The sequence below is a fragment of the Nocardia sp. CDC153 genome (assembly GCF_035818515.1).
Lineage (GTDB): Bacteria > Actinomycetota > Actinomycetes > Mycobacteriales > Mycobacteriaceae > Nocardia.
Window position 1 is genome coordinate 1 of the sequence record NZ_JAYKYU010000006.1, and the last position, 57,671, is coordinate 57,671.

General features: G+C 68.7%; 47 protein-coding genes, 2 rRNA genes and 1 pseudogene (1 of these 50 running past the window's edge). 38 read left to right on the top strand and 12 right to left on the bottom strand.

Annotated features, from left to right (window positions below; all coding sequences use genetic code 11):
• The 4 genes and pseudogenes from VMT65_RS30285 to VMT65_RS30300 form a co-directional block, all read left to right on the top strand.
• Positions 1–84: ribosomal RNA gene (locus VMT65_RS30285) — 23S ribosomal RNA — on the top strand; the annotation flags it as partial.
• A gap of 197 nt (positions 85–281) precedes the next feature.
• A 5S ribosomal RNA gene (gene rrf / locus VMT65_RS30290) occupies positions 282–398 on the top strand.
• A gap of 956 nt (positions 399–1,354) precedes the next feature.
• Positions 1,355–2,293, top strand: a pseudogene (locus VMT65_RS30295) (hypothetical protein); the annotation flags it as partial.
• 236 nt (positions 2,294–2,529) lie between these two features.
• Positions 2,530–3,426, top strand: coding sequence for an HAD-IIA family hydrolase (locus tag VMT65_RS30300; protein WP_326311933.1), 897 nt, complete (start codon positions 2,530–2,532; stop codon positions 3,424–3,426).
• A 4-nt stretch (positions 3,427–3,430) separates the two neighbouring features.
• On the opposite strand, the gene VMT65_RS30305 is transcribed toward VMT65_RS30300, so the two are convergent.
• Complete coding sequence (locus tag VMT65_RS30305; protein WP_326311934.1) at positions 3,431–4,189, bottom strand: class I SAM-dependent methyltransferase; 759 nt, start codon at positions 4,187–4,189, stop codon at positions 3,431–3,433.
• Positions 4,190–4,362: 173 nt separating this feature from the next.
• On the opposite strand from VMT65_RS30305, the gene VMT65_RS30310 reads away from it, so the two are divergent.
• The 4 genes from VMT65_RS30310 to recN are packed head-to-tail and all read left to right on the top strand — an operon-like array spanning position 4,363 to position 8,317.
• Positions 4,363–4,674, top strand: coding sequence for a hypothetical protein (locus VMT65_RS30310; RefSeq protein WP_326311935.1), 312 nt, complete (start codon positions 4,363–4,365; stop codon positions 4,672–4,674).
• 1 nt (position 4,675) lies between these two features.
• On the top strand, positions 4,676–5,596 hold the full coding sequence (locus VMT65_RS30315) for a TlyA family RNA methyltransferase (RefSeq protein ID WP_326311936.1): 921 nt from the start codon (positions 4,676–4,678) through the stop codon (positions 5,594–5,596).
• Positions 5,593–6,558 carry an NAD kinase gene (locus tag VMT65_RS30320; RefSeq protein WP_326311937.1) on the top strand — a complete coding sequence of 322 codons (966 nt, stop codon included), beginning with the start codon at positions 5,593–5,595 and terminating at the stop codon, positions 6,556–6,558. Before VMT65_RS30315 ends, VMT65_RS30320 begins: the two co-directional genes overlap by 4 nt.
• Positions 6,536–8,317, top strand: a complete 1,782-nt coding sequence (recN, locus tag VMT65_RS30325; RefSeq protein ID WP_326311938.1) for a DNA repair protein RecN — start codon at positions 6,536–6,538, stop codon at positions 8,315–8,317. The genes VMT65_RS30320 and recN overlap by 23 nt, the downstream gene beginning before the upstream one ends.
• Positions 8,318–8,341: 24 nt before the next feature.
• Here recN and VMT65_RS30330 read toward each other — a convergent pair whose 3' ends face one another.
• Complete coding sequence (locus tag VMT65_RS30330; protein WP_326311939.1) at positions 8,342–8,761, bottom strand: SRPBCC family protein; 420 nt, start codon at positions 8,759–8,761, stop codon at positions 8,342–8,344.
• A 146-nt stretch (positions 8,762–8,907) separates the two neighbouring features.
• Between VMT65_RS30330 and steA the strand changes: the two genes are divergently transcribed.
• The 5 genes from steA to xerD all read left to right on the top strand — a co-directional run bounded on the left by steA (position 8,908) and on the right by xerD (position 14,720).
• A complete protein-coding gene (gene steA / locus VMT65_RS30335) occupies positions 8,908–10,119 on the top strand; it encodes a putative cytokinetic ring protein SteA (RefSeq protein ID WP_326311940.1) in 1,212 nt (403 codons plus the stop codon).
• A gap of 7 nt (positions 10,120–10,126) precedes the next feature.
• Positions 10,127–11,047: a copper transporter gene (locus VMT65_RS30340; protein ID WP_326311941.1), complete on the top strand. Its 921-nt coding sequence runs from the start codon at positions 10,127–10,129 to the stop codon at positions 11,045–11,047.
• Positions 11,048–11,177: 130 nt separating this feature from the next.
• Positions 11,178–12,902: a CTP synthase gene (locus VMT65_RS30345; protein WP_326311942.1), complete on the top strand. Its 1,725-nt coding sequence runs from the start codon at positions 11,178–11,180 to the stop codon at positions 12,900–12,902.
• A 155-nt stretch (positions 12,903–13,057) separates the two neighbouring features.
• The gene (locus tag VMT65_RS30350) at positions 13,058–13,720 is read left to right on the top strand and encodes an NUDIX hydrolase (protein WP_326311943.1); all 663 of its coding nucleotides are present in this window, start codon (positions 13,058–13,060) and stop codon (positions 13,718–13,720) included.
• Between the two features lie 79 nt (positions 13,721–13,799).
• Positions 13,800–14,720, top strand: coding sequence for a site-specific tyrosine recombinase XerD (gene xerD / locus VMT65_RS30355; RefSeq protein WP_326311944.1), 921 nt, complete (start codon positions 13,800–13,802; stop codon positions 14,718–14,720).
• 33 nt (positions 14,721–14,753) lie between these two features.
• Here the strand turns inward: xerD and VMT65_RS30360 are convergent, their stop codons facing one another.
• Together VMT65_RS30360 and VMT65_RS30365 are read right to left on the bottom strand one after the other, a co-directional pair.
• Positions 14,754–16,073 carry a lipase family protein gene (locus VMT65_RS30360; protein ID WP_326311945.1) on the bottom strand — a complete coding sequence of 440 codons (1,320 nt, stop codon included), beginning with the start codon at positions 16,071–16,073 and terminating at the stop codon, positions 14,754–14,756.
• Between the two features lie 336 nt (positions 16,074–16,409).
• A complete protein-coding gene (locus VMT65_RS30365) occupies positions 16,410–18,314 on the bottom strand; it encodes a CocE/NonD family hydrolase (RefSeq protein WP_326311946.1) in 1,905 nt (634 codons plus the stop codon).
• Positions 18,315–18,471: 157 nt separating this feature from the next.
• Between VMT65_RS30365 and VMT65_RS30370 the strand changes: the two genes are divergently transcribed.
• The 7 genes from VMT65_RS30370 (at position 18,472) to der (ending at position 26,895) form a co-directional block, all read left to right on the top strand.
• The gene (locus VMT65_RS30370) at positions 18,472–19,359 is read left to right on the top strand and encodes an alpha/beta fold hydrolase (protein WP_326311947.1); all 888 of its coding nucleotides are present in this window, start codon (positions 18,472–18,474) and stop codon (positions 19,357–19,359) included.
• Positions 19,360–19,706: 347 nt separating this feature from the next.
• Entirely contained in the window at positions 19,707–20,603 is an 897-nt protein-coding gene (locus VMT65_RS30375; protein ID WP_326312612.1) for a ParA family protein, read from the top strand.
• A 284-nt stretch (positions 20,604–20,887) separates the two neighbouring features.
• Positions 20,888–21,766, top strand: a complete 879-nt coding sequence (locus VMT65_RS30380; RefSeq protein WP_326312613.1) for a segregation and condensation protein A — start codon at positions 20,888–20,890, stop codon at positions 21,764–21,766.
• A gap of 713 nt (positions 21,767–22,479) precedes the next feature.
• The gene (gene scpB, locus VMT65_RS30385; protein WP_326312614.1) at positions 22,480–23,139 is read left to right on the top strand and encodes an SMC-Scp complex subunit ScpB; all 660 of its coding nucleotides are present in this window, start codon (positions 22,480–22,482) and stop codon (positions 23,137–23,139) included.
• A gap of 11 nt (positions 23,140–23,150) precedes the next feature.
• Complete coding sequence (locus VMT65_RS38495; protein ID WP_442790340.1) at positions 23,151–24,752, top strand: pseudouridine synthase; 1,602 nt, start codon at positions 23,151–23,153, stop codon at positions 24,750–24,752.
• 62 nt (positions 24,753–24,814) lie between these two features.
• Positions 24,815–25,483, top strand: coding sequence for a (d)CMP kinase (gene cmk / locus VMT65_RS30395; RefSeq protein WP_326312615.1), 669 nt, complete (start codon positions 24,815–24,817; stop codon positions 25,481–25,483).
• Positions 25,480–26,895 (top strand): ribosome biogenesis GTPase Der, encoded by a 1,416-nt coding sequence (der, locus tag VMT65_RS30400; protein WP_326311948.1) that lies wholly within the window; start codon positions 25,480–25,482, stop codon positions 26,893–26,895. The genes cmk and der overlap by 4 nt, the downstream gene beginning before the upstream one ends.
• Before the next feature lie 81 nt (positions 26,896–26,976).
• Here der and VMT65_RS30405 read toward each other — a convergent pair whose 3' ends face one another.
• Positions 26,977–28,182 (bottom strand): glycoside hydrolase family 76 protein, encoded by a 1,206-nt coding sequence (locus VMT65_RS30405; protein ID WP_326311949.1) that lies wholly within the window; start codon positions 28,180–28,182, stop codon positions 26,977–26,979.
• A gap of 225 nt (positions 28,183–28,407) precedes the next feature.
• On the opposite strand from VMT65_RS30405, the gene VMT65_RS30410 reads away from it, so the two are divergent.
• Positions 28,408–30,678, top strand: coding sequence for a bifunctional serine/threonine-protein kinase/ABC transporter substrate-binding protein (locus VMT65_RS30410; protein ID WP_326311950.1), 2,271 nt, complete (start codon positions 28,408–28,410; stop codon positions 30,676–30,678).
• Here VMT65_RS30410 and VMT65_RS30415 read toward each other — a convergent pair.
• The gene (locus VMT65_RS30415; RefSeq protein WP_326311951.1) at positions 30,675–31,973 is read right to left on the bottom strand and encodes a hypothetical protein; all 1,299 of its coding nucleotides are present in this window, start codon (positions 31,971–31,973) and stop codon (positions 30,675–30,677) included. The genes VMT65_RS30410 and VMT65_RS30415 overlap by 4 nt on opposite strands.
• A gap of 71 nt (positions 31,974–32,044) precedes the next feature.
• Positions 32,045–32,932: a LysR family transcriptional regulator gene (locus tag VMT65_RS30420; protein WP_326311952.1), complete on the bottom strand. Its 888-nt coding sequence runs from the start codon at positions 32,930–32,932 to the stop codon at positions 32,045–32,047.
• A 114-nt stretch (positions 32,933–33,046) separates the two neighbouring features.
• Between VMT65_RS30420 and VMT65_RS30425 the strand changes: the two genes are divergently transcribed.
• The gene (locus VMT65_RS30425) at positions 33,047–34,288 is read left to right on the top strand and encodes an MFS transporter (protein WP_326311953.1); all 1,242 of its coding nucleotides are present in this window, start codon (positions 33,047–33,049) and stop codon (positions 34,286–34,288) included.
• 305 nt (positions 34,289–34,593) lie between these two features.
• Here the strand turns inward: VMT65_RS30425 and VMT65_RS30430 are convergent, their stop codons facing one another.
• Positions 34,594–35,325, bottom strand: a complete 732-nt coding sequence (locus tag VMT65_RS30430; RefSeq protein ID WP_326311954.1) for a TetR/AcrR family transcriptional regulator — start codon at positions 35,323–35,325, stop codon at positions 34,594–34,596.
• 104 nt (positions 35,326–35,429) lie between these two features.
• Here VMT65_RS30430 and VMT65_RS30435 point away from each other — a divergent pair, with 104 nt between their 5' ends.
• Together VMT65_RS30435 and VMT65_RS30440 are read left to right on the top strand one after the other, a co-directional pair.
• Positions 35,430–36,380 (top strand): ATP-binding cassette domain-containing protein, encoded by a 951-nt coding sequence (locus VMT65_RS30435; protein WP_326311955.1) that lies wholly within the window; start codon positions 35,430–35,432, stop codon positions 36,378–36,380.
• Positions 36,380–37,147 carry an ABC transporter permease gene (locus VMT65_RS30440; RefSeq protein ID WP_326311956.1) on the top strand — a complete coding sequence of 256 codons (768 nt, stop codon included), beginning with the start codon at positions 36,380–36,382 and terminating at the stop codon, positions 37,145–37,147. The genes VMT65_RS30435 and VMT65_RS30440 overlap by 1 nt, the downstream gene beginning before the upstream one ends.
• A 111-nt stretch (positions 37,148–37,258) precedes the next feature.
• Here VMT65_RS30440 and VMT65_RS30445 read toward each other — a convergent pair whose 3' ends face one another.
• Positions 37,259–38,683, bottom strand: a complete 1,425-nt coding sequence (locus tag VMT65_RS30445; protein WP_326311957.1) for a DUF1254 domain-containing protein — start codon at positions 38,681–38,683, stop codon at positions 37,259–37,261.
• A 610-nt stretch (positions 38,684–39,293) separates the two neighbouring features.
• On the opposite strand from VMT65_RS30445, the gene VMT65_RS30450 reads away from it, so the two are divergent.
• From VMT65_RS30450 to VMT65_RS30480, 7 genes are all read left to right on the top strand, one after another.
• Positions 39,294–40,148: a lysophospholipid acyltransferase family protein gene (locus VMT65_RS30450; protein ID WP_326311958.1), complete on the top strand. Its 855-nt coding sequence runs from the start codon at positions 39,294–39,296 to the stop codon at positions 40,146–40,148.
• Positions 40,149–40,526: 378 nt separating this feature from the next.
• Complete coding sequence (locus VMT65_RS30455; RefSeq protein WP_326311959.1) at positions 40,527–41,609, top strand: polyprenyl synthetase family protein; 1,083 nt, start codon at positions 40,527–40,529, stop codon at positions 41,607–41,609.
• A gap of 213 nt (positions 41,610–41,822) precedes the next feature.
• Positions 41,823–42,959 carry a flavodoxin-dependent (E)-4-hydroxy-3-methylbut-2-enyl-diphosphate synthase gene (gene ispG / locus VMT65_RS30460; RefSeq protein WP_326311960.1) on the top strand — a complete coding sequence of 379 codons (1,137 nt, stop codon included), beginning with the start codon at positions 41,823–41,825 and terminating at the stop codon, positions 42,957–42,959.
• A complete protein-coding gene (locus VMT65_RS30465) occupies positions 42,956–44,038 on the top strand; it encodes a polyprenyl synthetase family protein (protein WP_326311961.1) in 1,083 nt (360 codons plus the stop codon). Before ispG ends, VMT65_RS30465 begins: the two co-directional genes overlap by 4 nt.
• A gap of 367 nt (positions 44,039–44,405) precedes the next feature.
• The gene (locus VMT65_RS30470) at positions 44,406–44,975 is read left to right on the top strand and encodes a hypothetical protein (RefSeq protein WP_326311962.1); all 570 of its coding nucleotides are present in this window, start codon (positions 44,406–44,408) and stop codon (positions 44,973–44,975) included.
• Entirely contained in the window at positions 44,972–46,081 is a 1,110-nt protein-coding gene (locus VMT65_RS30475) for a PrsW family glutamic-type intramembrane protease (RefSeq protein ID WP_326311963.1), read from the top strand. The genes VMT65_RS30470 and VMT65_RS30475 overlap by 4 nt, the downstream gene beginning before the upstream one ends.
• 60 nt (positions 46,082–46,141) lie before the next feature.
• Positions 46,142–47,026 carry a GNAT family N-acetyltransferase gene (locus VMT65_RS30480; RefSeq protein ID WP_326311964.1) on the top strand — a complete coding sequence of 295 codons (885 nt, stop codon included), beginning with the start codon at positions 46,142–46,144 and terminating at the stop codon, positions 47,024–47,026.
• 76 nt (positions 47,027–47,102) lie between these two features.
• On the opposite strand, the gene VMT65_RS30485 is transcribed toward VMT65_RS30480, so the two are convergent.
• Positions 47,103–48,125: an alpha/beta hydrolase gene (locus VMT65_RS30485; protein WP_326311965.1), complete on the bottom strand. Its 1,023-nt coding sequence runs from the start codon at positions 48,123–48,125 to the stop codon at positions 47,103–47,105.
• Between the two features lie 195 nt (positions 48,126–48,320).
• On the opposite strand from VMT65_RS30485, the gene VMT65_RS30490 reads away from it, so the two are divergent.
• From VMT65_RS30490 to VMT65_RS30510, 5 genes are all read left to right on the top strand, one after another.
• Positions 48,321–48,770 carry a helix-turn-helix transcriptional regulator gene (locus VMT65_RS30490; RefSeq protein WP_326311966.1) on the top strand — a complete coding sequence of 150 codons (450 nt, stop codon included), beginning with the start codon at positions 48,321–48,323 and terminating at the stop codon, positions 48,768–48,770.
• A gap of 5 nt (positions 48,771–48,775) precedes the next feature.
• A complete protein-coding gene (locus tag VMT65_RS30495; RefSeq protein WP_326311967.1) occupies positions 48,776–49,189 on the top strand; it encodes a VOC family protein in 414 nt (137 codons plus the stop codon).
• 51 nt (positions 49,190–49,240) lie between these two features.
• The gene (locus VMT65_RS30500; protein WP_326311968.1) at positions 49,241–51,625 is read left to right on the top strand and encodes an excinuclease ABC subunit UvrA; all 2,385 of its coding nucleotides are present in this window, start codon (positions 49,241–49,243) and stop codon (positions 51,623–51,625) included.
• Positions 51,626–51,755: 130 nt separating this feature from the next.
• Entirely contained in the window at positions 51,756–52,028 is a 273-nt protein-coding gene (locus VMT65_RS30505) for a hypothetical protein (protein ID WP_326311969.1), read from the top strand.
• An 88-nt stretch (positions 52,029–52,116) separates the two neighbouring features.
• Positions 52,117–53,328 (top strand): serine hydrolase domain-containing protein, encoded by a 1,212-nt coding sequence (locus VMT65_RS30510; RefSeq protein WP_326311970.1) that lies wholly within the window; start codon positions 52,117–52,119, stop codon positions 53,326–53,328.
• On the opposite strand, the gene trpS is transcribed toward VMT65_RS30510, so the two are convergent.
• Entirely contained in the window at positions 53,325–54,377 is a 1,053-nt protein-coding gene (gene trpS, locus VMT65_RS30515; protein WP_326311971.1) for a tryptophan--tRNA ligase, read from the bottom strand. The genes VMT65_RS30510 and trpS overlap by 4 nt on opposite strands.
• 38 nt (positions 54,378–54,415) lie before the next feature.
• Positions 54,416–55,720 (bottom strand): MFS transporter, encoded by a 1,305-nt coding sequence (locus tag VMT65_RS30520; RefSeq protein ID WP_326311972.1) that lies wholly within the window; start codon positions 55,718–55,720, stop codon positions 54,416–54,418.
• A 298-nt stretch (positions 55,721–56,018) separates the two neighbouring features.
• Between VMT65_RS30520 and VMT65_RS30525 the strand changes: the two genes are divergently transcribed.
• The gene (locus VMT65_RS30525; protein ID WP_326311973.1) at positions 56,019–57,560 is read left to right on the top strand and encodes an MFS transporter; all 1,542 of its coding nucleotides are present in this window, start codon (positions 56,019–56,021) and stop codon (positions 57,558–57,560) included.
• Between the two features lie 45 nt (positions 57,561–57,605).
• Positions 57,606–57,671, top strand: partial view of an alpha/beta hydrolase gene (locus tag VMT65_RS30530; RefSeq protein WP_326311974.1) — the 5' portion only. 969 nt of this gene lie beyond the right edge of the window; the window shows 66 of its 1,035 coding nt (coding positions 1–66); the start codon lies at positions 57,606–57,608; its stop codon lies beyond the right edge, outside the window.

Below are 57,671 nucleotides of genomic sequence, written 5' to 3' on the forward strand. Positions count from 1 at the left end.
CAGACCATTGGGTTGATAGGCCAGAACTGGAAGCCCGGTAACGGGTGTAGGTGACTGGTACTAATAGGCCGAGGACTTACCAACAAAGAAGCTACGCGTCCACTGTGCAGTATCTGAAACAACACACGACCGTGTGTTGGAGAAGGATTTTCTAGGGGGCTTCCCCCTAGAACCCCCTTCTTCGAGCGCGGTGCCCCGTCCCTTTGGGAATGGGTGCTCGAGGGCAAGGCCCTCGATTCTCCCTTTCCCCGCGGAACGCGGGTGTGACAGTTTCATAGAGTTACGGCGGCTATAGCGGTGGGGAAACGCCCGGTCCCATTCCGAACCCGGAAGCTAAGGCCACCTGCGCCGATGGTACTGCACTCGACAGGGTGTGGGAGAGTAGGACACCGCCGGAACATCCTTCGCGAAAGGGGACCCAACACTGGGTCCCCTTTCGGCGTTTGACGACCCGCTGCCGCGTAAGCGGCTGGGGCGGCGTGATTGAATTTGGGGTGGCGGTTTCCAACCGCTGGCCCTCCTCACGCGCTCCAGCGCCGTGGCCGGGTACCGCAGGCTACAAGAACAGAGAGGGATCACCGTGGCGGAGCAGAACGACGACCGCAAACCCTTCCGCCGCAACAGCGGTGGAACCGGACAGGGCGGCTACCAACGGCGCGATGAAGGCGAACGCCGCGACCAGGGCCGCACGTACGGCGGCGGCCCGCGTCGGGATCGCGACGGCGGCGGCCGTGAGGGCGGCTTCAACCGCGGCGGTGGTTTCAACCGCGATGGCGGCAACAACCGCGGGCGTGACAATGACCGTGGCGGCTGGAACCGCTCCGAAGGCGACCGCGACCGCGGCGGCAATCGGGGTGAGGGCGGCCGCGGCGGCTTCAACCGTGGTGACCGCGACGGCGGATTCAATCGTGGCGGCGACCGTCGCGAGGGCGGCTTCAACCGCGGTGGCGAGCGCCGAGAAGGCGGATTCGACCGTGGCGAGCGCCGCGAGGGCGGGTACAACCGCGGCGGAAGCGACCGTCGCGAAGGCGGTTTCAATCGTGGCGGTGGTGACCGTCGTGAAGGTGGCTTCAATCGTGGCGGTGGTGACCGTCGTGAAGGCGGTTTCAACCGTGGCGGTGGAGATCGTCGTGAAGGTGGCTTCAACCGTGGCGGCGGGGATCGCCGCGAGGGCGGTTTCAACCGTGGCGGTGGTGACCGTCGTGAAGGTGGTTTCAACCGTGGCGGTGGGGATCGCCGTGAGGGCGGCTTCAACCGCGGGGACCGTCGGGAAGGCGGATTCGATCGCGGTGAGCGCCGTGAGGGTGGCTTCAATCGCGGTGGTGACCGTCGTGAGGGTGGCTACAACCGTGACGGCGGCCGTGACGGTGGCTTCAATCGGGGCGGCGAAAACCGTGGTGGCGGACGGGGATTCGACCGCGACCGGGGTGACGAGCGGAAGAGCTTCGGCCGCAACGGCTCCGGCGACGACCGCCGTGACAATCGCGACAATCGCGACGACCGGAATTTCGAGCGCGCCGAGAAGCGTTCGGGCGAGCGGTCGTTCGAGGATCGCGGCGATCGTCGCCGCGGCGGCGAGGGCGCGCGGGTCGGCGGCGGCAAGCCGGGCGAGCGGCGCACGGGTCGCCCCGATGAGCCGGTGCTCCCCGATGACGTGCAGGCCTCGGATCTCGAGCCCGCCGTCCGCCGCGACCTGCTGAGCCTGGACAAGGGCAATGCCGAGTCCGTGGCCCGGCACCTGGTGATGGTCGCGCAGCTGCTCGACGAGGATCCCGAGCTGGCGCTGGCACACGCTCGCGCGGCCCGGCAGCGCGCCGGTCGCATCGCGGTCGTCCGCGAAACCGCCGGTGTCGCCGCCTATCACGCGGGCGAGTGGGCCGAGGCGCTGTCCGAACTGCGGACCGCGCGCCGCATGTCGGGCGGCTCGGGACTGCTGGCCGTCATGGCCGACTGCGAGCGCGGCCTGGGCCGTCCCGAGCGCGCCATCGAGCTGGGTCGCAGCGACGAGGCCCGCGCTCTCCAGGGCGACGAGGCCACCGAGCTGCGGATCGTGGTCGCCGGTGCGCGCATGGACCTGGGCCAGTTCGATCAGGCCGTGGTCACCTTGCAGACCGCCGAACTCGACCCGTCCCGTACGGGTTCCGCCGCGGCCCGCCTGTTCTACGCCTACGCCGAGGCCCTGCTGGCCGCCGGGCGCGAGGAAGAGGCGCTCACCTGGTTCATGAACTCCGCCTCCGCGGACCTCGACGGCGAGACCGACGCCGAGGAGCGTGCGGCCGAACTGTCGGGCGAGGGTGACGGCGCGGACTGGACCGCGGCCTTCGACGATGAGGACGCCGAGGACGCACCGGATACCGAGGATGCGGCGGACACGGAAGATTCCGATGAGGCGGCCCCGGCCGCGAAGTCCGACGGCGACACCGAGAACTGAGTAAGTCGAAGTGACAACGACCGTGTGGCCGCGCAGCAGCGCCGCCGCACGGTCGTTTCTGATTTGCGGAAGCGCACAGCGAGGAGAGGGACGGCGTCATGCGATTGCGGGACCGGTTCGAGGCATTGCTATTGGATCTGGACGGAACCCTGTTCCGCGGCCACGAGCCGATTCCGGGCGCATCGGAGGCACTGCACGCCGGTGCCCCCGACCAGCGGCTGATGTACGTCACCAATAACGCCAGCCGCTCCGCCAGCGGCGTGGCCATGCACCTGCGTGAGCTGGGCTTCGACGCCACCGAGGACGAGGTGGTCACCAGCGCGCAGGCCGCCGCCCGCCTGCTCGCCCACCGGGTCGCGCCCGGTTCCACCGTGCTGGTGGTGGGCACCGACGACCTGATGGCCGAGGTGGAAAACGTTGGCCTGCAAGCGGTCCGCCGCTACGACGGCGTCACTCCGGCCGCGGTGATCCAGGGTCATTCCCCGCAGACCGCCTGGGCCGACCTGGCCGAGGCCGCCTACGCCCTGCGCTCCGGCGCACTCTGGGTGGCCGCCAACACCGACGCCACCCTCCCCACCGAACGCGGCCTGGCCCCCGGCAACGGCTCCATGGTCGCGGCGCTGCGGCAGGCCTCCGGCCTCGAACCGGTCGTCGCGGGCAAGCCCTATTCCCCGCTCATGGAGGACGCCCTCGAACGGGCCGGCACCCGTGACGCCCTCGTGGTCGGCGACCGTCTCGACACCGACATCGACGGCGCGGCCGCCACCGGCCTCGAATCACTCATGGTTCTCACCGGCGTGAGCACCCTCGAAGACCTGCGAACCCAAGCCCCCGACCGACTCCCGACCTACATCGCCGACGACCTGTCGGCCCTGAACCACCCGGTCGCCAACACCGACCCGATCCCGGCCGGCGCGGACCTCGCGGACGCGCTCACCGAGCGCCTACGTTCCTTCCCCGGCCGCCCGATCCCATTGGGCAAGATCGAAGTGTGAACTCTCACACCGGCTTTCGCGCCTCCACCAGGGTGCGGGCCGAGTATGCGACGAACGGGCCGTCGTCGATGATCCGCCGGTGCAGGTCGTACAGCCGTTCGCGATAGCCGTCGACGGTGAACCCCGGCACCATCCAGATCACTTTGCGCAGGAAATACACCACCGCCCCGATGTCCTTGAACTCCATGCGAAGTCGCTCGGGCCGAGACTGCACGATCTCCAGCCCGGCGGCCCGCGCCGCGGCGGCCTCGATGGCCGGATCGCGTTCGGCGCGAGCCTCGGGCTGCGGGCCGAGGAAGTACTCCACCAGCTCGAAGGCGCTGGCCGGGCCGACATGCTGGGCGAAATACGTGCCGCCCGGCTGGAGGACGCGCGCGATCTCGGTCCACCAGATGGTCGCCGGATGGCGGCTGGTCACCAGATCGAAGGCCGCGTCGCCGAACGGGAGCGGCGGTTCGTCGGGATCGGAGATCACGACCACACCGCGTGGATGCAGGAGCCGGGTGGCCTTGTCCAGATTCGGCGGCCAGGACTCGGTGGCGGCCATGGTCGGGGGGAAGACCTCGGCCTCGGCGAGGACCTCGCCGCCGCCGGTTTGGATATCGAGCCCGGCGCGGGCGGTGGCGAGTCGTCGGGCCTGCAGTTTCTGATAACCCCATGACGGGCGCTGCTCGGTGGCGCGTCCGTCGAGCCAGGAGAAATCCCAACCGTCGACCGACACCGTGTCGGCCTCGTGGATCAGTCTCTCGAAGTCGCTGTCCATTCGCTACATCCTGTCAGCCGGGCGCAAAGGGTTTTCGTGCCACGCGGACGAACCCGTCGAGGCCACGCTGGCGGGCGCATTCGGGCATCACGGGCGGGGCCGGTCGGGGAGGGGATCGGGATGCGGCGGGGTACGTGTGTTCGAATGCGAGTTCGGGTAGCGTTGTCGCCACGATGACTATGCCCACGCCTCACCCGCAGATGCCCGCACCGGGACGCACCGCAGCAATGCCGGGCCCGCGTCCCGGTATGCCGCTGCCCGGGCAGCATCTGGCGGCCGCGAATCAGGAGTTCGCCGACCCGGAGCGGGTCAAGGCGGATGTCGATGCGCTGTTGGCCGAATTGTCGGCGGGCGCACCGAATCCGGGCTTCCCGGGCGCGCCGACCGTGCATTCCGAGGGCACCGATATCGTGCGGCGGGCCAAGATTCTCGAGCAGGCGCACGACGTCCTCGTGCAGGCCCTGGCCACGGTGGACAAGATCTGAGGTGGCCAGGCGCGCGCGGGTGGACGCGGAATTGGTTCGCCGCGGATTGGCGCGGTCGCGGGAACACGCGTCCGAGCTGATCTCCGCGGGCCGCGTCCTGATCAATGGGTCGGTTGCCACCAAACCGGCGACCGGAGTCGAGGCGGGCACGCCGTTGCTGGTGCGGGAGGAGCCCGACGAGGTGCAGTGGGCCTCGCGCGGGGCGCACAAGCTGCTCGGCGCGCTGGCGGCATTCGAGCCGCAGGGCGTCACGGTGGCGGGCAAGCGCTGCCTGGATGCCGGGGCGTCGACCGGTGGTTTCACCGATGTGCTGCTCTCGCGCGGCGCCAAGGAGGTGGTGGCCGCCGATGTCGGCTACGGCCAGCTCATCTGGCGACTCCAGAACGATGATCGCGTCCAGGTGCACGACCGCACCAACGTCCGTCAGCTGACGCCCGAACTCATCGGCGGCACAGTCGAATTGGTGGTCACCGACCTCTCGTTCATCTCCCTGGCCCTGGTGCTGCCCGCGCTGGCCGCCTGCGCCGCGCCCGGAGCGGATCTGCTGCCCATGGTGAAGCCGCAGTTCGAGGTCGGCAAGGATCGGGTGGGAGCCGGTGGCGTGGTGCGGGATCCGGCCCTGCGCGCCGAGGCGGTGCGCGAAGTCGCCGCCGCGGCAGCGAAACTCGGACTTCGGACCCACGGCGTGACGGCCAGCCCGCTGCCCGGGCCGTCGGGCAATGTCGAGTACTTCCTGTGGCTGCGCAAGGAATCCGAACCGGAGAAAACCGGTGTCGAGGGCCAGGACCGGGCGGCGACCGCCAGCGGTGACGACGCGGGCGTCGGTGCGGCAGCCTACGATGCAGACGGTGGTATTGCGCAAGAAGAGGCCGCACGTGTCGCGGCATTGATCGATCGTGCGGTGCAGGAGGGTCCACAGTGAACGCGGCTAGCCCGGCCAGGGAAGTGCTGCTGGTCGCGCATCCGGGACGGCCGGAGATCACCGATACCGCGCATCGCGTGGCGAAGATCCTGTGCGGGGCCGGGATCGGCCTGCGGGTGCTCGAGGACGAGGCATACAGCACCCGCTTCGATGTGGACGACGACGGTGTCGCCGACGGCTACCCGGTGCGGGTCATGGAACACAATCCGGACGCCGCCGCCGGTACCGAGATGGTGCTCGCGCTCGGCGGTGACGGCACCTTCCTGCGGGCCGCGGAACTCGCGCGCCCTGCCCGGGTGCCGGTGCTGGGAATCAATATGGGCCGCATCGGTTTTCTCACCGAGGCCGAGGCCGATCATCTGGACGAGGCGCTCTCGCAGGTGGTGCGGCGCGATTACAACATCGAAGAGCGGATGACCATCGATGTCACCGTCCGCGTCGACGATGCGATCGTGGAGCGCGGCTGGGCCCTCAACGAGGCCAGTATCGAGAATGCCGCGCGCATGGGCGTTCTCGAGGTGGTGCTCGAGGTGGACGGTCGCCCGGTGTCCTCGTTCGGCTGCGACGGTGTGCTGATCGCCACTCCCACCGGATCCACCGCCTACGCCTTCTCGGCGGGCGGACCGGTGGTGTGGCCGGAACTCGAAGCGCTGCTGGTGATTCCGTCCAACGCCCACGCCCTGTTCGCGCGACCCCTGGTGACCAGCCCGGATTCGCGGATCGCGGTGGAAACCGTTGCGACGGGCCACGATGCGATAGTTTTCCTCGACGGCCGACGCACCCTCGCACTGCCGCGGGGCGGCCGGGTCGAAACGGTCCGCGGGACCGAACCGGTGCGGTGGGTTCGGCTCGATTCCGCGCCGTTCGCCGATCGGATGGTGCGCAAATTCCAGTTGCCCGTGACAGGCTGGAGAGGCCGACAGCGGATGGAGAGCACGAGTGCTGACAGAGATCAGGATTGACGGGCTTGGCGTTATTTCCACCGCCACCGCGCAATTCCATGAGGGTTTAACCGTTTTGACCGGTGAGACCGGTGCGGGCAAGACCATGGTGGTGACGAGCCTGCACCTGCTCAGCGGGGCGCGCGCCGACGCCGGCCGGGTACGCCTGGGTGCGTCGCGGGCCGTGGTCGAGGGCCGCTTCACCGTGGACGAGGTGCACGACGGCGCGCTCGGCGAGGTCGAGGAGGTGCTGGAATCCTCCGGGGCCGAACGCGACGACGACGGCAGCATCATCGCGGTGCGGACCGTCGGCAGCGATGGCCGCTCGCGCGCGCATCTGGGCGGCCGGTCGGTGCCCGCCTCGGTGCTCTCCGACTTCACGACGCCGCTGCTCACCGTGCACGGTCAGAACGATCAGCTGCGATTGCAGCGCCCCGACCAGCAGTTGCACGCGCTGGACCAGTTCGCCTCCGACACCGTGGCTCCGCTGCTGGCCAAGTATCAGAAGGCGCGGCGGATCTGGCTGGACAAGCGCGATCAGCTGCTCGAAAGGACCGCGCGCAGCCGCGAATTGGCGCTCGAGGCCGACCATTTGACGCAGTCGCTGGCCGAAATCGACGCCATCGCACCGGAACCGGGTGAGGACGAGCATCTCGTGCACGAGGTGCGTCGACTCTCGGACCTGGATTCGCTGCGCGAGGCCGCCTCGACCGCGCACGACGCGCTGGCCGGGCCCGCCGACTCGCCGGGTGAGGATGCCGGTGCCCTGGATCTGCTGGGCACCGCGCGCGCCCGCATCGAGGCCTCCGACGATCCGAAGCTGTCCGAGCTGGGTCCCCGTCTGGGTGAGGCGATCTCGGTGATCGTGGATCTGACCACCGAGCTGAGCTCCTACCTGTCGGACCTGCCGTCGGATCCGGGTGCGCTCGAGTCGATGCTCAACCGCCAGGCCGAGTTGAAGACGCTGACCCGCAAGTACGCGCCCGATATCGACGGTGTGATCAAGTGGGCCGATGAGGCGCGCACCCGGTTGGCCTCGCTCGATGTGTCGGAGGAGGCGCTGGCCGCGCTGGCCGCGGAGGTGGAGGCCGCCGCCGCCAAGGTGCGCGAGACGGCCGCCAAGCTGACCGCGGCGCGCACCAAGGCCGCGGGCAAGCTGGCCGCCGCCGTGAGCGCCGAACTGGGCGGTCTGGCGATGGGTCGGGCGCGGCTCGAGGTCGGTGTCGGTCCCGTGCTCGCGGGCGTGCAGGATTCGGCCCCGCTCATGATCGACGGCAAGGAGCTGCACGCCGGTTCCACCGGTGTCGACGAGGTCGAATTCCGTTTGGCCGCCCACTCCGGAGCCCACCCGCTGCCGCTGAGCAAGAGCGCCTCCGGCGGTGAGCTCTCCCGCATCATGCTTGCCCTGGAAGTGGTGCTGGCCAGTTCCGAACACGGCACCACCATGGTCTTCGACGAGGTCGACGCCGGTGTCGGCGGTCGCGCCGCCATCGAAATCGGCCGCCGCCTGGCCCGTTTGGCCCGCACCCACCAGGTCATCGTGGTGACCCACCTCCCGCAGGTGGCCGCCTTCGCCGACACCCACCTGGTGGTCGACAAGCTCGACGACGGCAAGGCCGTCAAGTCTGGCGTCAAGGCCCTCACCCAGGACGAACGCGTGGTCGAACTCGCCCGCATGCTCGCGGGCATGGGCGACACCGAAACCGGCCGCGCCCACGCCTGGGAACTGCTGACCACCGCCCACGCCGAGAAGGTCGGCGCGGCGGCCTCGGGGGAGTAGCCCGACTACTTCAGCGGACCGGGGCTACTTCAGTGCCTTGCGGACCGCGCCGATGAGCTGGTTGGTCAGGGCGCGCAGGCCGGGCTCGAGAATCTGATCGGGGACGGGCAGGCTGGGCTCGGATTCCATGGTGTAGACCACCCGGGTGCCGCCCGGCGCATCGGAGAAGCTGATGGTGCCGACGTGGCGCTTGACCGGCGCACCCGCGATGACGCGGTAGACCATGCGCTCGTTGGGGACCAGCTCGGTGGTCTCCTCGGTCGGGCCGACGGGGCCGAGGCCGAGGTGGTACTGCGCACCGACGCCGTTGGGCGCGCCGATACCGGGCTTTTTCAGCGTAACTTTGATGGGCACAAAGGGATTGATGCTGTCACGCTCGGTGAAGAGCTTGTAGACGGTCTCGCGCGGAGCGGGCAGAACAGTATCAACAGTGGTGCTGGCCATGAACGGAGCATATCCTTACCGGCCGGTAAGAAGATAGGCGCAAAGCGGACATGCGGAGTGGGTCGCGATCATCACTGTGACAGATGTGGCGCGTGAGCGGCGCGCCTCCACCACAGGTTGAGACTTTCGGGCAATTATCGTTCGTTATGAAGATGTTGGCCCTGCTTTCGCGCAATACCGAAACGCTGCCTGGTCTGACCGGCATGGCCCGGGTGGACCGGAACACGAGGCGGTTGCTGCAGCGGGTGGGGCCGGGCGACGTGGTCGTCCTCGACGAGATGGACCTGGATCGACTCACCGCCGACCGCCTGGTGGAGGCGCAGGTGGCGGTGGTGATCAACGCCTCGCCGTCGATCTCCGGGCGCTATCCGAATCTGGGCCCGGAAGTGCTGGTGGCCAATGGCATTCAGCTCATGGACGCGGTCAGCTCCGATGTCTTCAAGAAGATCAAGGACGGCATCAAGGTGCGCGTGGAGGGCGGGGTCGTCTACGCCGACAAGCTCTCCAAGAAGGAACCCGAGGCGCTCGTCGAGGGCATCGAGCTCACCGAGGCCACCATCGCCGAACGCATGATCGAGGCCCGCAATGGGCTGGCCGATCATCTGGAAGCGTTCTCCGGCAACACCATCGAGTTCATTCGCACCGAATCCTCGCTGCTCATCGATGGAATCGGGGTGCCGGACGTCGAAATCGACATGAAGAAGCGGCATGTCGTGATCGTCGCCGACGGACCCGACCACATCGAGGACCTCAAGCGCATCAGGCCGTTCATCAAGGAGTACGCGCCGATCCTGATCGGCGTCGGCCGCGGCGCGGATACCCTGACCCGCAATGGATATCGCCCCGACCTGATCGTCGGCGATCCCGAGGAGATCACCGCCACCACGCTCAAGTCCGGCGCCGAGGTGATCCTGCCCGCCGACACCGACGGGCACGCCAAGGGTTTGGAGCGCATTCAGGATCTGGGCATCGGCGCGACCACCTTCCCGTCCTCGGGCGCGCCCGCGGATCTGGCGCTGCTGCTGGCCGACCACCATGGCGCGTCGCTGATCGTGACCGTCGGCGCGGCGGCCTCCCTCGACGACTTCTTCGACCGCGGTCGCCGGGATTCGAATCCGGCAACCTTCCTGACACGCCTCAAAATGGGCACCAAGCTCATGGATGCGAAAGCCGTTGCGTCGCTGTACCGTCACCGGGGTTCCGGCTGGGCGGTCGCGCTGGTGGTGCTGGCCGCACTGGTCGCCCTGATCGTCGCCGTGCTGGCCACCCACATGGGCGGCGAGGCGCTGACCTGGGTCACCGATACCTGGCATCGCGGATCGGGTTGGGTGGAGCGGCTATTGGACCGGCACAGGTAGGGGACCCATGATTTCCTTTCGGCACCACGCGATTTCGATCGCCGCGGTTTTTCTGGCGCTGGCGGTGGGCGTGGTGCTGGGCACCCGCGCGCACGGCGGCGGGTTGTTCCCGGGCTCGGGGGACAGAGCGCAGGTCGACGAGCTACGCGCGGACAACGGGCGCTTGAACGAACAGGTGAAGGCCTCGGACGCGTTCCTTGCGGGCGCTGCGGGCAAACTTCTGGCCAATAGTCTGACCAACCGGTCGGTCCTCGTATTCACCACGCCCGACGCCGACAGCGGCGATGCCGACGCGGTCACCGCGGCGCTCACCACCGCCGGGGCCACGGTCACCGGCCGAATCGGACTCACCGGCGCGTTCACCGACTCCTCCGAGGGCGATCGCCTGCGCACCGCGCTGGTGAACGTGGTGCCCGCGGGCGCGCAGCTCAAGATCGACGCCGTCGATCAAGGCAGCCTCGCGGGCGATCTGCTCGGTCAGGTGCTGCTCACCGATCCCACCTCCGGCCAGTCCCGCGGCACCCCGCAGGAGCGCGGCCTGGCCCTGGAAACCCTGCGCGGCGGCGGCTTCCTGACCTTCGCCGATGTGCAGCCCGCCCAGCTGGCCGTGGTGGTCACCGGGGACGGCGCGCGGGCCGAGGAGAACAATCGCGGCACCATCATCGCCCGGTTCGCCGGCGGGCTGCGATCCCACAGCGCCGGTGTGGTGCTGGCGGGTCGCTACGGGGCTGCCGAGGGGCCGGGCGCGATCGCGGTGGCCCGCTCCGAGGGCGGACTGGCCACGGTCACCACCGTCGACAATGTGGACCGCGAGATCGGCCGCATCACCACCGTGCTCGGGCTGACCGAGCAGCTGAACGGCGGAACCGGGCGGTACGGCACCGGCGCGAAGGCGACATCGCTCACAATCGCGGCCATGCCCCGCTGACCGGAGTCCGAGAAAAGCCGACCGCGACACGGGAAAAAGCGCTCGCGACACGCCGGATCGAGCCAATCGGTGGCAACCGGTGCGCGCGCCGTTCGATCGGGTCCGCCGATCCGTGTTACCGTGAAGACCCGTGGGTAATTCACGGATTCCGGCGCGCGCGGCCACGAAACACATCTTCGTCAGCGGCGGTGTCGCCTCTTCACTCGGTAAGGGCCTGACCGCCTCCAGCCTCGGTCAGCTGCTTACGTCGCGCGGGCTGCGCGTCACGATGCAGAAGCTGGATCCGTACCTGAACGTCGATCCCGGCACCATGAACCCCTTCCAGCACGGTGAGGTGTTCGTGACCGAGGACGGCGCGGAGACGGACCTCGATGTCGGTCACTACGAACGCTTTCTGGACCGCGACCTGTCGGCGGACGCGAATGTGACCACCGGCCAGGTGTACTCGAAGGTGATCGCCAAGGAGCGCCGCGGCGAGTACCTCGGTGACACCGTGCAGGTGATTCCGCACATCACCGATGAGATCAAGAGCCGCATTCTCGCCATGGCGGGACCGGACCTGCACGGGCAGGTGCCGGATGTGGTGATCACCGAAATCGGTGGCACCGTGGGCGATATCGAGTCGCAGCCGTTCCTCGAGGCGGCGCGGCAGATTCGCCACGAGGTGGGTCGCGACAACTGCTTCTTCCTGCACGTCACGCTGGTGCCCTACCTGGGCCCCTCCGGCGAGCTGAAGACCAAGCCGACCCAGCACTCGGTGGCGGCGCTGCGCAATATCGGTATCCAGCCGGATGCCCTGATCCTGCGCTGCGACCGGGATGTGCCGCAGGCGCTCAAGAACAAGATCGCTTTGATGTGCGACGTGGATGTGGACGCCTGCATCTCGACGCCGGACGCGCCGTCGATCTACGACATTCCGAAGGTGCTGCACCGGGAAGGCTTGGACGCCTACGTCGTTCGCCGCCTCGGCCTGCCCTTCCGGGACGTGGACTGGACGGTCTGGGGCGACCTGCTGGATCGCGTGCACAACCCGCGCGAGGAGGTCACCGTCGCGCTGGTCGGCAAGTACGTCGATCTGCCCGACGCCTACCTGTCGGTCACCGAGGCGCTGCGCGCGGGCGGGTTCGCCTCGCGGGCCAAGGTGAACATTCGCTGGGTGCAGTCCGACGAGTGCGAGACCGAGGCGGGCGCGCGCTCGCATCTGGCCGACGTGGACGCGATTCTCATTCCCGGCGGCTTCGGTATTCGCGGCATCGAGGGCAAGGTGGGCGCGATCCGCTACGCCCGCGAGCACAAGATTCCGCTGCTGGGTCTGTGCCTGGGTCTGCAGTGCGTGGTCATCGAGGCGGCGCGCTCGGTCGGCCTGAAGGACGCCAACTCGGCGGAGTTCGAGCCCGACACCAAGTACCCGGTCATCTCCACCATGGCCGATCAGGAGCAGATCGTGGCCGGTGAGGCCGATCTCGGCGGCACCATGCGCCTGGGCGCGTACCCGGCTGTGCTGGAAAAGGATTCGCTGGTGGCCGCCGCGTACGGTGCGACCGAGGTCTCCGAGCGGCACCGCCACCGCTACGAGGTCAACAACACCTACCGCGACAAGATCGCCAAGAGCGGCCTGAAGTTCTCCGGCACCTCCCCGAACGGCCACCTGGTCGAATTCGTCGAGTACCCCGCCGACCAGCACCCCTTCCTGGTGGCCACCCAGGCCCACCCGGAACTCAAGTCCCGCCCCACCCGCCCGCACCCGCTTTTCGCGGCGCTGATCTCGGCAGCCCTGAACTACAAGGCCGCCGAACGCCTCCCGGTGGAGATCCCCAACGAGCTCCCCGCCGAGGCCGAGAAGGTCTCCAAGTAACCCGCCGCACAACGCAGGCACCCCCGAACCGCCCGAGCACTCCCCGGAGTACTCGGGCGGTTTCGCGTTCCGCCGACTCGCCTGTGGACGTGTTGTGTGCCACGGGAGTCCCGGGGTGCGGTGGGGGTGGTCGGGGTTCGCGCTACGGTTCTGGGGTGACCTCCTCCGATTCGGCACCCGGCACCCATGATTTCGATGTTCTGTCCAGTCGCACCGTGTATTCGGGGGCGATCCTGGCCTTGCGGCTGGACCAGGTGGTCATGCCCGGGGGGAAGGTGGCCGAGCGGGAGGTGATCGAGCATCACGCGGCGGTGGCCGTGGCGGCATTGGACGCGGACGACAATCTGGTGTTGATCAATCAGTATCGGCATCCGATCGGGCGGCGGCTGTTGGAGCTTCCGGCGGGGTTGTTGGACAAGCAGGGGGAGGATCCGCTCGAGGCGGCCAAGCGCGAGTTGGCCGAGGAGACCGGGCTGGCGGCGCGGGAGTGGTCGGTGCTGGTCGATGTGGCGCTCTCGCCCGGCTTCACCGATGAGGCGTTGCGCGTCTATCTGGCCACGGACCTCTACGAAACCGACCGCCCCGACCCGGAATTGGAAGAGGCCGACATCCAAATTCTTCGGATGCCCCTGGCCGAGGCCGTCCAGGCCGCCCTCGCGGGCGAAATCACCAATGCCACAGCGGTCGCGGGCGTGACCGCCCTGATGACCGCCCGCTCCACCGGCGCTACCCTCCGCCCCGCCGATGCCCCCTGGCCCGGCATGCCCACCGCGTTCCTCGACCGCAAGGCGCGCGGTACCGGCGGGTCCACCGCCTAGATCCCGATTGGGAAACTTGTTCTGTTTGCCGGGGTTTGGCTGGGGGAGTTCGTCGGTGCGGGCTGCAATGATGTGAGCCGTGTTGAAGCGGCAGATCGACGCGTATCTCGACCATCTGGCGGTCGAGCGTGGTGCCGCGCGCAATACGCTCAGTGCTTACCGGCGGGATTTGGGGCGGTATCGGGAGTTCTTGGCGGCTCGCGGGGTGGAAACGCTTGCGCGGGTGGCGGAAACGGACATCGCGGATTACATGGTGTCATTGCGGGCCGGGGATTCGGAGCGTCCCGCGCTGGCGGCCTCCTCGGCCTCGCGGGCGTTGGTGGCGGTGCGCGGGCTGCATCGGTTCGCGACGGCCGAGGGCATTACCGATGCGGACGTGGCGCATCCTGTGAAGCCGCCGACGCCTGCTCGGCGATTGCCGAAAGCGCTGCCGTACGACCAGGTTTCGCGGCTGTTGGAGGCCTCCGGGGGCGATATCGCCGATGGGCCGCGCGGGTTGCGGGATCGTGCGCTGCTGGAGTTGTTGTACTCCACCGGCGCTCGCATCTCGGAGATGGTCGGCTTGGACGTGGACGATATCGACACCGCCGAGCGCGCGGTCATCCTGCGCGGCAAGGGCGGCAAGCAGCGCATGGTGCCGATCGGCCGTCCCGCGCTGGCGGCCCTGGACAACTACCTGGTGCGCGGCCGCCCGGCGCTCGCGGCCCGAGGCAAGGGCAACAGCGCCCTGTTCCTCAACCATCGCGGCGGCCGCCTATCCCGCCAGACGGCCTGGCAGGTCCTGCAATCCGCCGCCGAGCGCGCCGGAATCGCGGCTCAGGTCTCACCCCACACGCTGCGCCACTCCTTCGCCACCCATCTGCTCGACGGCGGGGCCGATGTCCGTGTGGTGCAGGAACTGTTGGGCCACGCCTCGGTGACCACCACCCAGATCTACACCCTGGTCACGGTCGGAACCCTGCACGAGGTCTGGGCCACCGCCCATCCCCGCGCCCGTTGACGGTTCCGGCGCGGGCCACGGGAATTCGGCAGGTCAGGTGAGCGGGCGGCCGATGAGGACGCGCACGGCCACGCCCAGCAGGCGGCCCAGGCCCGGCAGGGCATCGCGCGAAAGAGCCAGTGACCAGACGGTTCTGGGGCCGGCGGGATCGAGCGGACGGCCGTCGAAACGGTCCGAGAGCCAGTCGATCACCAAGGGGGTGGCGATCAGGGCCAGCGAGATGTGCCCGCTCAGCCGGTCGCGAATGTATTGCACCGGCGTGCCGGCCTGGCGGTAGCGCCAGACCTGTTCGTCCATGTCCTCGACCGCGATCACCGCGTCATTGGTGGCCTGCACGACCAGCATCGGGAAGGCCGGGGCGGTGGTGACGGGGCGGAGTTCCTCGAAGATGCCGCGGAATCGAGGGTCGCGCAGGAGTTCGGACACACCGAGCTCGCTGTGGTCGTCGACATTGCGGCGGATACTGCGGAACAGGATCGGGAAGATGGTGCTGGCCTCGGCGTGCGCCATGAGATCCAGGAAGTCTCGGTCGAAGCTGGCGCGCACGGCCTTGTCGAGATCCGGGTACGCGCGGCAGAGGGCCGAGAGCACCAGCGGGATCAGTCCGGCGTAGACCGATCCGTTCAAACGGGCGAAGACGCTCTGCGGATCGCCGACCGGGGATCCGGCCGAGGCGCCGACGATCTCGAGCTCGGGCGCGTAGTCGGCGGCCATTTCACAGGCCCAGGTCGTCGCCAGGCCCCCGCCCGAGTAACCCCACAGGGCGACCGGTGTCTCCCCGCTCAGCTGCAGCGGGTCGAAGGACCGGGCGGCCCGAATGCCGTCCAGGATGCGGTATCCGGGTTCGCGCGGGACACCGAAATGGCCATCGCTGCCGACATTGTCGGGAATCGAGAGCGTCCAGCCTCGCGCGAGCGCATTCGCGAAGATCACCATCTCGAACTGTGGGAACGAGCCGAAGGCGTTGGAGCCCTGGCGCAGACAGTACGAGGGCAGGCCGCGCGCGACGACGACATCGATGGCGCATTGGTAGGACACCAGCCGTTTGGGAGCGGCCGGATCCGCGCCCGCCGGCTGGGCCACGGTCGTCACCACCGCTTCCGGTTCGCCGTGCACATCGTTGGTGCGGTAGAGCAACTGCCAGGCCGAGATCTGTTGCGGGATCACCCCGAGCAGTCCGAGTTCCACGCGCCGCGCCCGAATGATGGTGCCGGGGGCCAGCTCTGCCAGGTCCACCGGCGGTTGATAGAACGGGTCGATCTCGGGACGAGTCGGATTTCCCTTCGACGATTCGATGTGAAGGCCCGGCCGGAGCGGCACCACCTCGGCGGAATCCTCGATGTCGATACTCACGAACACCCCTCCTGCCGTCGAGCCGGTCGAATGGCCTCACACGGTAACAACGGCGGGCGGTTCGGCCGCGCGTCCAGATCAGCAACGGCGGCAAGGGGATTGGGTGCAGCAACCGGCTCGTAGGTGCGGCTGCGATCGGCGGACACCGTGCGCGGATGCGATAGTGATCCTGGGGCAAACCTGGTTAATAGGGGGATCGTAGGGGTGTCGGCAAAAGTGTAATTGGCTGTGTACCACTGTATTTCATAACAACCGCACCTGGGCTTCGCTGTGTGGAACACACATGTTCCTAGAAACCGAGCGATTCAGCGAAGCCTGAGGTATGTGCTGCCGAGGTCAGTCGGGTCGACGAGTCTGGAAACCGAGGTAGCTCGGATGCTCGGGATCGATCAACACCGCCTGGGAGGCGATGTGGCGTTTGCGCCATGGCGCGATGAGATGTCGGGGGAAGCTGGTGCGGCTCACCGCGATTCGCAGTCGATGTCCGACACGCAGCAGCGCTTCGGTCGGGTTGATCTCGATGTCGATGTCGAAGGGTTCGCCCGGTGTGAGCGGCTGTGCCGACTCGGCCGTGAGCGGATGCATCGCGAACAGGAGTTCCCCGTCGACGTAGTAGCTGGCGTCGGAGTCGTTGTGCCGCAATGAGGACAGCAGGGCGCCGCGGGTGATCGGCACCGATGTTCCGTCGGGATGCACATCGCAGACGGTGATCGACCAGAACGCGTCGGTGCCGTCCGCCACGGCCCGCAGGTGCAGGTTCATCGGTCCGGTGAGGATCAGATCCGCCTCCAGCGGTGCCCCGGTGAAGGTGACGGCGGTGGCCTCGTTGCGGCGGTCGTCATTGCCGTGTTCGCTGCCGAACAGCACGCTGATGCCCATGGTCATGACGGCGGTGTTGTTGGAGGCGGCGCTGACCCGGCCGCCGGGGAGGGGCAGCCGCGTCTCGGTGGCGCACGGTGTCGGGGACAGTGCGGCATCCGTATTCGCGTGCTCGGCGGCACCGGAGCGTTCACCGCTGAGATACAGCCGTTGGACCCGGGCGTCGGCGGGCGGGTACTGCGTGTGACTGAGCCAGCTGCCATCGCCCTGGCGGCGCACCGTGATCGGGCCGTAGCGGTCGATGCCATTGTCGATGCCCTTGACCCAGCGATCGAAGAACGCGGTCTGCAATTCGTCGAGCGCCTGCGGGTTGCCCGCATCGCCGAAACCGGAACCCGGTGTCAGATGGTAGGAGTCGTCGACGAGGACCTGCTTCATGCCGCCCGGCAGCGGAATCCGTTCGTACATACTGAAATTGGATCGGTTGTAGACGTCGTGCCAGCCGCCGTGGATCCAGGTGGGCGCCTCGATCCGTTCCAGGCGCGGCAGTTTGGCCGCCCACATGGCATTGAGGTATCCGTCGGGGTGATCGGTGTCGAGGGCGATGCGCAGGGCGTGCTCGATCCAGCCCGAACGGTGCGTCAACCGGTCGCGCAGGAATTGCCCGGCCAGGCCCGCGCGCACGAGACCGGGCCAGGCCGGAATCCATTTGGCGCCGTTGACACCCAGGATCCAGACCAGCATGCCCGGGGTGAGCGCGCCACCGGTCAGGCCGAGCTCGCGCGGGGGGTTCTCCCCGGCCTCGATGGCGAAGACCGCCCGGAGACCCTCCGGCCGCTGGGCCGCGGTGTGCAGCGCCGAGATCGCGCCGTAGGACAGGCCCATGACGGCGATATCGCCATTGCACCAGGGCTGTTCGCGCACCCAGCGCAGTACCTCGACGTAGTCGAGTTGCTCGCGCGGGCTGAAGAAATCCCATGCGCCGGTGGAGGTTCCGGTGCCGCGCACATCGACCATCAACCCGACGTACCCGCGTGCCACCGCGGTCCGGTTGATCGCGAACGGTTCGAGCACCCCACCCGCGGGGGTGCGCACCACATCCCGCGCGGTCATGCGGGTCCGGTCCGACGCGCGGACCCGCCCGGCCAGCCGCCGTGCCGTCGCATGCCAGCGCATGCCGTGGCGGTTGAGCATCTTGTTGTAGGGCGTGAAATTGATGATCGCCGGAAGCGGCTCGGCGGTCGGCCCGTCGGCATCGCCCGGTCGCAGCACATCGGCGGTGAGAATCGCGCCGTCCGACATGGTGATGGGAATCGTATTGTGCGCGAACAACTTCGGATAGCGAACCGGCCCGATATCGAAGCGTGTGTCCGGGGAAACGGAGAATTCGGCGGGCAGGGCGGTGGTCAGCGGTTCGGCCATCGTGTTCCTTCGGCGACGTCGATGTCGGTGCTGGATATACCATACATTGTCTGGGACACTTGACGCAGCATGTCGACGAGGCGGGATGATTGCCCGATGGGCGCGCGGTGAATACCGTCGATCGCGCGAATGTTCCTGCGATCCTCGGGAGAAGTGCATGACTCGGTCGACCTCGCGGGTCGCGGACTGGCAGCGGGCGGGGACTCTCGAAACGATTGGCGGGCATCGGATTTTCGTGCGGGAGCGCGACGGGGATCCGGATCTGCCGCCGCTGCTGTTTCTGCACGGGTATCCGTCGAGTTCCTATGACTGGCGCGAGGCGTTCGAGCGGATCGAGGGGCACCGGCTGGTCGTGTTCGACTTCCTCGGATTCGGGCTGTCGGACAAGCCGCGAGACGAGTTGTACTCCTTGCGGATTCAGGCCGATATCGCCGAGGAGGTGGCGCGGCGGTTCGATGGTGCGCCCGTGGTGCTGGTCTCCCACGACATGGGCAGTTCGGTCGCGACCGAGCTGTTGGCCCGGGACATCGACGGCAAGCTGTCGTTCACGCTCGCCTCGGCGCTGCTGTTCAACGCCAGCATGGTTCGCGAGCAGGCCAGTCTGCTGATCACCCAGAAACTGCTGCTGAGCCGGTTCGGTCCCGTGCTCGCCCGGCTGACCAACAAGCCCGCCTTCCTGCGCTCGTTCGCCAGCATCTTCTCGCCGTCCCATCCGCTGACCCCCGAAGAGGCGGCGGACCAATGGGCGCTCCTGACCCACAATGGCGGCCACCGCCTCCTCGACAAGCTGATCCACTACAACCGCGAACGCGTCACCCCGCCCACCTCCGACCGCTGGCACAACGCATTACGCGACTGGCCCGGCCGACTCGAGCTGGCCTGGGCGGAGCTGGACCCGATCTGCACCGAGGCCGTGCTGCGAGCGGTGCTGGCCCTGCGCCCGCACACCGCCCTCACCCGTCTCCCCGGACTGGGCCACTACCCGCAACTCGAGGACCCCCAACGGGTCTACGACCTGATCCAGCGACACGCCTCTCAATCCTGATGGCGCAGTTGCGCCGTGTCGCCTGCCCGACAATTCCGTCGATTCCGATTTATCCGCTGCTTCCGGCGTGGCAGACCGCCGACAGGCCGTAACCTGCTGTGCCACAGTAGGAAGATGGTCCGAGACCGGTCGACACGCCGGGCCCGGGCGGCTCTACCCGGTCTGAAGTGCAGGTTTAGGGTGCGTGTCCGAGCGATGGTCTTGCGCGAACAGGCGGTAGCGTCTAGAGGTGACCCGGACACACACGCGGCCGGGCGCGTCGCACACGGCGGATCGGTGGGCGAGGCAAGGGCAGGAACGTCGAAGGAGCAGCGGACGTGACGACTACCGGTGGTGCGGGCCAGCGGATCGAAACCGCCGCGCAAACACTGTGGGAGGCACCCGATGTGGTGCACGACGCCAAGCAGGTCGGCCCCACCGGCCGCCCGCTGCGCGAGATCCCGCTGCCGCCCGAGCCGGACCACACCGCGCCGGCGCTGATCGTGGCCATGTGCAATCAGAAGGGCGGGGTCGGCAAGACCACCTCGACCATCAATCTCGGTGCGGCGCTGGCCGAATACGGGCGCAAGGTGCTGCTGGTGGACCTCGACCCGCAGGGCGCGCTGTCGGCGGGTCTCGGTGTGGCGCACCACGATCTGGACGTGACCGTGCACAACCTGCTGGTCGGGCCGGGCAAGGTCAATGTCGACGACGTGCTGATGAACACCAAGGTCGAGGGGATGGATCTGCTGCCGTCCAATATCGACCTGTCGGCCGCGGAGATCCAGTTGGTCAACGAGGTCGGCCGGGAGCAGACGCTGGGCCGCGCCCTCGCGCCGCTGCGCAACCGCTACGACTACATCCTCATCGACTGCCAGCCGTCGCTGGGTCTGCTCACCGTCAACGCCCTGGCCTGCGCCGACGGCGTCATCATTCCCATGGAATGCGAGTACTTCTCGCTGCGCGGGCTGGCCCTGCTCAACGACACCGTGGAGAAGGTGCGGGACCGGCTGAACCCCGAGTTGGTGCTGTACGGCATCGTTGTCACCATGTTCGATGCCCGCCTATTGCATTCGCGTCAGGTCATGACGCGCGTGGTCGAGGTGTTCGGCGACCTCGTGTACGACACGGTCATCTCGCGCACCGTCCGCTTCCCGGACGCCAGCGTCGCGGGTGAGCCGATCACCACCTGGGCTCCGAAATCCGGTGGCGCGGAAGCCTATCGGGCCATGGCCCGGGAAGTCATCCAGCGGTCGGGCCGTTGAGCGATCCTCTCGACCCAGCGTCCGAGCACGACCCGACGGACGCGGACGGAGTGCTGCCCGCGGGCCCGGGCACAGCTCTGCCCGCCGACTCGACCGCCGAAGCGGACTCGCCCGCCGCCATTCCCGATTCGCCGCTACTGGCTGACATTGCCGCGGGCGGCGGCGGGGATGATGTGGCCGCGGGTGGAGAAGACGTGATTGCCGGAGGCGAATACGACGAAACCGGGGAGTCTGCGCCGGATTCCTCGCTTCTGGCCGATATCGCCGGGTCCGGTGGCGCGGAAATGTCCGGCGGCGCGGGGGCTTCGAACGACCCTGTTGCATCGGAGAATTCGGACAATGGCGGCAAGTTTCACCTGAAGCTGGCCAACTTTCAGGGGCCGTTCGATCTGCTGCTGCAGCTGATCAGTTCGCGGCGACTCGATGTCACCGAGATCGCGCTGCACAAGGTGACCGATGAGTTCATCGCGTATACCAAGGCGTTGACCGCCAGTCTGTCCGAGGAGCAGGGGCTGCGGGCGGACAAGATTCTGGATCAGACGACCGAATTCCTTGTCATCGCGGCCACTCTGCTGGATCTGAAGGCGGCTCGGTTGCTGCCCTCGGGTGAGGTGGCCGACGAGGAGGATCTCGAACTGCTCGAGGCGCGGGACCTGCTGTTCGCGCGGCTGCTGCAGTATCGCGCCTTCAAGCAGGTCGCGGAATTGCTCGGGGAGTTGGAGGCGGCGGCGCTGCAACGCTATCCGCGCGCGGTGTCGCTCGAGGAGCGGTATCTGGAGCTGTTGCCGGAGGTTACGCTGGGGGTGGACGCCGCGGAATTCGCGGAGGTCGCCGCCACGGTGTTCCGGCCGCGTCCGAAACCCCGGGTGGGGCTGGATCACATCCACGCCCACGCGATTTCGATTGCCGAACAGGCCGCCCTGGTCCTGGAAATGCTGAAGAACGCGGGCGCGGGCGGTTGGACGACCTTCCACGATCTCTGCGCCGACTGCGAGCTCCCGATCCAGATCGTGGCCCGCTTCCTCGCGCTGCTCGAGCTCTACCGAGGCAAAACCATCGAGTTCGACCAGCCCGACCCCCTGGGCCCGCTGTCCATCAGCTGGATCGGCGAGCTCGAAGACCAACCCGCCCAACCGGTGACGATCGAAGAGGATTACGGATGACCGAGGTGCAGGACCTGGGAGACGACGTGCACGATCCGACCGCCGACAACCAGCCCGCGCCCAACCTCACCCCGGCCCAACGGATCATCGCCGAAGCCGCCGCCGCAGCCAAGGCGGCCGCCGCCGCAGCGGCCGAAGCCGCTCCGAATCCGGCGGTCGCCGACTCTTCGGAAGAAGGCGCATCGCTCGCGGCCCCGAGCCCCTCGGGCGGTCCCGCCGCCGTAGTGGAACGCGACACCACTCCACTCGCCGGGAGCCCGACCAAACAGACCCCACACGTCGATGTGGTGGCGATGGATTCCGGCGCGACCGACCAGTCGGACGTGCCCGAGCCCGATGCGGACGAATCGGGCGCGGCCGTGCCCACGCTCGAGATCCGCGAATCGGCCGGAGGCGCAGCCGATCACGGCGAGGTCGAAGCCGACGCAGAAGCTGCTGACGTCGAGACTTTTGCCGAGCAGCCTAAATCGGACTTGACGGACGAATCGGGCGTGATCGGCTTGGAGTCGATCGACGTAGCCGTCGCTCTGGATGACGAGGCCGCCGCCGATGGTGAGGCTGAGTTGGATGAGTCTCCTGCGTTGGGTGGGAGCAGCGGGGAGGAGGTCGACGCGACCGATTCGGGCCTCTCGGGGTCTGAAAGTGAGGCGGGGGGCGCCGCGGGTGTGGCGGAGGTCTCCCGGGGTGGGGGGAGGGGCGTCGGTCCCGAGGGGGTGGGGGATTCCGGGGAGTTCGAGGAGGAGGAAGAGGAGCTCGGGGAGGAGGAGTTCAGGGGGGCGCTCGAGGCGATGTTGTTGGTGGTGGATGCGCCTGCGGGGGTGGAGTTGTTGGCTTCGGCGTTGCGGGCTCATCCGATTCGGGTGGAGACGGCGTTGCGGGAGATGTCGGCGGAGTTGACGGCGCGGCGCAGTGGCATGGATCTCAGGTTCGTGGGGGATGGGTGGCGGTATTACACGCGGACGGAATTCGCTCCCTATGTGGAACGTATGCTGTTGGACGGCGCACGGTCGAAGCTCACACGCGCCGCTTTGGAAACCTTGGCGGTGATCGCGTACCGTCAACCGGTTACCCGAGCACGCGTGAGCGCGGTGCGCGGTGTCAACGTGGATGGCGTGATCAGGACCCTGCTGGCGCGGGGGCTGATCGCGGAGGCCGGAGCGGACCCGGAGACCAACGGCACTCTGTACATCACCACCGAGCTGTTCCTGGAACGGATCGGACTCGCGTCACTGGCGGATTTGCCGCCGCTGGCCCCGCTGCTCCCGGGCGTCGATCTGATCGACGAGATCAACGAGAGCCTGGACACCGACCCCCGGTACACCAGGCTGAAGAAACCGGCCGAGGCCGATATCGACCTCGGTACCGATGAATGAAATAGGACAACGTGAATACACCCGCTCGCCGAGATGGCACACCGGATCGTAGAAAACGTGGCAGCGAACCGCCCGGCGGTTCCCGCGCCGCCCGCGGCCGGACCGGAGACGACCGGTCCGCGCGCGGCGGCAGCTCATATGGCGGAGGCTCCGCCAGTTCCCGCGGCGGCAGTGATCGCGGCGGCTCGTACGGCGGCGGACGTGGCGGCAGCGGGTCCTACGACTCGCGCTCCGGTGGATCCCGCGGCGGCTCGTACAGCGATTCCCGCGGCGGCTCCTCCCGCGGCGGTTACAGCGACTCGCGCGGCGGGTCCGGCTATAGCGATTCCCGTGGTGGTTCTTCGCGCGGCGGCTCCGGTTACGGCGACTCTCGCGGTGGTTCTTCGCGCGGCGGCTACGGCGACTCCCGTCCCGGCGCTTCGCGCGGTGGTTCCGGCTCGTATGGTTCGCGTGGCGCTTCGAGCTCGCGCGACGGCTACGGCTCGCGTGGCGAAAGCCAGTGGGGCGGTGGCGGTTCGCGCGGTGGCGCGCCCTCGCGTGGCGGCTCGTCGTACGGAAACTCCGCGCGCGGCAACCAGTCTCGGGGTGACTGGGGTTCCGACTCGCGTGGCGGGCGCGGCGGCGACAGCCGCGGCGGCCAGTCCCGCACCGGATTCGGCGAGGGCCGTACCGGTTTCGGTCAGGACCGCAATGCCTCGCGCGGCCGGATCGGCGGCGGCAGCCCGCTGGCCCCGCACACCTCGCCGAGCACGCCCAGCAAGAAGAAGCCCAAGCCGGAGCGCAAGACCGTCGCGCCCGTGCTGATCAGCAATGCCAAGCCCGCGCGCCACCAGCACGTGGATCTGGAGGAGCGCGGCCCGAAGAAGCTGCCGTGGGGCGAGGGCGAGCGCCTGCAGAAGGTGCTCGCCAAGGCCGGTGTGGCCTCGCGTCGCGCCGCCGAGGAGATGATCGAGGCCGGTCGCATCGAGGTCGACGGCAAGATCGTGCGCGAGCAGGGCCTGCGCATCGATCCGCAGACCGCGGTGGTCCGTGTCGATGGTGTGCGCGTGGTCATTCGCTCCGAGCAGGTGTATCTGGCCCTGAACAAGCCGAAGGGTTGGCAGTCCACCATGTCCGACGAGATGGGCCGCCCCTGCGTCGGCGATATCGTCGCCGAGCGCGTCGCGGCCGGGCAGCGCCTGTTCCACGTCGGCCGTCTCGACGCCGACACCGAGGGCCTGCTGCTGCTCACCAATGACGGCGATCTGGCCCACCGGCTCATGCACCCGTCCTTCGAGGTGCAGAAGACCTACCTGGCCACGGTCAATGGCGAGGTCAAGAACCGCGAGATCGGCAAGCTGCTCAAGGACGGCGTCGAGCTCGAGGACGGTCCCGCCAAGGTGGACCGCTTCCAGGTGCTCGAGGTCGGCCAGGGTAGGTCGCTGGTGAAGGTGGTGCTGCACGAGGGCCGCAAGCACATCGTGCGCCGCCTGCTGGCCGAGGTCGGCCACCCGGTGACCGCGCTGGTGCGCACCCACATTGGACCGGTCGCACTGGGCGATCAACGGCCGGGCACGCTGCGTGTGCTGGGTCGGGACGAAATCGGGAAGCTCTACGAGGCGGTGTCGTTGTGAACGGTGTGGGAAGTCTGATCGAGACCGGCGCGCTGACCGGGTCGGCGCAGCTGGTCGTCGCCATGGACGGCCCGTCCGGTACCGGCAAGTCGAGCGTGTCGCGCCAGTTGGCGACCCGGCTCGAGGCCCGCTACCTCGATACCGGGGCCATGTACCGGGTGGCGACGCTGCGCGTGCTGCGCAGCGGCGTGGATCTCGACGATGCCGCGGCGATCGCGGTGGCGGTCAAGGAGCTGCCGCTGACCATCGGCACCGATCCGAGCCGGGAGGTGATCCTGCTCGACGGTGAGGACGTGTCCAGCGAGATCCGCGGCAATGCGGTGACCAAGGCCGTGTCGGCGGTGTCGGCGGTGCCCGAGGTGCGCGAGCAGCTGGTGGCCCTGCAGCGCGAGATCACCGTGTCCGCGGGTCGAATCGTGGTGGAGGGCCGCGATATCGGCACCGTGGTGCTGCCCGAGGCGGATGTGAAGATCTACCTCACCGCCTCGGCCGAGGCGCGTGCGTTCCGCCGCAATGCCCAGAACATCGCCGAGGGTCGCGGCGACGACTACGAGGCCGTGCTGGCCGATGTCCAGCGCCGCGACACCCTGGATTCGACCCGCAAGGTCTCCCCACTGCGTCCGGCCGAGGACGCCGTGCTGGTGGACACCAGTGATCTGAACAAGGACGAGGTCATCGACGAGCTGTATCGCGTGGTGGCCGAACGGATTTCGGCGGGAGGCGCGCAGTGACGCAGGACACTTTCGCCGGTGACGGCATCTGGTCGGATGAATCCGACTGGGATATCGCCGAATTCGAGGGCGAGCAGGACGCCGAACACATTCCGCTGCCCACGGTCGCCATTGTGGGTCGCCCGAATGTCGGCAAATCCACGCTGGTGAACCGCATTCTGGGCCGCCGCGAGGCCGTGGTCGAGGATATTCCGGGCGTCACCCGTGACCGCATCTCCTACGAGGCCAGCTGGTCCGGACGTCGTTTCCTGGTGCAGGACACCGGCGGTTGGGAGCCCGACGCCAAGGGCCTGCAGCAGTCGGTGGCCCGGCAGGCCGAGGTCGCCATGCGCACCGCCGACGCCATCGTCGTGGTGGTGGACGCCACCGTCGGCGCGACGTCGGCCGACGAGGCGGTCGCGAAGACGCTGCGCCGCAGCAAGACTCCGGTCATCCTGGTCGCCAACAAGGTCGACAACCAGAAGCTCGAGGCCGACGCCGCCGAGCTGTGGTCCATGGGTCTGGGTGAGCCGCGCATGGTCTCGGCCGCGCACGGCCGCGGCACCGGTGATCTGCTGGACGACATTCTCGCGGTGCTGCCCGAAACGCCCCGCGAGGGTACGGGTCTCACCGGCGGCCCGCGTCGCGTGGCGCTGGTCGGCAAGCCGAATGTCGGCAAGTCCTCGCTGCTCAACCGCCTGGCGGGCGAGGAGCGCTCGGTGGTCCACAATGTCGCGGGCACCACCGTCGACCCGGTCGACTCGCTGGTCGAATTGGGCGGCAAGCCTTGGCGTTTTGTGGACACCGCGGGTCTGCGCCGCAAGGTCGCCAATGCCTCGGGCCACGAGTTCTACGCCTCGCTGCGCACCAAGGGCGCCATCGAGGCCGCCGAGGTGGCGGTCATGCTGATCGACGCCTCGCAGCCGATCACCGAGCAGGACCTGCGTGTGATCTCCATGGTCGCCGAGACCGGCCGCGCCCTGGTGATCGCCTACAACAAGTGGGATCTGGTCGACGAGGACCGCCGCGAGATGCTCGAGCGCGAGATCGACCGCGAAATGGTCCAGGTCCGCTGGGCCCAGCGTGTGAACATCTCGGCCCAGACCGGCCGCGCCGTCCAAAAGCTGGTCCCGGCAATGGAAACCGCCCTGGAATCCTGGGACAAGCGCATCCCCACCGGCCGCCTGAACAACTGGCTCAAGGAGGTCATCGCCGCCACCCCGCCCCCCATGCGCGGCGGCCGCCTACCCCGAGTCCTGTTCGCCACCCAGGCCTCCACCCGCCCCCCGACGTTCGTCCTCTTCACCACCGGCTTCCTCGAGGCGGGCTACCGCCGCTTCATCGAGCGAAAGCTGCGCGAGGAGTTCAACTTCGACGGCTCCCCGGTCCGCGTGAACGTCCGCGTCCGCGAAAAGCGCGAACGCAAGAAGTAGCAGCGCCGACCACCTGTCAACGCCCGGGCAACGGATTCCCCCGTAGCCCGGGCGTTTTCGTATCGGAAGCACCCGACCACATCACCGGCCCGCCAGGGTGAGCCGGTGATCGGCTTCCAGGAGGAGCCAGGCGCTGAGTTGGACCGAGAGGTCGGGGCTGAGGTTGTCGGAGAGGGTGGGGGTGGTGAGTTGGGCGAAGGCTTGGGGGCGGTGGGGGAGGGCGATGGGGCGCGACCAGTTCATGCCGAACAGCGGTAGGCCGTTGGACTCGGCGCGGTTGTTCCAGGCGGCGCGGGCGGAGGCGTGGACCATGGCGGCGGCGGTCGAATTGTCTAGGGACAGTGCGGCTTCGGCGAGGTAGCGCGCCAGGATGCCCATGAACAGGCCGGAGTCGTCGGCGGCGGAACCGGCGATCACCCCGGCGCTGGTGAGGTGGGTCTCGGTGGCGGCGATGAGGGCCCTCGCGCGGTCGCGGTGGGTGGAATCGCCCGTGTGGATGGCCAATTCGGTTTCCAGACCGATGGCGACGCCCTGACAGTAGGTGAGGACGGTGCGATTGACCTCGCCGCCGGGTTCGTGGACGCCGTCGAGGATGAGATCGGTGGCGGGATCGCGCAAACGGGTGTGCAGGAACTCGGCGAGTTGGCGGGCGCGGTCGAGATCGCCCAGGCGCGCCAGGGCGATACCGGTCGGGCCGATCGCGGGGGTGTTGTAGTAGTGGTCCCCGGTTCGCCAGGGCACCGCCCCGACACTCGGATTCCAGCCGGAGCGCAGCGCGGCCCGCAGATCGTCGAGGGCGCCGCCGAAGCGCAGGCCGAGCAGTCGGTCGGCCCGCTCGAGGGCGAGCGCGAGCCAGGCCATGTCGTCGTAGTAGCGGTTGGTCCAGCCGGTCAGATTGCGGGCCCGAATGCCCTCGGCGAGGGCGGCGACCCGATCGAGGCGTTCGGGTGTGCGGTCGCGCTGCGCGGCGTCCACGGCACAGTCGAGCAGCTGGGCCTGCCACCAGTAACACCACTTCACCAGTGCCTGATCGAACAGCGACGACGGCCACGCCAGCGCACCGAGCTGCTTTCCGCGCAGTCCCCAGAGCGTGCGCACATGCCGCCGCACGATGGCCTGTTCGGCCAGGCTCGCCCGCTCGGCGCACCCTTCGAGCCCGGCCCGGTACGGGCTCACGTTCCGCGTGATGGTCTGCGCCTGGGTGGGTTGGGTGAGCGCGGTGAACGCGACGGTGGCACCGGCCGCCAAGAGCCTGCGCCGACTGATCCCTGTATTGCGGCGCTCCATCCGCCCGGGCTCCTCGCGCCGACCAACGATCACCGAGCTGGAAACCGTTCAGTTACAGCCTATCCTGCATAGACCCCGCCGTCGCGGCGGCGAGAAAGTCATGGATCAGCTAGTTGTTCGTTACCTCCGCGACATTCCCGGTTCGGGTATTTCGCGCGGCGGGGAGAGCGGGAGGGGAGCCGGAAACGGTAGGGTGCGAAGGGTTTTTGCGGTGCGAGGGGCCGAATGGTGCGTGCGGGCGAGGAATTCGCGGGATTTCTGATCGAGCGGCGGCTCGGCGGGGGCGGCATGGGGGAGGTTTTCCTGGCCCGGCATCCGCGCCTGCCGCGGTTGGTCGCGATCAAGGTGTTGGCTCGGGAGTTGGTCTCGCAGGCGGAGACTCGTGCTCGGTTCGAGCGTGAGGGCGAGCTGATCGCGCGGCTGGATCATCCGAATATCGTGACCGTGCACGACCGCGGCGTCGAGGACGGGCGGCTGTGGATCGCCATGCAGTATGTGGACGGCGGTGACGCGGCCACCCTGGACCCGTTCACGCTGCCGCCCGCGGACGCGGTGCACATCATCGCCGAGACGGCCAAGGCCCTGGATTACGCGCATGTGCGCGGGGTGATCCACCGGGATGTGAAGCCCGCGAACATTCTGCTCACCCGCCCGCTGCTGGGGCAGGAACGCCGAATCGTGTTGACCGACTTCGGCATCGGCCGGCTGCGCGACGATTCGGCGCAGATCACCCGATCCGGCGTGCTGGCCACCACCATCACCTACGCCTCCCCCGAACAGCTCTCCGGCGCCGCGCCCGACTACCGTTCGGACCAATATTCACTGGCGTGCACGCTGTTTCGACTCTTGACCGGTGCCACACCGTTTCATGCCGACACGGTGGCGGCGGTCGTCACCGGGCACCTGCAACATCCGGTGCCGAAGGTGAGCGACCGTCGACCGGAGCTGCCCGCCGCCCTCGACGCGGTCCTGGCACGCGGTCTGGCCAAGCGGCCCGAGGACCGATTCGAATCCTGCCGCGCCTTCGCCGACGCCGCGGCACAGGCCCTGTCGGCGGTCTCCGAATCCACGGTGACACCGATTCCGGAGGTGAGCGCGGCCCTCGCCGAGGCGACCCGCGTGGTGACCGCCGCCGGAGACGTGATCGGCGGGCCCGCCGCTGCCACCTCCGTCCTGGCGACCCTGCCCGCGCCGTCTGATCCGACCGTGTCGGATGCCACGTGGCTCCAGGGGAATTCGCCGTCGAAACCGAGACGGGCTCGCTGGGTGGCCGCGGGCGCGGCGGCGTTGGCGGTGGTGGTGACGGCCGCGGTCGGAATCCTCTGGACGACGAAGGATCACGGACCGGTCGTCCGCTCCGACCCGGCGATCGTGGTCGCGGGCCCGCAGGCCGGTGTCTACCCCGGCTTCGGCCCGTTCCTCCAGATCGACGCGCAAGGCAGGCGCATCCCCGCGCCCACCTCGGTGGAGGACCCCGCCAATGACGGCCGCCTGCCGTGCGCTCCCGTCTCGATAGCCGCGGCGCTTCCCCTGTCGGGCAAGAACTCCGACCTGGGCGAGAGCCTGCTCGGCGCGGTGAAACTGGCCGTCTCCCAATTCGTGCAGGGCGGCAATCAGGTGTGCCCGGTCACGGTCGAGGAGTTCGACACCGGCGGCGATCAGGCCAAGGCCGCGCAAACCGCGCAGCGCATCGCCGCCGACAAATCGATCGTGGCCGTCATCGGACCCGCCATGTCCCCGGAGGTGATGGGCGCGGGGCAGACCCTCGAGGACTCCGGTCTGCCGTTCCTGAGCCCCGTGGCGACGAATCCGGTACTGGCGCAATCGGGTTGGTCGGGCTTCTTCCGCGGCCTGGCCAATGACAACGCGCAGGGCCCGGCCCTGGGCCGCTACCTGGCGACCACCGCCGCCTTCTCCCGCGTCTGCGCGCTGCGCGACACCGGCGGCGGCTACGAGGGACCGCTGTCGACCGCGGTCGTCGACGGCCTGGGCCCGGCCGCGGTGCCCGAATGCAAGCTCAGCATCGATATGGGCGGCGATCTCACCGACACGATCGCGACCATCGCCGCCGCGCGTCCGGACGCGGTCTTCTACGCGGGCTACCCCAAGGACGCGGCAGCCCTGCTCGCCAAGCTCCGAAGCGCCGGTGTCACAGCGACTTTCGTGCTCGGCGACGGCAGTTTCGACCCGCTGTTCCGCGACACCGCCGGAGCCCTCGCCGCCGGAACCCTGGTGACCTGCGGCTGCGGCCCCGCCACCGATCGCCTGCTCGCCGACTACCGCACCGCCACCGGCAAATCGGCCACCGCCAATATCGTCGAGGCCTACGACCTCACCGCGATCGTCTTGCGCGGAATCGTCTCCGGCCACACCAAACGCGCCGACCTGCGCGAGTACCTGCACGCCTACCACGCCGACGGCATCGCCCACTCCTACGCCTGGACCGCCGCGGGCGAGCCCGCCGACCCCCGCATCTGGCTCTACCGCCTGTCCTAGGCCCCGTCCTCGGGCCCGGGCCGCCACCGGCGCAGCGCGAGAATGCCCAGCAGACAGCCGAATCCGAGCCCGAGCGCGAACCAGGCCGGTCGATCGCCGAGGACACCGTCGTGGTGATGCCACGGTGTCGGCCCGCAGCCGCGGAATTCCAGGGAGAGGACGGCGGAGGGAATCAGCAGCAGACCGATGGGCAGCACGGTGCCCGCGACGGTGCGGGTGGCGACCGCGCCGAAACCGTATCCGGCGATGGCGGCGACCGCGCAGGAGCCGATGAGCGAGAGCAGCGCATCCGATTGTTCGGCGGTCGAGGTGAGCATGTCGAAGACACCGAGCGCCAGGATCGCGGTGGCCGCCGCGAGCGGCGCGGGCCGGACCCGCCCCAGGAAGAAGCACGCCGTCATGGTGATCAGCATCGGCGCGACCTGCCAATGTTGGCGTGCCCCATAGGTAATCGCGCTGCCACCGGCCGCCAGCGCCACCATGAGCAGGGTGAGCGTCCCGTCGCGACCGGGCAAGAGCAGGACCGCGACGAGCGCCGCCGCGAGCGTGGCCAGCACGCCGAGCGCCAGGGCGCCCGGGTCGACCACCGTGTGTGAGAACCGTTCGGCGGCGACGGTGATCGTCGTGATCAACACGGCCGCGCCGAGTATCGGCCCGAACGGCAGATTCAGGGTGGTGGGATAGGCCGCCGTGTCCGACCGCTGCCACACCAGGAAGCACGACGCCAGCAAGATCGCCGTGGGTATGGTCAGCCAGTTCGGCGGCAGGTCGTCGAAGGCGCGTTCGAGAATCGAACGGCTGCCGAAGTCGGCCGCGTTCTCCAGGTGGTCGCCGACCAGGACGCCGGTCAGCGCGCCGAGCAGGTATCCGGTTGCCGGTGGCCGGGATTGGAGGGCGACCGCCCCGACCGCGCCCAGCAGCACGCCCGCCGCGAGCGAGTCCGCGAAGTTGGCGGTGGCCAGGCTCGCCGAGGTCGCGGACACCAGCAGATGGTCGGCGGCCAGGGCCGATGCCGCGACGGTCGCGGTGGCCCAGGCGGCCCGCGCGCCGAACATGGCCACCACCACCGCGGCGAGCACCGCCACCACCGCGCCCGCGGCGGTGGCCCGGGGCACGGTGATGGTCAGCAGCGTCATCTGCAGGGCCGACGACTCCGAATCGGCGCAGCCGGTGTCGACCGGCACGATGAGCGCGAGGCAGGCGACCGCGGCGGCCAGGGCCGCACCGGCCGTGGCGAGCACCGGGCGGCCCACCTCCACCGGACGGCCCACCTCCACCGGACGACCTGGCTGCACCGGACGACTCCCTGGGTTGACGACAGTGTCAGTTGATCTTCCGCCACCGTAACAGCGTGTCGGATACCCCCTCACCAGGCAGGACGGCGGGCCGCCCATTCGATCGCGAAATCCCGGAAACGCCGCACGGCTTCGGGCGGCGTGGCCGCGGCCGACCAGACCAGACCCACATCGCGCGAGGCCTCCGCGTCCGAGAGCGGCACGACGGCGACACCCGGCGGCATGGATTCCTCCAGCGGCACCACCCCGACCCCGAGCCCGGCCGCCACCAGCCCGCAAACCGTCACCAGATCGCTGGTCTCGAACGCGATCCGCGGCTGGATCCCGGCGGCCGCGCACAGCTCGTCGAAGATCCGGCGCATGCCGAAACCCGAGTGCATGGTTATGAATTCGGCGTCGGCGAGCTCGGCCAGCCGAATCTGCCGCTGCCCCGCCAGCCGGTGATCGGCCGGAACCGCCAGCACCACAGGCTGATTCAACAGCGTGCGCCACCCGACGCCCGGCGCACCGGGACGCGGTGAGACCAACGCCAGATCGGCCGCACCGTCGAGCACCTGCCGGGTGATGACCTCGGCCGCGCCCTGAAACAGCGTGAAGTCGATGCGACCCGAACCCCTGCGGAACTCGCCGATCAACTGCGGCACCAGCCCGCCCCCGAAGGAATGCAGGAACGACAGCCGCACCACGCCCTTGGCCGGATTGACCCGGTCGGCGACCGCCTGCTCACCCGCGCGCAGTTCGGCCCGCGCGCGGCGGGCGTGCTCGTAGTAGAGGCGTCCATAGTCGTTGAGCCGGATGCGCTTGCCGTGCCGGTCGAACAGCGCCACCCCGAGTCGATGCTCCAACCGGGCGAGCATGCGCGAGAGGGTCGGCTGGGCCAGATGCAGCCGCGCGGCGGCGACGCTGACATTCTCCGTTTCCGCGAGTGTCGTGAACCACTCCAGATCCGCACCGAGCACCCCGCCTCCTGTCTTTATGTGACTGACGCATGAGCAGGTCGATCATCATGCATTTCCGTTCTAAAAGCCAGCGTCGCACCCTGGAATCGCATCCGCCGTTCGAGAGAGGAACCGATGACCAGCGTTGCGGCCCGCACCACCCTCGACCGGCGCCCGGACACCCACGAAAAGCGCGTCACCCTCGCGCTTTTCGCGGCCGGACTCACCACCTTCGCGGCCATGTACAGCACCCAGTCGCTGCTGCCGAGCCTGTCGGCCGCCTTCGACGTCCCGCCCGCGCACGCCGCCCTGGCCGTCTCGCTGACCACGGGTTTCCTCGCGCTGGCCATCATTCCGGCCGGTGTGCTCTCGGCCCGGATCGGCCGGACCAGGGTGATGATCGGCTCGGCCGTGCTGGCCTCGGTACTGGGACTGCTGCTACCCCTGGCCTCGACCCTGAACATCCTGCTTACGTTGCGCGCCGTGCAGGGCATCGCGTTGGCCGGTGTCCCGGCGGTGGCCATGGCGTATCTGGCCGAGGAGATCGGGGCGGGCGGGCTGGGTGCGGCCATGGGCGTCTATATCGCCGGAACCACCATCGGCGGACTGGCGGGTCGGTTGATCCCCGCCCTCGCCCTGGGCGTGACCTCTTGGCGCTGGGCCGAATTGGCGGTGTCGGTGGCGACCACGCTGTGCACGGTGTGGTTCGCGCGGGCGCTGCCGCCCTCGCGCGGATTCACCGCCCGCCCGGCCGGATTCGGCGCCCTCCTCGGCGACCTCGGTCGCCAGCTGCGCCATCGCGGACTGCTTTCGCTGTTCGGCCTGGCGTTCCTGCTGATGGGCAGCTTCGTCTCGCTCTACAACTACCTCGGCTACCGACTCACCCACCGCCCCTTCGACCTGCCCGCCGCCGTGGCCGGATCGGTGTTCGTGCTCTATCTCGCGGGCACGGTGGCCTCCGCCTACGCGGGCCGCCTGGCCGACCGCCGGGGCCACCCCCGCATCCTGATCGCCGCGCTCGCGCTCATGGCCCTCGGCGTGCTCGTCACCATCCCGGACCACCTGGGCACGGTGCTGCTCGGTGTTCTGCTGTTCACCACCGGGTTCTTCGGCGCGCACACCGTGGCCAGCGCCTGGGTCGGCACACTGGCCGAAAACCGCGGCGCGGCATCGTCGCTCTACATGTTCGCGTACTACCTGGGCAGCGCGGTCATCGGCAGCGGCGCGGGGATCGCGTACGCGGCGGGCGGCTGGAGCGGGTTGGTGGCCTGCGTATCACTGCTCTTCGGGCTGGCCGCGATACTGGTGGGCGCCTTGACATTCGCCGGCGCGAACTCGGGTCCGGCGGTGCCGACGCCGACCGGCACGGCCCCGTAGACGAACGCCACCGTCACACAGCCGAGCATCAGAACCATGGCCCCGGCCGCGAGGGCGGAGCGAAAAACGACGGCCATGGCCACTCCTAGACGAAAAACCGGCCACCGCACGAGCTTTCGTACGCCGTGGAGTTGCGGGAAGGGTCTCCCGAACCGCCTCGGCGTCCGATCGGGTGGCTGTGAGCCCATGGTGGCTTGCATCGACGCAGCAGGTCAAGGCGAACGGCGCGGCGTTTCACAGTGTTTACGAAGGTTTGACACCCGGGCCTATTCCGTTACCGGCCAGCACATTTGCCGAGATGCCGCTCAGTCGCCGCGCTGGGCGTCGATGAAGACTTGATAACCGTCCAGTAGCCGTGCCAGGGCGAAGGTGAAATCGGCTTCCTCCCAATGCATGTCGTCATCGTCGAAGGCGCGATTGGTCAGGGCGCGGGTGACCGCCGGGAAGCGCTCGGGGTCCAGCACCGCGGTGAGGATGCCGGTGTAGTCCGCGTCCTGCTTCGCCTGCTGGATGGAGTCCCGCAGGAAGCGGGTGCGGCCGATCACGTAGACCGAAAGATTCACCAGCAGTTGGAGTTTGAGTGATTCCGGGATCGGGACCGTGGACAGCGCGGCCATGCCCGCCTCGAGCCACATCATGTTCTTGGGACCCAGCGGCGGTCCGGTCATGGGAATGTCCAGCCACCAGTCGTGGGTGCGGATGGCGTGGAATTCGGCCCAGGCCCAGGCCTCCAGCGCGGCCCGCCAGTCGTGCGTGGGCAGTTCCGGCGGTGCGTCGAAGATGCTGTCGTGCAGCAGTTCCACCAGGGTGTCCTTGCTGTCGACGTACCGGTACAGCGACATGGTGGTGAAGCCGAGTTCCTTGGCCACCCGGGCCATGGACAGGGCGGCATAGCCCTCGGCGTCGGCGATGGCCGTGGCGGTGGTCAGGATCTGCTCGAGGCTCAGCCCGCGTTTGGGTCCGCGACTGCCCGCGCTGTCCAGATCCCACAGCAGCTTCACCGACTTCGGCAGGACTGGCTCGTCCTCCGGCTTCATCTGACCTCCCGTCGTGGTTTCGGTTCCTATCTTGCGCCATCCCGGAAACTGTGTAGCCTATAAACAGAGTGTATGGCATACACAGTTTCTGAATCGGGGTTCCCATGACCACATCCGGACCCGGCCTCGCCATCGAGGTCACCGGGCTCACCAAATCCTTCGGCGACCAGCCCGTGCTGCGCGGCATCGACGCCGCCGTGCCCGCGGGCACGGTCTTCTCCCTGCTCGGGCCGAACGGCGCGGGCAAGACCACCATGGTCCGCATCCTCACCACCCTGAATCGGCCCGATGGGGGAGCGGTGCGGGTCGGCGGACACGATCCGGTGCGCGAGGCGGACGCGGTGCGGGCGCTCATCGGCGTGACCGGGCAGTTCGCCGCGGTCGACGAAATCCTCACCGGCGCGGAGAATCTGCGGCTCATGGGTCGCCTGCTGCACCTGCGCTCGAGTGAAATCGGCACGCGCACCGCACGATTGCTGGAGCAGTTCGAACTCACCGATGCCGCGGACAAGCGGGCGGGTGCCTACTCCGGCGGCATGCGCCGTCGCCTGGACATCGCCATGAGCCTGATGGGACAGCCCCGCATCGTCTTCCTCGACGAACCCACCACCGGCCTGGATCCGCGCAGCCGCCGCGAGCTCTGGCGGGTCATCCGAGGGCTGGTCGCCGACGGCGTGACCATCTTCCTCACCACCCAGTACCTGGAGGAGGCCGACCAATTGGCCGACCGCATAGCGGTTCTCGACGGCGGCCGGATCGTCGCCGAGGGCAGCGCCGACGAACTCAAACGGCTGGTGCCGGGCGGCCACATTCGCATCGGCTTCGCCGACGAGGACGCGCTGGCGGCCGCCGCGCTGGCGGTGCCGGCGGCCGAGGTGGACACCGAGCAGCTGGCGTTGCGGGTGCCCTCGGACGGCAGCGCCGGCGACATCCGCAAGCTGCTCGACCATTTCGACGACCACGCCGTCACGATCGACCAATTGTCCATCCACACACCGGATCTCGACGATGTCTTCTTCGCCCTGACCGGCGCTACCGCGAAAGAGGCCGCGTGATGAGCACTCTCACCCATGCCGCGCAGGATTCGATGTCCATGGTCGGCCGGAATCTGCGCCACACCCTGCGCAGCCCGGACACCATGATCATGACCTTCGTCATCCCGGTGTCCATCCTGCTCATGTTCGTCTACGTCTTCGGCGGTGCGATGAACGTGGGCGGGTCCTACATCGACTACGTGGTGCCCGGAATCCTGTTGCTGTGCGCGGGTTTCGGCTCGGGCGGCACCGCGGTGACGGTGGCCACCGATATGCACACCGGCATTGTCGACCGGTTCCGGGCGATGGCGGTCTCGCGGACCTCGGTGCTCACCGGGCATGTGATCGAGAGCGTGCTGCGCAATCTGATCACCACCGGTCTGGTGATCGCGGTCGCGGTGGCCATCGGGTTCCGCCCGACCACCGATCCGCTGCGCTGGCTCGCGGTGGCGGGTGTGATCGCGCTGTTCGTCCTCGCGCTGTCGTGGCTGGCCGCGGCGGCGGGCGCGCTGGTCGCGAATCCCGAAGCGGCCAACGGGTTCATGTTCTTCTTCATGTTCCTGCCCTACGTCAGCAGCGCCTTCGTCCCCGTGCATACGCTGCCCAGCTGGCTGCGTGGTTTCGCCGAGCATCAGCCGGTCACCTCGATCGCCGAGACCGTTCGCGGGCTGCTCATGGACACTCCGGTGGGGGACTCCGCGCCGACCGCGCTGGCCTGGTGTGTCGGCATTGCCGTGGCGGGATACCTGGCGGCGGGCTTGCTGTTCGGTCGACGGTCTAATGCCTGACATATCTCTACGCCGATATGCGCATTAAGGCATGAAAGTTCCGTATGTCGGAATCGCGGACAACGCTGGCCCCGAGCAGCCCAGGCTCTCGGGGCCATCGAGCATTTCCGATCAGCTCGCCGGGACCGTGGTCAGCCCCGGCGGTCGCCACGTGCCGTCGAGGGCCTCCTGGGTCGGGGCGTAGAGCCGCAGGGTGAGCGAGAATCGCCCGGCATCCGGGATCGGCAGCCAATTGCCCTTGGGCACAGCCGGTCCCGGGTCATCGTGTTGAATGGCGAGCTCGACCGACCCGTCGGGCCCGGGCACCGCCGGCACCGCGTGACCGACGGAGTAGATGTCGGCGTCGTTCTCGACCAGATAGCTGTCGGCGGTGTAGGCGGTCAGCGACCAGAACGCGGCGGCGGGCGGCAGCTGCCCGGCCGGGAACTTCAAGCGGAACCGGCGCGGACTCCCGTTCTCGGCCGCGTCCTCGGCGATGGTGGGGTACAACGCGTCCCGGGCCAGCGTCGCGCCCAGCGCGGTGAACGCCACATTGGCCCGCAGCAGATAGTCGATCCCGTAGCTGCCCAGATTGGTGGCGTACTTCCAGCCGTTGACGTCCTTGGCCTCGGGGTCCTTGTAGGTGACGATCCGGTGCTGGGCGTCCTTGACCGCCGCGGCCAGCAGGTCGTCGGGCTGGGCGTCGGCGTTTCCGCCCGGGGTGATGCCGAGCGCGGCGATGCGGGTCAGCATCGGATTGTCCGCGGGCGCGGCCGGATTCGCGGCCAGCACCGCGCACATCCGTTTGAAGAAGGTCTTGGCGTCCATGGCGGCCACCTGCTCGGGCGGCGGATCGCCCTGCGGCCGGGGCAGGCTGTCCTGGGTGACGGGTGTGCCAGCGGTCCAGGTGCTCAACGGCATCAGCTTCAGTTGCCGCTGCAGTAGGTGCACCGCGGGCAGGTCGTCCTCGCCATTGACCTGGATGCGTCCGATGAGCCAGGCGGTCGGGGTCGGCACGGGTAGGTGGGTGAGGCCGTCGGGCAGCGTTCCGGTCCAGCCGGGTCCGGTGAGGACGTAGGTGAACGGCGGTCCCGACCGCTGGTCGGCCAGTTGGGGATTGGTGCTGCCGGGGTCGTGCGCGGTATTCGACCAGGCGTCCATGATCTGCATGAGCCAGTACCGACCGCCCGGCATGGCTGGCACCTGCAACACCATCGGCTCGGGTCCGAGGTCGAGCCAGGCGCTGGAGTAGAGCGTGTCCAGATTCATTCGCACCACGGACCGGTCGCCGCTGGTGGGCAGGTTCTGGGCGTGCATGAAGCGATTGGATCCGCCCGCGGCGACCCGGGTGACGTCCATCAGGACCAGCGGGTAGCCGAAGACGTAGGCGTCGGCGGCAATGGCCTTGGGGTCGTCGGGGTTTGCCGTCGTCGTCGAGTTGCCGTCGGCGGACGAGGATTTCGAGCAACCCGGCACGGCGGCGGCCGCGAGGGCCGCCAGGCCCAGTCCGAGCACGGTCCTGCGATTGAAGATGTCGTCGAACCCGTTGTCGCGCACACGCATTCCCTTCGCCACTGTGACCATGGAGGAGCGGGAGGATCGTGATGCAAACACGCCGAGACAGCGCTGGCTGATTACGGGCAACAATTATGCCGCACGGTATGTCTCGGGACCGGGATTGCGCGGCGCCCGTCGCCGCGACGTCTAGCGCCGCCGCAGCATGTACACCAGCAGGGCCGCCAGACCGATCAGCAGGATGGCCGTGCCCACCCAGATCGAGGTATGGCTGTAGTCCGGAACCGGATCGGCCAGCAGTATCGGCATCCCGCCATGGTCGATCCGATCTCGCCCGGGGGCAAGGGAATCGGCCATCCTAAGGCGCTGCTCGCGCGTCGCACCCGAGTAGTGGGACGAATGTTGGATTCCGCACACTTCCTACCAAGCAAGCGCTTGGGGTTGGTACCGTCGAAAGTGCAGGAGGACGGTGACGGGCATCTGTCGCAACGCAGCGACGTCCGTACGCTGAACCGGACCGCGCATGCGCGGCCGTCGGAGCTATCAATGGGGATGTGACCCGGGGGCAATTCAATTCGGCCCGACGTTGATTCGTCGTGAGGTGTCGTTGCGTGCCGCCCGTCCCCGGCAAAGCAATCGACAGGAATGGCTCATGACCGATACCGAGAAGACGGCAATGCCCGACCCGAACCACCCGCTGCTGCCGCTGGCGCGCGCCTACACCGATTACTTCACCCCGACCGTGACCGGCGTGGAGAATCTGCCCGCGTCCGGCCCGGCCCTGGTGATCGGCAATCACTCGTCCATCTACTGGGCTCCCGAGGTGTGGATCACCTTCATGGCCATGATGGACCGCCGCCCCGGCGAGCCGAGCTACGGCGTCGCGCACGACATCCTTTTGCGCGCACCGATTCTCGGCGAGAGCCTGCGCAAGTTCGGCGTGATTCCGGCCTCGCGCGAGGCCGCGGCCAAGGGGCTCAAGGATGGCGGCGCGGTGATGGTCTACCCCGGCGGCGACTGGGAGGCGTGCCGCCCGTGGACCGATCGCGGCAAGATCGACTTCGCCGACCGCAAGGGCTTCATCCGCCTGGCGCTGGAACTGGGGGTTCCGGTGATTCCGGCGGTCGCCAACGGCGGGCACGACTCGATTTTCGTGCTCAGCCGCGGTGAACGCACCGCGCGACTGCTGCAGCTGGACAAGCTGGTGCGCGCCAAGGTGTTTCCGTACACGCTGGGTCTGCCCTTCGGCGTCGCGCCGATCCTGCCGCAGATCCCGCTGCCCGCCTCGGTGACCGTCAGCTTCCTTCCGGCCCTGGACTGGTCGACCCAGCCGGGTGATCCGGAGGACGCCGATCTGGTGGACGGCTACTACACCAGCACGGTCGAGACCATGCAGACCGAGCTGGACCGGCTGCGCGCCGAGACGCCGCATCCGGTCGCGGCGGGCATCAAGAAGCATGTGGCCGGGCTGCCCGGACCGCTGAAGGGCTTGGCCGAGCTGCTGTAAGGGGATGCCGAATAGCTGTTGGGGGACAGCGGATTTCGGCATTCGAGCCACCGAGGCCGTCGGGTGCGAGGATCATGTCCCGCGCGCGGCGGCCTCGGCCCCGTCTTCGGCCTCGGCCCGCAGAGATGCTGAGAGGTAACGCTTTACCGTCGGCGATCATCCGTATTACACTTTTCTCGGTTCAGGTTGCTTTTTACTCATTGGCTGAGGGCTAACGGGATCCACTGCGCACCCGGGGATCTACGGTGCGCGCTGTCGCGCCGTACCGAAACGCTATGGCGTACAACAGTAGTGGCGTGTCGCATTTGATCGTCGAGATCTGTTGCGGCGAAAGACCTTCGATGCTTTCCGTTCCGCACCGAGAAGGGGCGAAAAGACATGGCCGAGATCGCGTGTGCGGAATGGACCGTCCCCGGGGAGATGGCGGGGGTGCGGGAGCGGGTGGACGCCGTGCTCGAGGGGTTCCTGGCCGACAAGGCGCGCCGCGGCGATCGGGAACGATTACCGGCCGACCTGGTCGACGCCCTGCACTCGTTCGTCTTCGGCGGCGGCAAACGCATCCGGCCCCTGCTGTGCGTGCTGGGCTGGTTCGCCGCGGGCGGCAGCGAACGGCTGCCGCTGGCCGTGATCCGGGTGGCCGCGGCCCTGGAACTGCAGCACGCCGCGGTGCTCATTCACCGCGATGTCATCGAACGTCGGCTCACCCGACGCGGATTCCCGACCACGGCGTGCGCCATGGCGGCGCGCTTCGCGCACCAGCCCGACCGGGATCGCCGCGGGCGACACGCCGCGGTACTCGTCGGTGATCTGGCCCTGGTCTGGTCGGACGAGCTGCTGTTCTCCGCGCATCTGAGCGCTCGCCAGCGCGCGGCGGCGTGCGCGGACATGTCGGCCATGCGCGGGGAGGTCGTCTACGGCCAATACCTGGACCTGCGTGCCGCCGGTGAACCGGTCGCCGACCTCGAGCGCGCGCTCGAGATCATCCGCTACAAGACCGTCGGCTACACCTGCGAACGGCCGCTGCGACTGGGCGCGCGGCTGGCCGGGACCGACGAGAACACCCTTGCCGCACTGTCGGTTTACGCCCGCGCCCTGGGCGAGGCCGTGCATCTGGCCGAGGATCTGCATCGGGTCTACGGCGAGCGCGCCGGGGTCGGCACCCGGCTCGAGGATCTGCGCGCCGGTAGACACACCGCCCTGGTGGCCTCCGCCCTCGACCGCGCGGTCGGTGCGACCGCGGTCGAATTGCGTGCGCTGCTGGGCAATCCGGGCCTGGACCTGAGCGGTGCGACCCTGTGCCGCGACATCATGACCGAAGTCGGTGCGCGCGCGGAGATCGAGGGCATGATCACCGAGCGCCGCGAGCACGCGCTGCGGGCCGTGGACGATATGCACGTGGCCGCACCGGCGCGCGCGGTGCTGCGCGAGCTCGCCGAACAGCTCACGAACTCCGACGGCTGAACGGTACAATTCGACTACATCAGCGCACGCGCAGTGCTCGGTATCGCCCGAGCCCGATCCGTGCCGCATAGAGTTGCCGCCCGTATTCACCTGTCGTGCAAGAACTCTCGACTCGCCTGCGATCGGTCGTTCGATCGGCGGGCGGCGTGGATCTTTTCGCCCTTTTCGGCGTAGTCGAAAATAATTCTCTGTCAAAGCTTTTGGGGTTCACTCATGACCACCACGCGGCTCGAACTCGAGCCACCGTCGCGAATTCGCCACCGCAGCCGCCGCATTCGGATCGGCCGGGTACCCGTCGGGGGCGGCGCGCCGATTTCCGTGCAGACCATGACCACCACACCCACCCGCGATATCGACGCCACCCTGCGCCAGATCGCCGAAGTCACCGCGGCCGGATGCGATATCGTGCGCGTCGCGGTGCCCACACCCGAGGACGCGGCCGCCCTGCCCGTGCTGGTGCGCCGATCGCCGCTGCCCCTCATCGCCGACATCCACTTCCAACCCCGCTACGTCTTCGCGGCCATCGACGCCGGATGCGCGGCCGTGCGCGTGAACCCCGGCAATATCAAACGATTCGACGACCGGGTCGGCGAGATCGCCAAGGCTGCGGCGGCGGCGCGTATTCCGATCCGGGTCGGGGTCAACGCGGGCTCGCTGGATCCGCGCATGCTCAGCAAACACGGGGCCGCCACCGCCGCGGCGCTGGTCGACTCGGCGCTGCACGAGGCCGCGCTGTTCGAGGAACACGGTTTCCGCGACCTGAAAATCGCGGTGAAACACCATGATCCGCGCACCATGATCGCCGCCAACCGACTGCTGGCCCGACGCTGCGACTATCCGATCCACCTCGGCGTCACCGAGGCCGGGCCGCTGGTGCAGGGCACCATCAAATCCGCGGTCGCCTTCGGCATCCTGCTGGCCGAGGGCATCGGCGACACCATCCGCGTCTCCATCTCCGCGCCGCCGGTGGAACAGGTCAAGGCGGCCAACCACATTCTGCAATCGCTGGGCCTGCGGCCCCGCCAGCTCGAGATCGTCTCCTGCCCGGGCTGCGGGCGGGTGCAGGTCGACATCCACCGGCTGGCCCAGCGGGTCGAGGCCGCCTTCGAGGGCTTCCCGCACCCGCTGCGGGTCGCCGTCATGGGTTGCGTGGTGAACGGGCCCGGCGAGGCCCGCGAGGCCGATCTCGGCGTCTCCTCCGGAAAGGGCAAGGGGCAGATCTTCGTTCGCGGTCGGGTGGTGCGCACCGTCGCCGAACACCAGATCGTGGAGGCGCTGCTGGAGGAGGCCGCCGAACTGGCGCGGGCGCGGACCACCGCAGAGAACACCGGATCGGAGGACACCCCATGAGTACCCCCACGATCGACGTGACGCCGATGGACCGCACCGCCATACGGGTGCGGGTGGAAGCCGCCCTGTACGAATTCCTCGGCCGCAAGGCCGAATCCGCCGCCGCGGCCGGACTGCCCGCCGACGTGGTCGACGCCGTGCGCTCGTTCCTGTTCGCGGGCGGCAAACGCATCCGCCCGCTGTTCTGCGTGCTCGGCTGGTACGCCGGCGGCGGGGCGGAACTCCCCGATTCCGTGGTGCGGGTGGCCGCCGCGGTGGAGCTGTTCCACGCCGCGGTGCTCATCCACGACGACATCATCGACGACAGCGACACCCGCCGCGACCAACCGACCGTGCACCGCGCCGTCGCCGACCGCAAACGCACCGTCCACGACCGGTCGGCCGCCGCCCGCTTCGGCACCCACGCGGCCCTGCTGATCGGCGACTTCGGCCTGGTCTGGTCCCAGGAACTGCTGCACACCGCGGGCCTGACCGCGGCCCAGAACGCCGCCGCCACACCGATTCTCGACGCCATGCGCACCGAGGTGAACTACGGGCAGTACCTGGACCTGCTCACCACCGGACGCCCCACCCGCGACCTCGACCAGGCCCTCGAGATCATCCGCTACAAGACCGCCGCCTACACCGTGCAGCGCCCACTACAGCTCGGCGCGGCCCTGGCGGGCGCGAGCCCCGAGGTCCTCGCGGCCCTGTCCGGCTACGGCGTGCCGCTCGGCGAGGCCTTCCAACTCCAGGACGACCTGCTCGGCGTGTTCGGCGACCCCACCCGCACCGGCAAATCCACCCTCGACGACCTGCGCGAGGGCAAACACACCGTCCTGCTCGCCCTGGCCCTCCGCGACGCCACCCCCGAACACCGCGCCCAACTCGACGCCCTCATCGGCAACCCCCGCCTCGACGCCCGCGGCGCGGCCCGCTGCCGCGAAATCCTCACCGCCACCGCCCGCCCCGAGGTCGAACGGATGATCCGCGACCGCTGGCTCCAGGTCCAACGCACCCTCGCCCGCGCTCCCTTCCCACCCGATGCCGTCGCGGGGCTACGCAGCATCGCCGACGCCGTCATCGCCCGAACCTCGTAACCACCGCCCATGTCCTCGGAAACCGCGATACCCCGCGCGCCCGGATTCGCTCGGGCGCACCGATTTTCGCCCGGTACGAGTCCGGGTCCGCCTCGCATCGGGGAGGGATCCACCCGTTCGGAGTAGCTGTCACCCATCCGCTCCCGCGTGACGTCGGCGGACCGGCGCGTCGTGTGGTCATCCACGAAACCGAGCGGTCGCCGGTCACACCCCGGCGCTAGCACGGCGCTTCGGACTGCCTCGGCCGTGCCGGTGTGGTTAACTCGCGGCAAGCGTCAGGCGGGCGGGGCTCGGGGCTCTGATTCGGGCGTCCGGAACGCCGCCGCGTCCCCGGACGTTGCGTCAGGGAGCCGAGAGGTGGAAACGCATGGTGCGCCTTGGGTATTCGGTAGGGCCCGCGATCGCGGCGGTGGGCGCGCTGAGCGTCGCCCTGATCGTGCCGCCGCTGCTGTCGGCGGCGGTGCCGACCAGGGAGACCGAGGTGGCGGCGGGTACCAGCATCACGCTGACCGCCACCGGGATCGGGGCCGTGCACGGCGGGCCGGACCCGGCCAATGCCGTGACCTTCCAGGCGCCCGAGCGGATGCGGCAGCTCGCCACCGGCGACGAATCCATCGCGGTATTGAAATCCGAGAACGGCGAGCAGCGGCTGTCGGTGTCGGTGGTGGACGGCATCACCGATTTCGCCACGGCCGCACCGCGCATGCTGCTCCCGCTGCAGGCCGCCGGCGTCACCGTGCGATTCGACGGGCAAGAGGTGTACGCGGGGGACTGGCACGGCCTCACCTGCGTGCTGCCCGACACCGTGGGCGGGGTCTGCGCGGTGGCCAACAGCGGCGACGTGGCCGTGACCATCACGGTCACCGGACCCACCCGCGAGGCCGGGCTCCGCATGATCGCGGATGTGCTGAACTCGAGCAAGGCGGTGCAAGCATGAGCTGGTTTCAGCCGCGGTCGCTGCTGTTCTGGGTCTACTGCCTGGCCGTCATGATCGGGCCCCTGCTGTTCCTGTTGCAGGCCGCGGGGCAGGTGTGGTTCGCGGGCGTGCCCGCCCTGGCCGCCCTGCCCATCACCGCGCTGACCCTGCTGATCATCGGTCGAATCCTGTTCGCGCTGGACCCCTTCCGGGCCCGCCGTCACCTGGTCGCGCCGATGATGATGGGCGCGATCTGGGGTGCCACGGTGTGGACCGGCCTGGCCATGTGGGCCAACGACCACCTCAGTCGCGCGATCACCAATGCCTTCGGCGACCGGTTCGCCATCAGCTGGAGCGCGGCCATCACCGCGCCCATCGACGAGGAGTACATCAAGGCCATCGGTATCGCGGTGGTGGCGCTGCTGTTCCGGTCCCGGCTCACCCGGCCCATGCACGGCCTGCTGCTCGGCGCGTCGGTCGGGTTGGGCGCGCAGATCGCCGAGGACTGCCTCTACAGCACCCAGACCGCGCTGTCCTCCCCGCAGGATCCGGTGGTCGACGTGCTGCTGGTGGCGGTGCTGCGCCTGATCACCGCGCTCACCTCGCACTGGGCCATGTCGGCGCTCGCCGGTGTCGGCATCGTCGTGCTCTTGATCCGGACCGACCGGTCGTGGGGTTGGCGGCTCGGCGTTTTCGCGCTCTTCTACGCCCTCGCCTTCACCATGCACTTCCTCTTCGACGCCCCGCGGCCACCCGGCCCGGCCCTGCTCTCGACCTACCTGCCGATCCTCATCGACCTGCTCATTTTCGTCATCGCCTACGCCTGGGTACTGAAGACCGAGCGGCACTGGTTCCGCGACCTCATCGCGCGCCCGCAGGCCCGCGCCATCGGCACCGAGGCCGGACTGGCCCCGCTGCTCACCTATCACCGCCGCCGCAAAGCCCGTGCCGCGCTGCGCCATTCGACCGGATGGACGCGCAAACAGGCCGCCCGCTATGAACTCGGGCTGCTGGACCGAGTGGTCGATCTGGATCTGGCTGCGCCTCAGCAAACCTTCTTTCCGCAGAGTTTCGGTCCCGGATCAGGTGGTGTTCCCGACGGTGCCGGTGCCCGTTTCCACTGGTAGCGCGAATTTCTGCGCGCCGATGATCAGCACGGAGTTAACTGGACGCTAGCCTAGGTCGCTATGAGCGAGGATCAGACGCCACCGGACCAGCCGGTGCCCGATCGCGCCGGTGAGTTGCTGCAGCGCCGACAGCAAGCGCTGTGCAACTATCTCGACGCGAGCGCCGACATCGCCACCACGCGTATCCGCGCCAATCTGACCGGCTGGCAACGCTGGAGCTGGATCCAACGCCTGCCCCGCTCGCCGGTCACCCGCGCCACCGCCCGCCGCGACGCCCTGGTGCGCGATCTGGCCGTGCACGGCGTCGGGGCCGACGACCACCGCTGGGGTGTGCTCTCCGGGGCGTACCTGCGCAGCCTCGGCACCGCCCTGTGCCTGGAAGACACCCTCGCCGAGCTCATTCCGCGCTACGCGGGCACCGACCCGTCCTGGACCCGCCGCCTGCACGCCCTCGCCCGAGCCGCCGAACAGGCCCGCCCACTGGCCGCCGTGGGCGATCGCAGCGTGGTCGCCGACCTCACCGAGGACCTCCTCGACATCACCCGCACCGCCCCCGACGAGGCCGCGCGCCAACGGCTTTCGGAACACCTGCCCGGCGTGCTGCGACCGGTCCCGTTCGACATCGAGGCCCTGCGCCGATCCGACCCGCTGGTCGAGGTGGTCTTCGAGATCTACGCCGACACCGTCAAACTCGACAACATCACCGTGCACCCGGAACTGCGCGGCACCGGCCTGGGCACGGCCGTGCTGCAACACCTCTGCCGCGCCGCCGACGCCCACCACCTCTACATCGTCGGCCAGCTCGTCCCGACCTTCCGCGACGACGCCTCCGCGGTCCCGATCCTGGCCCAGTGGTGTCGCCGCCACGGCTTCGCGGTGAACGAACGCCTCGGCGGCCGCATCGCCCGCAGCCCGTTCAGCATTCCGGACCGCGCCACCCGCTGAAAACGACAGCGCCGCAGTAAAGCAACAGCGCCGCAACGCCCGAAGGCGATGCGGCGCTGTCGTATGTCGGGAGCCGTCAGGCGGAGATCCCCATGCCCGAGGCCAGCATCGGCCACGAGTTGTGCAGGGCGGTCTCCCAGTACGGCCAGTAGTGGGTGCCGACCGGATCGAACTGGTAGGTCGCCGGGATGTCGATCGAGTCCAGCTTGGCCTTGAGGTTGTGGGTGCACGAGTCCACGCCACCCTCGATGATCATGCCCAGCGCCAGGTTGATGTCACCCTGCGGGCCGGGGGCGGACTTGGTGTAGTACTCCACGTCCTTCATCACCGGAATGCCGCTGCCGCTGGAGATGTAGAGCTGGGTGCCGCGCAGCTTCTCGGCATTGATGACCGGGTCGTTGGCGGCCCACAGCGGGCTGTCGTCCGGGCCGTACATGTTCTGGGTGTTGCCGCCCGCCCAGGTCTCCACGGCGAACTTGAGGAACTGCTTGCCCATCGGGTCGGCGATCTGCGCGCAGCCGGAGTAGGCGGCCACCGACTTCCACAGGCCCGGCTTGGCCTCGGCCAGCTGCAGCACCGAGGTGCCCGAGGTGGACAGGCCCGCCAGCGAGTTCAGACCGGTCGAGCCCAGCGCGGCGTCGAGCAGCGGCGGCAGTTCCTCGGTGAAGAACGTCGTCCACTTGTTGCGCCCGAGCTGCGGGTCGTCCTTGATCCAGTCGGTGTAGTAGGAGCCGCGGCCGCCGATCGGCTGGATCACATTGACCTGCTTGTCGGCCAGGAAGCCGAGGGCATTGGTCTGGGCGTTCCAGCTGGCCGTGCCCTCGCCGCCGTCGAGGCCGTTGAGCATCCACAGGTTCGGCGCGGGCTGGGATTCGTCGACCGGACGCTGGACGTCGACCGGGATGTCCTTGCCCATGGCCGCGGAGTAGACCTTCAGATGCCAGGTGCGCCCGTCCTTCTGGATCGAGCTGATGGCCGAGGGCTTGTCCGCCGGGTCCGCCGAGCCGGAGCCCGCGGCCAGTGCCACGGACAGCGCGGCGGTGAGGGCGACGGCGGCGGTCCGCAGGGCGGTCCTGTTACGTAGTGCAGAGAGCTTCATCGATCAGTTGATTCCAGTCCTCGGGCCACGCTCGGCCACATCATCAGGTGTGTCTGTCGGTCTTCCGGACGAACCGGTCCCCCGTATGTCTTGTGTCAAGGCAAAACTGTTACCTGACAAAACGTTTGCAGGGTAGCCCGAAAACACCGGGCACGCCGTCACCGGGGTGTCGGTCGGGCGTGCGACCATGCTCGGGTGAGCAGCAAACCCGCCGAGGAGCAGCGCCTCAGTGATCTGAAGCGGCTGCGGCGCGTGCGCGATCGCATCGATCGGGAGTACGCGCAGCCGCTGGACGTGGAGGCGCTCGCGCGGGACGCGCACCTGTCGGCGGGGCATTTGAGCAGGCAGTTCAAGGCCGCGTACGGGGAATCGGTGTACGCGTATCTGATGACGCGGCGTATCGAGCGGGCCATGGCGCTGCTGCGGATCGGGGAGCTGAGCGTCACCGAGGTGTGTTTCGCGGTCGGCTGTTCCTCGCTGGGCACCTTCAGCACCCGATTCACCGAACTGGTCGGGATGCCGCCGAGCGTCTACAAGCAGGAGATGGCCGACGCGCCCGAGGGCATGCCGTCGTGCGTGGAGAAACAGGTGACCAGACCGATCAGGAATCGAGAAGCCCGGGCAAGCTCCGCGCAACTAGCCTGATCAGCATGGATATCACCATCAACGCGAGTTTCCTCCCGCACAACGACGCCGAGGCCGCCCTGGCCTTCTACCGCGACGCGCTCGGCTTCGAACTTCGCAAGGATGTCGGCTACAACGGGCTGCGCTGGCTGACCGTCGGCCCGGCCGATCAGCCCGGGACCTCCATCGTGCTGACCCCGCCCGCCGTGGATCCCGGCATCACCGAGGACGAGCGCAAGCTCATTGTCGAAATGATGGCCAAGGGCACCTACGGCGCGATCCTGCTCGCCACCAAGGACGTCGACGCCGCCTTCGAGAAGTTGCAGGGCAATGACATCGTCGAGGTCGTGCAGGAGCCCACCGACCAGCCCTACGGCGTGCGCGACTTCGCGCTGCGCGACCCCGCGGGCAATCTCGTCCGCATCCAGCAGATCGCCTGACCCGGCCTCGAGCCGCCCCGACCGGACCGCCCAGTACAGATGGAGACCCGCATGGCCAAGCCGAAGTCCACGCCGACCGCCCTGCCCGCCGCCGACAGCCACGATCTGATTCGCGTGGTCGGGGCGCGGGTCAACAACCTCAAGGACGTCTCGGTCGAGTTGCCCAAGCGGCGGCTCACGGTCTTCACGGGCGTGTCCGGGTCGGGCAAGAGCTCGCTGGTGTTCGACACCATCGCCGCGGAATCCCAGCGGCTGATCAACGAGACCTACAGCGCGTTCGTACAGGGCTTCATGCCGAATCTGGCGCGGCCCGAGGTAGATGTGCTCGAGGGTCTGACCACCGCGATCAGCGTGGATCAGCAGCGCATGGGCGGTGATCCGCGCTCCACGGTCGGCACCGCCACCGACGCCAATGCCATGCTGCGGATTCTGTTCAGCCGCCTGGGCACACCGCATATCGGCTCGCCGCAGGCGTTCTCGTTCAATGTCGCCTCGATCAGCGGTGCGGGCGCGGTGACCGTGGAGAAGGGCGGCAAGCAGGTCAAGGAGCGGCGCAGCTTCAGCATTACCGGCGGCATGTGCGCGCGGTGCGAGGGGCGCGGCGCGGTCAACGACATCGATCTGGCCCAGCTCTACGACGACAGCAAATCGCTCAACGAGGGCCCGTTCACGATTCCCGGCTACAGCATGGACGGCTGGTTCGGGCGGATCTTCATCGGCAGCGGCTTCTTCGACCCGGACAAGCCGATCAAGAAATACAACAAGCGCGAGCTCAACGACCTGCTCTACAAGGAGCCCACCAAGATCAAGGTCGAGGGCATCAACCTGACCTACGAGGGGCTCATCCCCAAGATCCGCAAATCCATGCTTTCCAAGGACATCGACTCGATGCAGCCGCATGTGCGGGCCTTCGTCGAACGCGCGGTGACCTTCCAGGTCTGCCCCGAATGCGGCGGCACGCGGCTCAGCGAGCTGGCGCGGTCGTCGAAGATCAAGAAGCTCAGCATCGCCGACGTGTGCGCCATGCAGATCAGCGATCTGGCCGAGTGGGTGCGCGGGCTGCAGGAGCCGTCGGTCGCGCCGCTGCTGGAATCGCTGCAGGGCGTGCTGGATTCGTTCGTGGAGATCGGGCTGGGGTACCTGAGCCTGGATCGGGCGTCGAGCACGCTGTCGGGTGGAGAGGCCCAGCGCGTCAAGATGATTCGGCATCTCGGGTCGGCGCTCACCGATGTGACCTACGTGTTCGACGAGCCGACCGTGGGGCTGCACCCGCACGATATCGCGCGCATGAACGATCTGCTGCTGCGGTTGCGGGACAAGGGCAATACGGTGCTGGTGGTCGAACACAAGCCCGAGACCATCGCCATCGCCGACCACATCGTGGACATCGGGCCGGGCGCCGGATCCGGCGGCGGCACGGTGTGTTTCGAGGGCAGCGTCGAGGGGCTGCGCAAGAGCGGCACCATTACCGGACGGCACTTCGACGATCGGGCGGCGCTGAAAACCTCGGTGCGAAAGTCCAATGGCGCATTGCAGATTCGCGGCGCGTCGGCCAACAACTTGCAGAAGGTCGATGTCGATATCCCGCTCGGGGTACTGACCGTCATCACCGGTGTCGCCGGATCGGGCAAGAGTTCGCTCGTGCACGGCTCGATTCCGGCGGGGGAGGGCGTGATCTCCATCGACCAGGGCGCGATTCGCGGTTCGCGGCGCAGCAATCCGGCCACTTACACCGGTCTGCTCGAGCCCGTGCGCAAGGCCTTCGCCAAGGCCAACGGCGTGAAACCCGCACTGTTCAGCGCGAATTCGGAGGGCGCGTGCCCGACCTGCAATGGCGCTGGCGTGATCTACACCGATCTGGCCATGATGGCCGGGGTCGCCACCGTCTGTGAAGAGTGCGAGGGCAAGCGCTTTCAGGCCGCCGTGCTCGAATACAAGCTGGGCGGACGCGATATCAGCGAGGTGCTGGCCATGCCGGTCAGCGAGGCCCTGGGGTATTTCGACACCGGAGAGTCGAGAATCCCTGCCGCGCACAAGATCGTGCAGCATCTCTCGGAGGTGGGGCTGGGCTATCTGAGCCTCGGGCAGCCGTTGACCACCTTGTCCGGCGGTGAGCGGCAGCGGCTGAAGCTGGCCACCCACATGGGGGAGAAGGGCGGGGTCTACGTCCTCGACGAACCCACCACCGGTCTGCACCTGGCCGATGTGGAGAATCTGCTGGGATTGCTGGACCGCCTGGTGGATTCCGGCAAATCGGTCATTGTCATCGAGCATCACCAGGCCGTCATGGCGCACGCGGACTGGATCATCGACCTCGGCCCCGGTGCTGGTCACGATGGCGGCCGCATCGTCTTCGAGGGCACTCCCGCCGATCTGGTCGCGGCCCGCTCGACCCTCACCGGTGAGCACCTGGCCTCGTATGTCGGTGCCCGGTAACGGAATAGAACGGACATACCGGGAGAAACGCTCGATAATCTGCCCGAATAGCCTATAGCTATAAGTTTGCCCGAGGCGTACTCTGAGCCGCTGAGTGTCCTGACCGGTGCGGCTCAGAGAGGGGTTGTCGATGCCTCCCATCCTCAAATTCGACTGGAACAGTTCATTTTTCGGCCCGCTGTCCGGCCCGCCGCTGGGCACCGTGCTGGTCGGCGACGACGGCACCATCCTGGTCACCGTGCGCCGCCAGAACTGGGCCGTGGCCTGGCTCGCCGCCGCCTTCGTCCTCATGCTCGCGGTGAGCCTCGCCCTGCTGGTCGTGCACGCGAAGTTCCACGAGCCCGCCCAAACCGCCCCCGCCCCACCCGCCACCTGCCAACCCTTCTGCTCCGCCGCGCCCTAGCGCTGGCGGACATGGCTTCGCCACTTTCGGGAATATCGGCGGCCGTCCTCGGTTGATGTCGGTCAGCTGAGTGAACGGAGTGGTTGTGGTGAGTGGTTTTTCGGCCGAGGGGCTGGCGAAGGTCAGCGAGGTGCTCGAGGGGTACGTCGATCGCGGGGAGGTGGCGGGTGCGGTGGCCCTGCTCTACCGCCATGGCGAGTTGGCCCACGTGGACGCGGTCGGTTGGCGGGATCGCTCGGCCCAGTTGCCCATGGAGCGCGACACGCTGTTCCGCATCGCCTCCATGACCAAGCCGATCACCGCGGTGGCCGCGCTGAGCCTCGTGGACGAAGGGCTGATCGGTCTGCACGATCCCATCGACGGGTGGCTGCCGGAGCTGGCCGACCGCAAGGTCATGCGCGATATCGACGGCTCACCCGACGACGTGGTTCCCGCCGATCGCCCGATCACCCTCGAGGATCTGCTCACCTACCGCCTCGGCCTGGGTTGGGGCCGCTCCAGCCTCGCACCCCAATTGTTCGCTCTCACCGCCGATCCCATCGCCAGCGCCATCGGCGTCGCGAACGCCGAACAGCTCGACCCCGACCAGTGGCTGCGCAAGGTCGGCGAACTGCCGCTCATCGCCCAGCCCGGCACCCTGTGGCGCTATCACACCGCCTCCGACATCCTCGGCATTCTCATCAGCCGCGTGACCGGCCAGCCGCTGGAAACCGTGCTCCAGGAACGGGTCCTGACCCCACTGGGCATGACCGACACCGGATTCGTTGTGCCCGAAGCGAAGCGGGATCGGCTCAGCGTCCTCTACGGCCCCGACTTCACCGAGCTCGACCGGCCCGCCACCACCGCGTGGGGGCAGCAGCCGCTGTTCGTGTCCGGTGGTGCCGGATTGGTCTCCACCGCCGATGACTACGCCCGTTTCGCCCGCATGCTCCTGGGTGGCGGCGAACTCGACGGCGTCCGCGTCCTGTCGGCCGAGCTGGTCGCGGCGCTGGGCACCGACTACCTCACCCCCGAGCAGCACGCCACCCCGCCCTTCAACCCGCCCCTGGGCCAAACCATCTGGGCCGACCAGGGTTTCGGCTACGGCGTGAAGATCCAGACCGAGCCGGGCACCGGCGTCCCCAGCGTCGGCACCCTGTCCTGGCCCGGCGGCCTGGGCACCGCCTGGTACGCCGATCCCGAAAAGGATCTGGTGGCACTGCTTCTGGTGCAATCGGCCAATATCATCATCGCCGCCGAGTGGCGCAGTCCCCTCGGCGACGACTTCCTCACCACCGTCTACACGGCCCTCGAGGACTAGTACACCGTGCCCATCGCCGAGCGGACCTCGTCGAGCGTCCGTTCGGCGAACTCGTTGGCGCGCCGGTTGCCCTCGCGCACAATCGCACTCGCGTACTCCGGATCGGCGGCCAGTTCGGCGCGGCGCGCGCGATGCGGTGCGAAGAAGTCGTTGACCGCGTCGGTGGCGAGCTTCTTCAGGGCCGCGCCGCCGCCGTCGCCCAGCTTGTCGGCGAGGGTGTGCTCATCGCTGCCCAGGCACAGCGCCGCGGTGGTGAGCAGCGCGGAGACGCCCGGGCGGTGGTCCGGATCGAAGGTGATGTTCCGGTCGGAGTCGGTCGGGGTGCGCTTGATGAGCGCGGCGGTCTCGTCGGCGGTCATCGACAGCGAGATGGCGTTGCCGTAGCTCTTGGACATCTTGCGGCCGTCCAGACCCGGGATCTCCGGGGTCGAGGTCAGCAGCGCCTGCGGCTCGGGGAAGACCTGGCCGTAGCGCTCGTTGAAGCGGCGCGCGATCACGCGGGTGAGTTCGAGGTGGGGCAGCTGATCCTTGCCGACGGGCACCAGATTGCCCTTGCAGAACAGGATGTCGGCGGCCTGATGCACCGGATAGGTGAGCATCAGCCCGGACAGGGCCCGTTCGGAGGCGGCCAGTTCGGCCTTGACCGTGGGATTGCGATGCAGCTCGGCCTCGGTGACCAGGCTCAGGAACGGCAGCATGAGCTGGTTGAGGGCGGGCACCGCGGAGTGGGTGAAGATGGTCGCCCGGCTCATGTCGATGCCCGCGGCGGCGTAGTCCAGGACCGCGCTGTAGACGTTCTCGCGCACCTGCCCGAGGGTGTCGCGGTCGGTGATGACCTGGTAGTCGGCCAGGATCACCCACAGGTCCACGCCCAGCCCCTGCAGCCGCACGCGTTCGCGAATGGTGCCGAAGTAGTGGCCCAGATGCAGTCTGCCCGTGGGGCGTTCGCCGGTGAGGACCCGGAATCTCTCGGGATGCGCGCTCACCTCCGCCGCTAGTTCGTCGCTGCGGTCACGGGTGGCGGAGAACGAATCCGAAGGGGAACTCACCGTACGCACGTTAACAACCCGATGCGCGGGTGCGCAGGTCAGGGGTGTGCCGAGACCACCCGCGGCATGGGTGCGACGGACCCGGGGCACGGCGCGGGGCACAGGTGTCCGGCGAGCGCGGTGTGCGGGCTGCGGTGGCGCAGGGAGCCGAGCATGGCGATGGCCTCCAGGGCGATGACGGCGAAGCCGTAGCCGTAGGTGGTCGCGGCCAGGCCGAAGCGCAGCACGCACAGGCCCGCGATCACGGCGGGGACGCTGAGCGACAGATAGGACACGACATAGATCGCGGTCACCACCTCGGCCCGGTTCTCCGCGGGCGACAGCCCGGTCAGCATGCGCAGCGCGCCCGAGAACGACGGCCCGAATCCGATGCCCGCGACAATGCTGGCCGCGAAGAACAGCCACACCGAATGCGTGGCGGCCCCGAGTAGCGCCACCGCGACACCGGTCATGAGCAGGATCGGTCCGCGCAGCAGCGCCTGATCGATGGTCCAGTCGCGGGCCAGCAGCGCGGTCACCGCCGAGGTGCCCTGCAGGGCGACCACCACGAGTCCACCGGCCAGCGGCGTGGACACATGGAACTGCACCTTCATCAGCGCACCGCCGAGCGCGAGATACAGCCCGCCCAGCGCCCAGGTCGCCGCGATCGACGGCACCAGCGTCACGAACGCCGCCCGGACCGGTTGCGGCACCGACACTTTGGGTTTGAGCGAGGCCAACCCCTGCCCGTCCGGCCGCACCGTCTCCGGAATCACCAGCACGCCGATCACAATGATCGTGAACGCCGCCGCGAGCAGCCAGTACACCAGCCGCGTCGGTGCGGGCGCGTAGGCGACCAGCAGTCCGGAACTGATGGCGCCCACCGCGAGTCCGCCACCGGCGGCCACATTCGTCATGAGCGCGCCCAGTCGTGACTCGGCGGGCTGCAGGTCGATCAGGGTCGCGGTGATCGCGCCGGTGGCCAGACCGGTGGCGATGCCCTGCACGATGCGCGCGGCGAAAAGCCAAGCCACCGACCGGGCTTCGGCGAAGGCCAGCGTGCCCGCCAATTCGACCAGCACCGCGGCCACCAGCACCGGCCGCCGCCCGATGTGATCGGACAGCGAGCCCGCGAACAACAACGTGACCAGCAGCGCGATCGCGTTCGCCGCGTACACCGCGGTCGAGACCAGCGACGAATAGTGCCACATCTGCTGGTACACCGGATACATCGGCGACGGCGCGGCCGACGCGAACAGCAGCAGCCCCAGCGCCACGGACAGCAGCCAGAACGCCGAGGTATTCGACATCCGGTAGCGCACAGGGGATTCGACGCGCAGGGCGTCGTCGGGGAGGTTCTGCATGATTCCTCGGAGAATTCATCGGATGTGTGCGGTACGAGTGTGACGCAAAGTGCCACTCGGCGCGCGCCGCTTCGCCGGGGGCGGACAACCGCCGGGTGATGCCGGTCCACCGTGGGCGGCTCGGGCCGGGCACAGCGGGGGAGCGCACGTCGGGTGCGGGGCGGGGAGGCTGGCCGGAGGCACGGCATGGTGGCCCGGTGGCCTGGCAGGGCGCTGGCAGTCCGCTACCAGGCCGCTGCCAGGGGTTTCGGACAGGCTGCGGCCGTTCGCCCCTCCAGAACGAAAGTCTCGACAGCTCATGAACAGCGAAGAAATCCCGCACGCCGGTCGACGCGAATGGCTCGCGCTGGCGGTGCTCATCCTGCCGCTGCTGCTGGTCTCCATGGACGTCTCGGTGCTGTATTTCGCGGTGCCCTTCATCGTGCGCGACCTCGATCCCAGTGCCACCCAACAGCTGTGGATCTTCGACATCTACGGCTTCGTGCTGGCCGGACTGCTGCTCACCATGGGCGCGCTCGGCGACCGCATCGGCCGCCGCCGGCTGCTGCTGATCGGCGCGGTCGGCTTCAGCGTCGCCTCCTTCGCCGCGGCCTACGCGCCGAATGCCGAGGCGCTCATCGCCGCCCGCGCCGTGCTGGGCATCGCGGGGGCGACGCTCATGCCGTCCACGCTGGCGCTCATCCGCAATATCTTCGTCAACGACGCCGACCGCACCAAGGCCATGGCGGTGTGGGCGGCGGTCATGAGCGGCGGCGTGGCCATCGGCCCGGTGCTCAGTGGCGCACTGCTGCAATACTTCTGGTGGGGCTCGGTGTTCCTGATCAATCTGCCCGCCATGGCCCTGCTGCTGGGGTTGGCCCCGGCGCTGCTGCCGGAATTCCGGGGCGCGGGCGCGGAACGGTTCGACTGGATCAGCGCGGCGCTGTCGCTGGCTGCGGTCATGCCGATCATCTACGGGCTCAAGGAATGGGCGGCCAATGGATTCACGATCGCGCGCCTGGTGATGCTGCTGGCCGGGCTCGCGATCGGGGCGGTGTTCGTGATTCGCCAACGCCGGGTGCCGGATTCGGTGCTCGACGCCGCCCTGTTCACCCGCCGCGCCTTCGCGGTCTCGGTAGCGGCGCAACTGGTCGGAATGTTCGCCCTGGTCGGCAATGCGGTCTTCGTCACCCAGTACCTGCAATCGGTGCTGGGCATGAGTCCCTTCGTGGCCGCGCTGTGGAGCCTGGCCCCGGCCGTCCTGGTCGGCGGCGCGGCGCCGCTGGCCGCCGCCCTGGCCCCCAAGCTCGGCCCCGGTCCGGTGATGGCGGCCGGATTCCTGCTCGCGGCATCGGGTTTCGTGGTCATGGCCCTGGTCGGCGTGCATGCGCTGGTGCTGGTCCTGCTCGCGGCGGGCCTGCTGGGCGCGGGCCTGGTGATCGTCATGACCCTGGTCACCGACCTGGCCATCGGCGCGGTCGCCACCGACCGCGCGGGCGCGGCGTCCGCGGTCCTCGAGACCGGCGGCGAATTCGGCGGCGCGCTCGGCATCGCGGTGCTCGGCAGCATCGGCGCGGCCGTCTACGGAACCCGTGTCGACCGCGCCATTCCGGCCGGCCTACCCGCCCCGGCGGCGCATACTGTCCACGAAACCCTCGGCGGTGCAGTGGGTGTCAGCGCCACCCTGCCCGGCGCGACCGGCGACGCGATCCTCGCCGCGGCCCGCGCGGCCTTCACCTCGGGCATGAACACCATGGCCGTGGTCGGCGCGGTCGTCATGATCGCCGCCGCCCTCGCCTGCGGCCTGCTGCTGCGCACCGACCGCCCCGCCGCGGAACCCGCCGACGAAGCCCTGGTGTGACACCGACGTCCCAGGCGAATCCCCCTGCGGAACAAGGAGACACCGATGCCCGCACACTCGATCCGGATTCGGCCGACCACCGTCGCCCTCGGCGAGGAGACCGACCCGAGT

Bases quoted from the DNA above. Each gene is read 5' to 3' on its own strand.
- VMT65_RS30300 (WP_326311933.1), top strand. From the start codon at position 2,530: ATGCGATTGCGGGACCGGTTCGAGGCATTGCTATTGGATCTGGACGGA.
- VMT65_RS30305 (WP_326311934.1), bottom strand. From the start codon at position 4,189: ATGGACAGCGACTTCGAGAGACTGATCCACGAGGCCGACACGGTGTCG.
- VMT65_RS30310 (WP_326311935.1), top strand. From the start codon at position 4,363: ATGACTATGCCCACGCCTCACCCGCAGATGCCCGCACCGGGACGCACC.
- VMT65_RS30330 (WP_326311939.1), bottom strand. From the start codon at position 8,761: ATGGCCAGCACCACTGTTGATACTGTTCTGCCCGCTCCGCGCGAGACC.
- steA (WP_326311940.1), top strand. From the start codon at position 8,908: ATGAAGATGTTGGCCCTGCTTTCGCGCAATACCGAAACGCTGCCTGGT.
- VMT65_RS30340 (WP_326311941.1), top strand. From the start codon at position 10,127: ATGATTTCCTTTCGGCACCACGCGATTTCGATCGCCGCGGTTTTTCTG.
- VMT65_RS30365 (WP_326311946.1), bottom strand. From the start codon at position 18,314: ATGGCCGAACCGCTGACCACCGCCCTGCCCGCCGAATTCTCCGTTTCC.
- VMT65_RS30370 (WP_326311947.1), top strand. From the start codon at position 18,472: ATGACTCGGTCGACCTCGCGGGTCGCGGACTGGCAGCGGGCGGGGACT.
- VMT65_RS30380 (WP_326312613.1), top strand. From the start codon at position 20,888: ATGTCCGGCGGCGCGGGGGCTTCGAACGACCCTGTTGCATCGGAGAAT.
- cmk (WP_326312615.1), top strand. From the start codon at position 24,815: ATGGACGGCCCGTCCGGTACCGGCAAGTCGAGCGTGTCGCGCCAGTTG.
- VMT65_RS30405 (WP_326311949.1), bottom strand. From the start codon at position 28,182: ATGGAGCGCCGCAATACAGGGATCAGTCGGCGCAGGCTCTTGGCGGCC.
- VMT65_RS30410 (WP_326311950.1), top strand. From the start codon at position 28,408: ATGGTGCGTGCGGGCGAGGAATTCGCGGGATTTCTGATCGAGCGGCGG.
- VMT65_RS30425 (WP_326311953.1), top strand. From the start codon at position 33,047: ATGACCAGCGTTGCGGCCCGCACCACCCTCGACCGGCGCCCGGACACC.
- VMT65_RS30430 (WP_326311954.1), bottom strand. From the start codon at position 35,325: ATGAAGCCGGAGGACGAGCCAGTCCTGCCGAAGTCGGTGAAGCTGCTG.
- VMT65_RS30435 (WP_326311955.1), top strand. From the start codon at position 35,430: ATGACCACATCCGGACCCGGCCTCGCCATCGAGGTCACCGGGCTCACC.
- VMT65_RS30440 (WP_326311956.1), top strand. From the start codon at position 36,380: ATGAGCACTCTCACCCATGCCGCGCAGGATTCGATGTCCATGGTCGGC.
- VMT65_RS30450 (WP_326311958.1), top strand. From the start codon at position 39,294: ATGACCGATACCGAGAAGACGGCAATGCCCGACCCGAACCACCCGCTG.
- VMT65_RS30455 (WP_326311959.1), top strand. From the start codon at position 40,527: ATGGCCGAGATCGCGTGTGCGGAATGGACCGTCCCCGGGGAGATGGCG.
- ispG (WP_326311960.1), top strand. From the start codon at position 41,823: ATGACCACCACGCGGCTCGAACTCGAGCCACCGTCGCGAATTCGCCAC.
- VMT65_RS30465 (WP_326311961.1), top strand. From the start codon at position 42,956: ATGAGTACCCCCACGATCGACGTGACGCCGATGGACCGCACCGCCATA.
- VMT65_RS30470 (WP_326311962.1), top strand. From the start codon at position 44,406: ATGGTGCGCCTTGGGTATTCGGTAGGGCCCGCGATCGCGGCGGTGGGC.
- VMT65_RS30475 (WP_326311963.1), top strand. From the start codon at position 44,972: ATGAGCTGGTTTCAGCCGCGGTCGCTGCTGTTCTGGGTCTACTGCCTG.
- VMT65_RS30480 (WP_326311964.1), top strand. From the start codon at position 46,142: ATGAGCGAGGATCAGACGCCACCGGACCAGCCGGTGCCCGATCGCGCC.
- VMT65_RS30485 (WP_326311965.1), bottom strand. From the start codon at position 48,125: ATGAAGCTCTCTGCACTACGTAACAGGACCGCCCTGCGGACCGCCGCC.
- VMT65_RS30495 (WP_326311967.1), top strand. From the start codon at position 48,776: ATGGATATCACCATCAACGCGAGTTTCCTCCCGCACAACGACGCCGAG.
- VMT65_RS30500 (WP_326311968.1), top strand. From the start codon at position 49,241: ATGGCCAAGCCGAAGTCCACGCCGACCGCCCTGCCCGCCGCCGACAGC.
- VMT65_RS30505 (WP_326311969.1), top strand. From the start codon at position 51,756: ATGCCTCCCATCCTCAAATTCGACTGGAACAGTTCATTTTTCGGCCCG.
- VMT65_RS30520 (WP_326311972.1), bottom strand. From the start codon at position 55,720: ATGCAGAACCTCCCCGACGACGCCCTGCGCGTCGAATCCCCTGTGCGC.
- VMT65_RS30525 (WP_326311973.1), top strand. From the start codon at position 56,019: ATGAACAGCGAAGAAATCCCGCACGCCGGTCGACGCGAATGGCTCGCG.